The following is a 53,303-nucleotide window of genomic DNA, read 5'->3' on the forward strand; positions in this document are numbered from 1 at the left end:
TCGAGTAGAAGGCCGCCGTGGTTCCCCCTCCACCACGGCGGTCTTTTTTTTACCCCGGACAGGCCTTCACAGCCGTGGTCCAATGATCACGGGCTTTTCGTTTTCCTGTCCTGCCTTTACGGTTCCGGCTCTGAATCGAAAGGCTTCGCAAATGTACGCAGTTTCCCCCGTCCTCGACCGTCTCGACAAGAATCTCGACCAGAGCCTCGAGCGCCTGTTCGGCCTGCTCAGGATCAAGTCGATCTCCACTGATCCGGCCTATGCCGCCGACTGCCGCAAGGCGGCGGAATGGCTGGTGGCGGAGCTCAAGCTGATAGGCTTCGAGGCCAGCGTTCGCGACACGCCCGGCCATCCGATGGTGGTTGCGCATCATGACGGGCCGGCCGGTTCGCCACATGTGCTGTTCTATGGCCACTACGACGTGCAGCCGGTCGATCCGATCGAATTGTGGGAAAGCGATCCGTTCGCGCCTGCCATCAAGGAGGTCGAACCTGACCACAAGGTGATCACCGGGCGTGGTTCGGCCGACGACAAGGGCCAGTTGATGACCTTCGTCGAGGCTTGCCGCGCCTGGAAGCAGGTGCATGGCAATCTGCCGTGCCGCATCACCATCCTGTTCGAGGGCGAGGAGGAATCCGGCTCACCGTCGCTGAAGCCGTTCCTCGAGGCCAATGCCGACGAACTCAAGGCCGATTTCGCCACTGGTCTGCGATACCGGCATGTGGGACCGCGACACGCCGTCGATCTGCGTCGGGCTGCGCGGACTGGTCGGTGAGGAGATCACGGTGAAGGCCGCCGATCGCGACCTGCATTCGGGCCTCTATGGCGGCGCCGCCGCCAACCCGATCCGCATCCTGGCCAGGGTCCTTGCCGATATCCACGACGAGGACGGCCACATCACCATCCCGGGTTTCTATGACGGCGTCGAGGAAACGCCGTCGCAGATCCTGAAATCATGGGAGACGCTTGGCGAGACAGCCGAGACGTTCCTCGGGCCTGTCGGCCTGTCGATCCCGTCGGGCGAGAAGGGCCGCTCGGTGCTGGAATTGACCTGGGCGCGGCCGACCGCCGAGTTCAACGGCATCATCGGCGGCTACACCGGCAAGGGCTTCAAGACGGTGATCGCGGCGGAAGCCTCGGCGAAGGTCTCGTTCCGCCTCGTCCACAAGCAGAACCCGGCCAAGATCCGCGCCGCCTTCCAGAAATTCGTCAAGGAGCGCATTCCGGCCGACTGCTCCGTCGAATTCCACCCGCATGGCGGCTCGCCGGCAATCCAGCTTTCCTACGACTCGCCGTTCCTGGCCAAGGCCAAGAATGCGCTGTCCGACGAATGGCCAAAGCCCGCAGTGACGACGGGCAGCGGCGGGTCGATCCCCGTCGTCGGCGACTTCCAGACCTATCTCGGCATGGAATCGCTGCTGGTCGGCTTTGGCCTCGACGACGACCGCATCCACTCGCCCAACGAGAAATACGAATTGAGCTCCTTCCACAAGGGCCAGCGCTCGTGGGCGCGGATTCTGGACGCGTTGACGCGCTGAGACGGCGGAAAATCACGGCAATCGAGTGAGAATCAACTTTCTGTTGATTTTTCAGCGGATCGCGGCGAGGACGGACCCCGACATTAAAGCTCTGCAGCGTCCCTTGTGTGTCAAGGGACGCTGAGACTGTAGGCGCGACCGGAGAAGACAATGGCCGACATCCGTTTCCACAAGAATGACCTGCCCGACCTTTCGCACTACAATGTCGGGGCGGTGGCCATCGACACCGAGACGCTGGGTCTCAACCCGCATCGCGACCGGCTGTGCGTGGTGCAGATTTCGCCTGGCGACGGCACGGCCGACGTCATCCAGATCGCGCCGGGCCAGAAGAAGGCGCCAAACCTCGTCAGCCTGCTGAGAAATCGCGGCGTGACCAAGCTGTTCCACTATGGGCGCTTCGACCTGGCCGTGCTTTACAATGCGTTCGGGGTGATGCCCGAGCCGGTGTTCTGCACCAAGATCGCCTCGCGGCTGACCCGCACCTACACCGACCGCCACGGGCTGAAGGACATCTGCTTCGAGCTTCTCGGCGTCGGCCTGTCCAAGGCGCAGCAATCGTCGGACTGGGCGGCCGAAACGCTGTCGCCCGAACAGCTCGAATATGCCGCTTCCGATGTGCTGTATTTGCACCGTCTGCGCGATGTGCTGGCCGGACGGCTGGCGCGAGACGGGCGGACCAAGGAGGCCGATGCCTGCTTCCGCTTCCTGCCGACGCGTGCCAAACTCGATCTGATGGGCTGGGGCGAAGAGGATATCTTCGCCCACAGCTGAGGTCCTCGCGGGGCCAGTTGGAACCAGATGCAGGCCGCCGCGTTCTATCGGCTCGGTTTGTCGGTTCAAAGGGGATGACATGGCGGACAGAGAGCCGATTTCGACCGCGCCGACCGACGGCTCCAAGGTCTCCGTCACCTGGAAGGACAGCGACGGGGTCATTAACGAATCCATCGCGCAATATCGCGACGACGGCTGGTGGGTCTACACCGACAGCCACACGCAAAAGAAGGTCGAGCCGACCAGCTGGCGGCCTGCCGCGAGCGACGATGACGACTAGCGGCGAACCGCTCTATCTCTTTGTTTTGACGCAATTCCCCAGGGAACACTTTTCCTGGAATTGCTCTCGTGAGCGCGCCGCTGGCGACGCCGGCTGCTTTCGAATAGCCTGAAGCCGTTGATATCGAGGCCGATTCGGAGTTTTCCGCTCCGCGCTCGCCCTCTTGCTCGGAGGAAAATCGTCATGGGTGTCGAAAGCCTGCTCGTCTTCATCATCATCGGTGCCATCGCCGGCTGGCTCGCCGGTCTCATCGTTTCGGGTTTTGGGTTCGGCCTGGTCGGCAACATCATTGTCGGCATCGTCGGTGCGTTCATCGCCGGCTGGCTGTTCCCGCGGATCGGCTTCTCCATCGGCGGCGGCGTTCTCGCTGCAATCATCCACGCCACGATCGGCGCCATCATCCTTTTGGTGCTGGTCAAGGTCCTGAAGCGAGCTTGATGCTCGATAACCGAAAGAGCGCGCCATGAAACAGAATACGCTCTATCTCGCCATTGGCGCGCTCTTCGTCGTGGTCATCGCGCTCGGTGTCTATGTCTATCGCGAGCAGACCAAACCGAAGGGCGTCGAACTCAAGATCGACGACAAGGGCATCTCGATCCAGCAGAATTGATGGCATCGGACCGGCGCTGACCGGCGCCGCTTTGTTGTGGCACGCAGGTGGCGCTGATGCCCGCTCGCGCCGATCCGCAAGCAATTGAATCCACATTGTTTCGATTTTTGCCGACTTAACCCGCCTTTAAACCGCCGCATCTACTCTTCAACCCGAACGCCATAGGCATCGGGGATATCAAGCACAGCGCATGGCGAACCGCAGAGACAGCCGCATCGAACCCAGTTTCGAGGGACCGCCGCCGGCGAAATCCTCGGCGGGCCTTTCGGTGAACGAGGAGGATCGCGTCGTGCCGAGCAACCGCAAAGCCTCCACGAAACGCAAGCCGGCCAAAGGTAAATCGTCGCGCGGCGGACGCGGCAGAGGCCGGCGCGGCCTGTTCGGCGTGTTCGGACGGATGTTCTACTGGTGCTTCGTGCTCGCCATCTGGGGCGGCATCGCGGTTGCCGGCATCGTCGTCTATTACGGCGCCAAGATGCCGGCGGCAACGACCTGGTCGATCCCCGACCGCGCCCCCAACATCAAGATCGTCTCGGCCGATGACCAACTGCTTGCCAATCGCGGCATGAGCGGCGGCGAGGCCGTCGGCCTGCACGAAATGTCGCCCTATATCCCCGAGGCCGTCATCGCCATCGAGGACCGCCGCTTCTACTCGCATTTCGGCATCGACCCGATCGGCCTGTCGCGCGCGATGGTGACCAATTTGCTCGGCGGGCATTTCTCGCAGGGCGGCTCGACGCTGACCCAGCAACTGGCCAAGAACCTGTTCCTGACGCCCGACCGTACGCTGGAGCGCAAGGTGCAGGAGGTGCTGCTGGCGCTGTGGCTGGAGCACAAGCACACCAAGGACCAGATCCTCGAAATGTACCTCAACCGGGTCTATTTCGGCTCCGGCGCCTATGGCGTCGAAGCGGCCTCGCGCCGCTATTTCGGCAAGAGCGCGCGCGACGTCACCCTGTCGGAGGCAGCACTGCTCGCCGGCCTGTTGAAGGCGCCGTCGCGGCTGTCGCCGGCGCGCGATCCGAAGGCCGCCGAGGAACGCTCGCAGCTTGTGCTTGCCGCCATGCGCGACGAGGGCAAGATCAGCGCCAAGGAACTGGCCTCGGCGATGAGCGCGCCGGCAACGCGCGCGCCGTCCTACTGGACCGGCTCGGAGAACTACGTCGCCGACACCATCATGGAAGAACTGCCCGACCTGATCGGCGACGTGCGCGGCGACATCGTCGTCGACAGCACCGTCGACCTGACGCTGCAGAAACTTGCCGAACAGTCGATCCGCAGGCTGATCGACGATAGCGGCAAGAAGCTCAACGTTACCCAGGGCGCCCTGGTGTCGATCGACGATTCCGGTGCGGTGCGTGCCATGGTCGGCGGCTACGACTATTCGACCAGCCAGTTCGATCGCGCCTCGGAAGCGCGTCGCCAGCCGGGCTCGGCGTTCAAGCCGTTCGTCTATATGGCCGCCCTTGAGGCCGGCCGCACGCCCGACAGCGTGCGCAACGATGCGCCGATCAAGATCGGCAACTGGACCCCCGACAATTACGGCGGCAAATATTTCGGCAAGGTGACGCTGGCCACCGCGCTGGCGAAATCGCTGAATTCGGTCGCTGCCCAGTTGACCATGGAGGTCGGGCCGAACGCGGTTGTCGAGGCGGCGCACCGCATGGGCATCCAGTCCGAGCTGCAGTCCAACACATCGATCGCGCTCGGCACCTCGGAAGTGACGCCGCTGGAGCTGACATCGGCCTATGTCCCCTTCGCCAATGGCGGCTACAAGCCGGACATCCATTTCATCCGCCGCGTGACGACCACCGACGGCAAGGTGCTCTACGACAGCGGTGGCGGCAGCGCGCCGCGTGTCGTCAAGCCTGAGATCGTCGGCATGATGAACTCGATGATGACAGGTACGGTCGAGACCGGCACGGCCAGGAAAGCGGCTTTCGCCTGGCCGTCGGCCGGTAAGACGGGCACCAGCCAGAATTCGCGCGACGCCTGGTTCGTCGGCTACACCGCCAATCTGACCACCGGCGTCTGGTTTGGCAATGACGATGGCAGCCCGATGAAGAAGGTCACCGGCGGCGCGCTGCCGGCGCAGGCCTGGCACGAGTTCATGGTTGCCGCACATGAGGGCGTGCCGGTGCGGCCGCTGCCCGGCACCTGGAAATCCACACCGGCCGACACCATCGTGCCCGACGAGATACCTTCGGCAAACAACGCGCCGCCGGTTCCGTCGGTGTCCGTTGGCCAGCAGGCGCCGACCGCGCAGGCAGCGGCGCCGGTTGCCCAGGCGCCGGTCCGGGCGGTCCGTCCCGCCCAGACCGTCGATGCCGATGGCCTTGCCATGCCGGAGGACGACGGCGCCACCGCTTCGATCAAGCATCCGGTGCCGCCCGGCAGCGTCGGCGGTCCGCTGAAGAAGCGGCAGACCTCGATCCTCGATATCCTTGGCGGAGGCTAGGCAATGGCCGGCAACCCGGTCGAGCCGGGTGATGCGAAAGGATACAAGCGTCTAAGCGTGTGGCAATGGCTCTCGCTGCTGGGAATGACCGTTTGTATCGTGATCCTTAGGCATCTGCCGTACCTCTATTTCCCCAATCCTAGATACCTGGATCATGAAAGAATTGGGGCGATTATCGGTTCAGTTCTCATGGGGCTTTTGCTGCCCTATGGAGTGGCCTCGATCTTCGGGCGTGTGGACGGACGATCGCGTGGCACTTTCTTGCGGGTCCTTTGGTTCTTGGCGGGTCTGGTTTTTCTTCTGAATCTCGGCCTGCTTGCCCAATGTCAGACATGCTATTGAATGGCCGGTGCGGACGGCGAAGTGGCCGCTTGTGATCTCATGGCGGCCCCTCGCCATCGTAACCATATTCGGCTAGATCACGCGCCGGAGACCGTTACATGGCTGAACTCGACACCAGAAAAACCATCGTGCTGACCGGCGCCAGCCGGGGCATCGGCCACGCCACGGTCAAGCGTTTTTCGCGCGAGGGCTGGCGCGTCATCACCTGCTCGCGCCAGGCCTTTGCCGAGGATTGCCCGTGGCCGGCCGGACCGGAAGACCACATCAAGGTCGATCTCGCCGACCAGGAAGATGTCGGCATCGCCGTCTCGGAAATCCGCCACCGGCTGGAGGCACATGGCGGCCAGCTGCATGCGCTGGTCAACAATGCCGGCATCTCGCCGAAGCTCAAGGACGGCAACAGTCGGATGGACTCGATCGGGACGCCGATGCATGTCTGGCGCGACGTCTTCCAGGTCAATTTCTTCGCGCCGATCATGCTGGCGCGCGGGCTGTTCAAGGAATTGGCGGCGGCCAAGGGCTCGATCGTCAACGTCACCTCGATCGCCGGCACCCGCGTGCATCCCTTTGCCGGCACGGCCTATGCGACATCGAAGGCGGCACTCGGTTCGCTGACGCGCGAGATGGCGCATGATTTCGGCCCGCACGGCATTCGCGTCAACGCCATCGCGCCGGGCGAGATCGACACCGCGATCCTGTCGCCTGGTACGGACAAGATCGTCGAGACCATTCCGCTGCGACGCCTCGGCACCACGGCGGAGGTCGCCGACATCATCTTCTTCCTGTGCTCGCAGCAGGCGTCCTACGTGACCGGCTCGGAAATCCACATCAATGGCGGCCAGCACGTGTGAGCTGGTCGACTTCAGGCTAGGACGGTTCACCGTTTCACAGAAACGGCGAACCGCTCTATCTCATTGTTTTGACGCAATTCCGGACGGAAAACTGTTTCACACTTTTCCTGGAATTGCTCTAGGACTGCTCACCCGGCTATGGTGAGAACTGCCTTGCCGTCGATGCTGCGCTGTCGCAGTGCGTCCAGGGCTTGGGCGATGTCTGTCCACTGCACGATCAAGGCCACGCGGGTTTCCAGCCGGCCGGCCGCGACCAAAGCGAGCAGCGAAGCGATGTCCGCGCCAATGCCTGAGCCGGAAGTGTAGTAGGCGAAAGTCTGAAGCCTCGCCCCCTCGTGACCCGGAACGAACTGGCGGAATCCAATGGGGGTGAGTTCGCCGCTGCTCGAGCCGAACATGACAATGGTGCCGCCAGGTGCGACGCGTTCGATCGCGTGTGCGAGGCTTTCGCCGCCGACTGACTCGGTGATCAGCGAATACGGCCCCTCAGCCAGTTCGATCGCTTCGACAACCCGCTCGGCTCCGAGGCCGCGGAGATCTTCGGCATGCTTCGCGGCGGCGACCGCGGTCACCGACGCGCCCTGCTGGTGGGCGATCTGGATCTGAAAACGACCGACCGCACCGCTTGCGCCGGTGATCAGGACCCGCTGGCCGGCCAGGTTGCCGCCATGGCGCAGCGTCCGCAGCGCCGTCGTGCCCGCCACGGGGAGCGTGGCCGCGGAGACGAAGCTGACGTCATCCGGCAGGACGGCAAGACGATCGGTTGACACGGCGACACGTTCAGCCCAGCCGGCCTCGTCGACCAAAGCCACAACCCGGGAGCCCACGGCTGGCCCGGAGCCATCGCCAGCTGCCCGTTCGACAACCCCAACGATGTCCTGGCCGGGTATCCAGCCGTTCGGACGTATAGCGAGCAGGCGCAGTTCACCGCGGTTCAACGAGGTTGCGTGGACCGAGACAAGCGCCTCGTTCGCGAAGGGCTGAGGCTCCTCGAACTCGGCGAGCCTCAGCCCGGTGGCGCTGTCGGGAGACGTAACTAGGGCGAGCATGGTTCATACCTCATCGCTGTGTTGTGGACGCATAGCCTTCAGGCGGTCGCTAAAGCTCCGCACCCTCCGACGTGCTCATTCACAAGCGTGAACCTATCGACTTTCCCTTTTGAATAATTTAGATATCAATGCAATTGATCGCTAAAAACCGTCAATCATGAGACAGCCTCTCCGCTACCCCTGGCTCGATTTCGATGTGGATGAGCTTTCCGAGCCGGCGATTGCCGTGCGCGTTGACGTCACCGAGACCAGGGCTGAGGTCCCCTCCCATTGGCACCGCAAAGGCCAACTTGTCTTCGCGCTCGGTGGCGGCGTCACCTGCCGCGTCCCCAGCGGCCTATGGATGGTGCCGCCGCATTGCGGCGTGTGGATTCCCGGCGGTATGGAGCACAGCAATATCGCCACCGCCAATGCCCGGATTTTCTTTGTGTACATCGAGCCGGGCGCGGCCGAACTGCCGGATCGGTGCTGCACGCTGTCGATCTCGCCGCTGCTGCGCGAACTGATCGTCGAGCTGGCCGATCACGGGCAGGACGACGATTCACGCAAGGCTGTGCTGGCCAAGGTTCTGCTCAGCGAGCTGCCACGCATGCCAGTCCAGCAACTGCATATGCCGATATCGTCGGAGCCGCGCTTGAGGCGGATCGTCGATGCCTTGGCTGAAAATCCTGCCGACCGCAGCAATCTGGCAGAATGGGCTCGACGTGTCGCTCTCAGCGAGAGCAGCCTGGCACGCCTGGTGGTGAGAGAGACAGGCCTGAGCTTCGGACGCTGGCGCCAGCAATTGCATTTGATCGTCGCGATACGGGAACTGGCCTCGGGCGCGAGCGTGCAGCAGGTTTCGACAGATCTCGGCTATGAGTCCGTCACAGCCTTCATCACCATGTTCAAGAAGGCGCTCGGCAAGCCGCCCGCACAGTATCTCAGCAGCGTTGCGCAAAATGGCGGGTCCGCCTTCGTTGCGTGATCAATTCGATTGAGGACAGGTTGTCGAGTTCGACAGGCCAATGCTGCCGCCGGTCACCGGCCCATCCTTGGCATGCTGAAGCTCAGGCTGCGGCTGCGGCTTGTGCCCCAGCACCTCTTCGACGATCCCTCGCGCAATCTCGCGCTCGCCCATGATCACCGTGTCGGCGCCGAGCCCCTTGAGATGCTCGACCTCGGCGTCGGAATGGGCGCGGGCGATGACGTTGATGCCGGGATTGGCGGCCCGCGCCCGCAGCACGATCTGTCCGGCCTCGAAGGCGTTGGGAATGGCCAGGATCAGCCGCCTCGCGCCTTCAGGATTGGCGGCGGCGAACACTTCGGCGTTGGCCGCGTTGCCGGACACAGTCTCGATGCCGTCGGCCTTCAGCCTGGCCAGTGTCTTATCTGCATCCTCGATGACGAGGAAGGGCAAGGCTGCCTGTTTCAGCGCGGCGCCGACGAGGCTGCCGACACGGCCATAGCCGATCAGTATGGCGTGGTCGACGAGGATTGTCCTGGATGGCGGCCCGTCTTCCGTGTTGGTCGTCGCAACCGAGGCCACCTGGCCCGGTTCCGTCGCCGGACCGACCGGCTTTGCTTCGTCTGGCGGCGCCGTCCTGGCGGCACGCCGCTCCAGCCATGGCTTGATCCAGTCGACGGCCAGGAACATCAACGGGTTGAGGACGATCGACAGGATCGCGCCGGCCAGGATCAGGTCGCGGCCCTGTTCGGGCAATAGGTTCAGTCCGACGCCGAGCTCGGCCAGGATGAAGGAAAATTCGCCGATCTGGGCCAGGCTTGCCGAAATCATCAGCGCCGTGGCCAGGGGATAGCCGAAGGCAGCGACGATGACGAACGCCGCCAACGATTTGCCGATGACGATGATGGCGAGCGTCGCCAGGATCGGCCAGCCATTGCTGAGCAGGCTGAACGGATCGAACAGCATGCCGACGGAGACGAAGAACAGCACGGAAAAGGCATCGCGCAGCGGCAGCGATTCCTCGGCGGCGCGATGGCTGAGCTCGGACTCGCTCATGATCATGCCGGCGAAGAAGGCGCCCAGCGCCAGCGAGACACCGAACAGCTTGGCCGCGCCGAAGGCGACGCCGAGCGCGATGGCCAGCACTGCCAGCCGGAACAGTTCGCGCGAGCCGGTGTGGGCGACATAGTGCAGGATCCAGGGAATGACCCGGCGGCCGACCACCAGCATGACGACGACAAAGGCGGCGACCTTGGCCAGCGTGAGGCCGACGACGCCCCAGATGCCGTAGCTGGCCGGCAGCGACAGCAAGCCGCTCACGTGGGCGTCCGCCTGCTCCTGGCCGCCGAGCACGCCGGCAAGCGCCGGCAGCAGCACCAGCGCCAGCACCATGGCCAGGTCCTCGACGATCAGCCAGCCGACCGCGATGCGGCCGCGTTCGGTCTCGATTATTCGCAGCTCCTGCAGGGCGCGCAGCAGCACCACGGTCGAGGCGACCGACAGCGCGAGGCCGAAGACCAGCCCCGCGCCCATCGACCAGCCGAGCATCCAGGACAGTCCGGCGCCGAGTGCGGTGGCAAAGCCGATCTGGACGATGGCGCCGGGCACGGCGATGGCGCGCACCGACAGCAGGTCCTTCAGCGAGAAGTGCAGGCCGACGCCGAACATCAAGAGGATGACGCCGATTTCGGCCAGTTCGTTGGCGAGGCCGGCATCGGCGACGAAGCCGGGCGTGTTCGGGCCGACCAGCACGCCGGCTACGAGATAGCCGACCAGCGGCGGAATGCGGAAGCGGTTGGCGAGAGCCCCGAAGACGAAAGCCAGCCCCAGACCGGCGACGATGGTGGCGATAAGGGGCGTGTCATGCGGCATTGTCTATGGAGCGCCTTTCAAACCAGCGATGTCGGATATGCGCCGCCCGAAGCCGCCGCCTGCCTGCAATATGGTGGATGGGGTGTCGGCGATGCAACCCGCAAGGGCGCGAAATCGATGGTGAAGTCGCAAATACTCGACCGGCGGCCGAGGAAGCCGCCGGTCGGTTTTGAGGTCGGCGACGGCCAACGATCAGGCTGCCTGCAGCAACGCCTCGATCTCGAATATGGCGTGGTTGGTAAGTGTCTTGGGGATTTCGGCGGTCACTTTGTCCTCGACTTCCTTGTGCAGCTTCTTGCGCATGGTCCCGAGAACCATCGGCGGTGCGACGAGCACGATCTCTTTGAACTCGCCGCTATGCGCGAGCTTGTAGAGCCGGGCGGCGATCTCATCGGCGAAACGCTCCTTGCCGATCCGATGCCAGTCCGTGTCCTCGACAGCGCTGCGGTGCACGGAGGGACCATCATTGTATCGGCCCGGGCTGTCACTGCCTTGCTCGCGGGTGGGCGGGTTGTCCTGCTCCATTTCCTGCACGACCTTGAGGTCAGGATATTTGTTATCGCCGGCATTCCGCAGGAAAAGCGCCTTCTCGCCGTCAGCCACCATGATCCAGATGCCGTGCTTCAGGTTGATTGTGCTCATGATGACAGGCTCCTTTTTGGGCCGCTCCGGCATCTTGCGAAACGCCGCGGCCGGGTTTTGATTTGACGCAGTGGGCTTTTTAGGGAACGCGTCCCGAACCGGTAATGTTCCAGCCACGACGTTCGACATTTGGAGTGTCCAATGCCTGCGGCCTTAATCTACTAAATTGGTAGAATTTAGAAAAAACTGTTTTGCGGCATTTCGCATTCGGCGCTAAAAGAGGTGGAAATCAAGGCCTGCGACAGCGGCTTGAATCCGCTCCGTCTGCCAACGGGGAATATTTTTCTCTTGGCCGGGAAGCTTTAAGAAAAGCGATTGCATCCCGACAAGCGATGCGCGAGTGCGTTCCTTCTGGTTTTTCGCGCCCGCGCGTAGAACTGCAGGCCCGTTCAGGATTCCGCTCGCGTCCATGTCGCACACAACTCCAAAGCTCAACGCCTTCCCCGTCTTCGTACGGGTCGAGGGGCAAGCCGTGGCCATCGTCGGCGGCGGCGAACAGGCGCTGGCCAAGGCGCGGCTGATCGGACAGTCGAGCGCGGTCCTGCGCATCATTGCGGAACACGCCGAGCCCGACCTGTCGGCCTTCATCGCTCAGACCGGCGCGAACCATGTGGCCGCCGCTTACGACGCGTCGCAGCTCGAAGGCGCGGTCATGGCGTTTGCCGCCAGCGGCGACGGGGAACTCGATCGCCGCGTGGCCACGGATGCGCGCCGACTGGGTATCCCGGTCAATGCCGTCGACCGGCCCGAACTCTGCGATTTCTTCACCCCGGCGCTGGTCAACCGCGCGCCGGTCGCCATCGCCATCGGCACGGAAGGGGCAGGCCCCGTGCTTGCCCAGATGCTGCGCGGCCGCATCGACCAGATGCTGTCGCCGTCGCTTGGATCGCTGGCAACGCTTGCAGCGTCATTGCGTGGCGCCGCCGAGAAGCTGCTGCCGAAGGGCGGTGCCCGCCGGCGCTTCTGGAGCGACTTTTTCGGTGGTGGGCCGGCCCATGCCGTGGAAGCTGGCCAGCTTTCGCAGGCGCATGACGCCGCTGTCGATCTATTGCTGTCGAACACGCCGGTTTCGGGCCATATCGCGCTGGTGGGCGCCGGCCCTGGCGCCGAGGATCTTTTGACCTTGCGCGCACACCGCCTGCTGATGGAGGCCGATGTCATCGTCCATGACGCGCTGGTGCCGGAGGCGGTCGTTGCCATGGGCCGCCGCGATGCCGAGCGCCTGCCGGTCGGCAAGCGCAAGGGCTGCCACACCAAGAGCCAGGCCGAGATCAATGCGCTGCTGGTCGAACTCGGCCGCGAAGGCAAGCGCGTCGTGCGGCTGAAGTCGGGCGATCCGCTGGTGTTCGGCCGGGCCGGTGAGGAGATGGCGGCATTGCGCGATGCCGGCATCTCCTATGAGGTTGTTCCCGGCGTCACCGCTGCCTTCGCCGCCGCCGCCGATTTCGAATTGCCACTGACCTTGCGTGGTGTTTCCTCGTCGATGGTGTTCACGACCGGCCACGACCTCAAGGGCAATTCGCTGCCCGACTGGGCCAAGCTTGCCATTTCGGGCGCCACGGTCGCCGTCTATATGGGCCGCTCGGTGGCGGCCGAGGTTGCCGGCCGGCTGATCGAAGCCGGCCTGTCGCCGGACACGGCGGTCGCCGTGGTCGAAAATGCCAGCCTTGCCAACCGCCGCCGCTTCCATGGCACGCTCGCTGACCTGCCGTCGCTGGAAGCGCGCGCCGATCTTTCCGGCCCGGTCATGACCATCATCGGCGATGCGGTTGCCGGCGCCAACTTTGAACGGTCCGAGCCGCTCACGGCACACAGGCATGAAGGCGCGGCGCTAGCTGCCACTGAGGGAGTTCAGCAATGAAGATACTGACCGCCAACCGCCTGACCGACGGCATCGCCGTCTGGTATGCCGATGGCGGCTGGGCCGAGACGGTGGACCACGCCGACCTCGCCCATGACAAGGCGGCCGAGGATCGCCTGGAGGCGATCGGCGCCAAGGCCTACGCCGACAACGAAGTGGTCGACGTCAATTTGATCGATGCCGATGTCGTCAACGGCGTCGTCGAGCCGGTGCGGTTGCGCGAGAAGATCCGCGCCGCCGGCCCGACCATCCGCAACGATCTCGGCAAGCAGGCTGCCAAGCAGGCGACTTGGGCAGCTTAACAAGACACCAGGCATGGGCGGACGCACCCTGAAAGACGAAGCATGTACCGTTACGATGAGTTCGACCACGATTTTGTCCAGGCCCGCATCGCCGAGTTCAGCGACCAGGTCCAGCGCCGGCTTGCCGGCGAGATCACCGAGGACCAGTTCCGGCCGCTGAGGTTGATGAACGGCGTCTATCTTCAGCTGCACGCCTACATGCTGCGCATCGCGGTGCCCTATGGCACGCTGAACGGCAAGCAGTTGCGCATGCTCGGCCACATCGCCCGCAAATACGACAAGGGCTATGGCCATTTCACCACGCGCCAGAACATCCAGTTCAACTGGCCGGCACTGTCGGACATTCCGGCAATCCTGGCGGATCTGGCAAGCGTCGAGATGCACGCCATCCAGACCAGCGGCAATTGCATCCGCAACGTCACCGCCGACCATTTCGCCGGTGCCGCCGCCGACGAGGTCGCCGATCCGCGCCCCTATGCGGAAATCCTGCGCCAATGGTCGTCGGTGCATCCGGAATTCTCGTTCCTGCCGCGCAAGTTCAAGATCGCGGTGACAGGTGCCGAGCGCGACCGCGCCGCCATCCAGACGCACGACATCGGCCTGCATCTGAAGAAGAACGCCGCCGGCGAGCTCGGCTTCGCCGTCTACATCGGCGGCGGCCAGGGCCGCACGCCGATGGTGGCCCGGAAGATCCGTGACTTCCTGCCGGAAGCCGACCTTCTGTCCTACTGCACGGCGATCCTGCGCGTTTACAACCTCTATGGCCGGCGCGACAACAAGTACAAGGCGCGCATCAAGATCCTCGTCCATGAGACCGGTGTCGAGGAAATCACCCGCCAGGTCGAGGCCGAGTGGCAGGAGCTCAGGGATGCCGGCCTGAAGCTGCCGGACGCCGACATCCGCGCCATCGAGGCCTATTTCGCGCCGCCGGCGCTGACCGAGCGGCCGGACGGCGACGCGGCTGTAAAGCTGGCGCGGCTCGATTCGAAGAGCTTTTCCGATTGGCTCGACCAGAACGTGGTGACCCACCGCCATCCCGACTATGCGGCCGTGACCATTTCGTTGAAAGGCATCGGCGAAGTGCCGGGCGACGCTTCGGACAGCCAGATGGAAGCGGTCGCCGACATCGCCGAGAAATACGCCTTCGACGAGCTGCGTGTCAGCCATGAGCAGAACCTGATCCTGCCGCATGTGGCGCGCGCCGACCTCAAGGCGGTCTACGATGCGCTGGTCGACATCGGGCTGGCGACGGCGAATTCCAACTTGATATCCGACATCATCGCTTGCCCGGGCCTCGACTATTGCGCGCTGGCGACGGCGCGCTCGATCCCGATCGCGCAGGAAATCTCGCGCCGCTTCGCCTCGCTGGAGCGGCAGCGCGAGATCGGCGAACTGAAGCTGAAGATCTCCGGCTGCATCAATGCCTGCGGCCACCATCATGTCGGCCATATCGGTATCCTCGGCGTCGAGAAGAAGGGCTCCGAGCTCTATCAGGTGACGCTGGGCGGTTCGGCCGACGAGAACACGTCGGTCGGCGAGATCATCGGCCGCGGCTTCAGCTCGGAAGAGATCACCGACGCCATCGAGCAGATCGTCGAGACCTATCTCGGCCTTCGGCTCAACCCACAAGAGAAATTCATCGACGCCTACCGCCGTGTCGGTCCCGCGCCGTTCAAGGAGGCGCTCTATGCTGGCGAAGCCAAGGCCGCTTGACCGTATCGTCGACGTCGATGACGGCATCGCCGCGAAAGCGGCGGGGCTCGATGCGCTTTATGGGCACCTGACCCCGCTCGAGATCATCGAACGCTCGGCCGGCGAACTGTTCCACGACGAGATAGCCGCTGTGTCGTCTTTCGGCGCGGATTCGGCTGTGCTGCTGCACATGATCTCCAAGATCGACCGGACGCTGCCGGTCATCTTCCTCGACACCGGCAAGCATTTCGAGGAGACGCTCGGCTATCGCGACGCGCTTGTCGCCGATTTCGGGCTGACCAACATCCGCGTGATCAAACCGGAAGAAGCAGCACTCGAACGGATCGACCCGACGGGCAGTCTGCACCAGAGCAATACGGACGCCTGCTGCGACGTGCGCAAGGTCGAGCCGCTGGCGCGTGGCGTTGCGCCCTTCCGCGCCTGGTTCACCGGCCGCAAACGCTTCCAGGCCTCGACACGGGCGGCACTGCCGGTGTTCGAAGCGGTCGGCCCGCGCATCCGCATCAATCCACTGGCGCACTGGACGACATCGGACCAGGCGGACTACATGCGCGCGCATGCGCTGCGCGAAAATCCGCTGGTCGCCTACGGCTATCTGTCGATCGGCTGCTTTCCATGCACGCAGCCGGTGCAGCCGGGTGAGGATGCGCGCAGCGGCCGCTGGGCCGGTCATGCCAAGACCGAGTGCGGCATTCACCTGTCGGGGCTGGAGAAGTCGCTGACCGACGCATCGCTATAGGATATGCTGATATTCAGGTGAGGCTGGCCTGCGAACGGCAGCTTCCTGCGCTTCCGGCGCTCACGTACTTCAAGTACGCTCCGCTCCGGTTCTCGGAAGCCACCATTTTCGGCTCGGCCTGACCTGAATCTCAACATACCAGGGATTCTTTTGGGCTTTAGGAATTTTTGATGACCGAACCGACGACACCGGAGACCCGCCTTTGGACCCGGACGGGTTTTCGCGAGGATGAGTGGGCTCATGCCGAAAGCGCCGATGCGCTGTCCGGCAATGGCCGCTTCATCCTGCCGCTGCAGGCGTTCCTCGTTCTCGACCCGGAGGTGCGCCGGTCCGCCAGGGAACGGCTCGGCGTCGTGCTGCAGCCCGGCGATCAGCTCGAGAAGATAGCCGACCTGCTCGAGCAGCTGTCGCTGGTGGCGCTGGTCTTCCCGGCCTTCAATGACGGCCGCTCCTTCTCCAAGGGCGAACTGCTGCGCAGCCGCTATCATTTCGAGGGCGCGGTGCGTGCCACCGGCCAGGTGCTGGTCGATCAGTTGCCGCATATGCTGCGGCTGGGTTTCGACGAGTTCGAGATCTCCAACCCGGTGCTGTTGAAGCGCCTGGAAGAGGGCCGCACCGGCGGGTTGGGGCTCTACTACCAGCCAGCCGCCGTGCCGGAGCCGAAGGGGCCGAAGTACTCCTGGCGGCGCGTGCGCACCAGCTGACGCTGCGGTAATTCCGAGCGCCTTTACATCAGCGGTGATCAGGCCTTCTCTTGTCGTCCGGACGGAAACATCCGCCGGCATTCAAGAGTCTTGGAGCGTCCTTTGCGCGTCCTTTGGACGCGCGGGGCTCCAATGGGGAGGAGATCATGGTTTTCGATTATGTCATTGCCGGTGGCGGGTCCGCCGGCTGCACGCTTGCCGCGCGGCTCTCCGAGGATCCGTCGAAAACGGTCTGCCTGATCGAAGCCGGCGGCGAGGGCAGGGATCTGCTCATCCGCGCGCCGGCCGGCGTCATCGCGCTGTTGCCGGGCCGGCCGAAGATCAACAACTGGGCCTTCGAAACGGTGCCGCAGCAAGGGCTTGGCGGCCGCAAGGGATACCAGCCGCGCGGCAAGGCGCTGGGTGGTTCGAGCGCCATCAATGCCATGCTCTACACACGCGGGCACCGCGGCGACTATGACGAATGGGCCGATCTCGGCTGCGACGGCTGGTCATGGGACGAGGTGCTGCCTTATTTCCGGCGTGCGGAAGGCAATCAGCGCGGCGGTGATGCCCTGCATGGCGGTGATGGGCCGTTGCGGGTCGCCGAGCAGCAGGAGCCGCGTGCGCTCTCCAAGGCCTTTGTCGAGGCCTGTGGCGAAAACCAGATCCGGCGCAACGATGATTTCAACGGGGTCGAACAGGAAGGCGCCGGACTTTATCAGGTCACGCAATTCTGGGGCGAACGCCGCAATGGCGAGCGCTGTTCGGCGGCCGCGGCCTATCTGCATCCGGCGATGAGCCGGCCAAACCTTACCGTCATCACCGCGGCGCATGCCACGGGCATCGTCCTTGAAGGCAAGCGAGCCACCGGCGTGCGCTACCGCGCGGGCAAGGGCGAAGCCGTAGCGAAAGCCAGGCGCGAGGTCATCGTCTGCAGTGGTGCCTTCGGCTCGCCGCAGCTCTTGTTGCTGTCCGGAATCGGCCCCGCTGTCGAGCTTTCAGCGCACGGAATTCCGATCGTCCATGAACTGCCCGGCGTCGGCAAGAACCTGCAGGATCATCTCGATTTCATCATGGGCTGGACATCGAAGGATGCCGACATGATGGGCATCGGCCTGCGCGGTCTGCCTGGCCTGCTGCGGCACCTGCGGCGCTGGCGCAAGGATGGCGGCGGTATGATCGCCACGCCCTACGCGGAAGGCGGCGCCTTCCTCAAATCCGACCCGGCGATAGAGCGGCCCGACCTGCAACTGCACTTCTGCATCGCCATCGTCGATGATCATGGCCGCAAGCTGCATATGGGTTATGGCTTTTCCTGCCATGTCTGCGTGCTGCGGCCGCATTCGCGCGGCGAGGTCGGGCTGTCGGCGCCGGACCCGCTGGCGCCACCGCGCATCGATCCGCGTTTTCTGTCCGACGAACGCGACGCCGCGCTGTTGCTCAAGGGGGTCAGAATGATGCGCGGCATATTGGAGGCGCCGGCGCTCGCCAAATACCGCGCCAAGGAAATCTACACCGCCGGCGTTTCGAGCGATGCAGTGCTGATGAACCATATCCGCGCCCGCGCCGATACGATCTATCACCCGGCGGGCACCTGCAAGATGGGTGTCGATGATCTGGCGGTGGTCGATCCGCAACTCAAGGTGCGTGGGATTGAAGCCTTGCGTGTCGTCGACGCCTCGGTGATGCCGACGCTGGTCGGCGGCAACACCAATGCGCCGACCATCATGATCGCCGAAAAGGCGGCGGACATGATCAAGGCGGCTGCCTGATCGGGAGTTCTGGTCGAACCAGTATTGCCGTTTTCGTCTGTTGTGGAACGCCCTGCGGCGGCGTCAGTCGCGATCGACATGATCTGGTCTTACCAATCGTGCGATTTGCGCTTTTTCTTTTATCGTCCTGCCCTTAGGATAGGCTTATTATTTCACGATCCGAAATAAATATGACCACAAGGGAGGAACAGGGAATGGCTGGCAAGAAGATACTGATGCTCGTTGGCGAATTCAGCGAGGAATACGAGATTTTCGTCTTTGAGCAGGCCATGCATGCCGTCGGCCACACCGTGCATGTCGTCTGCCCCGACAAAAAGGCCGGCGATATCCTGAAGACATCGCTGCACGACTTCGAAGGCCACCAGACCTATACGGAGAAGCCTGGCCACGACTACATCCTCAACAAGACCTTCGCCGAGGTGAAGCCGGACGACTATGATGCCGTCTATGCGGCCGGCGGGCGCGGGCCGGAATACATCCGCATCGACAAGCGGGTGCAGGCGCTGGTGCGGCATTTCCACGAGGCCGGCAAGCCGATCTTCACCATCTGCCACGGCGTACAGATCCTGATCGCCGTCGACGGCGTGGTGCGGGGCCGGGAAGTCGCAGCACTTCACTATTGCGAGCCTGAGGTGACGCTGGCCGGCGGCATCTACATCGACGTCGCCCCGACCGGCGCCCATGTCGACGGCAATCTCGTTTCAGCCAAGGGCTGGCCGGGCCTGTCCAATTTCATCCGCGAATGCCTGAAGGTGCTGGGCACCGAAATCCGCCATGGCGAGATCCTGATGCGCGACGAGCGCCAGGCGGCCTGATCCGGAGCAATTCCAGGAAAAGTGCGAGCGGTTTTCCGTCCGGAATTTGCGACCAGACAAAGAGAGCAATTCCAGGAAAGTGCGAACGGCTTTCCGTCCGGAATTGCGTCAAGAAACAGATCCAGGAATTGCCAATGCCGCCGCGCCCTACGGTGCCGCGGTTCTTATGCCGCTGCCAGCGCCTCGCGAAACGACACCAGTTTCCTGCGGTTTTCGTCCCACAACGCCAGTTTGACGCAGCGCAAGCTGTCGAGCAGCGTGACGCGACCGATGCCGCGCAGTTCGGGATAATCGCGCAGCACTTCCTGCAACCGGTAGCACGGAACCTTGGCGGAGAGGTGGTGGACGTGGTGGACGCCGATGTTGCCGGTGAACCAGTTCAGCACCGGCGGCAGGTCGTAGTAGGACGATCCGTGCAAGGCGGCATGCTGGAACTCCCAGTCGGCATCCTTTGCCCATTCCGTCTCCTCGAACTGGTGCTGGACGTAGAACAGCCAGATGCCGGCCGAACCGGCAAGGATGACGATTGGCAGATGGACGACTAGGAACGCGCCGGGGCCGACGAACCAGATGAGGACGGCTGCCGCGACCGCGATGCCCAGATTAGTGGTCATCGACGACACCCAGGGCGTCAGGCCGCCGCGCATCATGCCAATGGGCAGCCTTTGCTCGAAGATGAACAGCCAGATCGGCCCGAGCCCGAACATCACCAGCGGGTGGCGATAGAGACGATAGGCAAGGCGGCCGCGCCATGACAATTGCCGGTATTCGGCAACGGTCAGCGTCCTGATGTCGCCCATGCCGCGTTCGTCAAGATTGCCGGCGCTGGCATGATGCGTCGCGTGGGCGCGCCGCCAGCAGTCGTAGGGCGTCAGCGTCAGGATGCCGAGCGCGCGGCCGATCCAGTCGTCGGCGTAACGATTGGCGAAGAAGGAGCCGTGGCCGCAATCGTGCTGGATCATGAAGATGCGCACCAGAAACCCGGCGGCGGGAAGGATCAGGATCAGCCCCCACCAATGACCATAGGAATAGGCAGCCGAAGATAGCCCCCAGAGCATTGCGAACGGAATGAGGGTGATGGCGAGTTCGACGGCGCTGCGGCGCCTGTCAGGCTTCTTGTAGCGCGCCAGAATCTTCAGCCAGGCGCGCTTGCTGTTGGCGGCCGCTTCGGGGGAAATCATGTTCATCAGGAAGCATAGGCGGGGCGTCTCGCCACCGCAAGACGAGGATCACGCGAAATTACTGTGCGTAATTGTCGCGTGGCCCTGCGGTCGAGCCAGCCAATCGGAGCTCGGCAGCTTGATGGTTCACGGTGGGCTTTGAAGTCCAGTCGTTGAGAGGCCCGATGCTCTGTATCGTCTGAGTATCGGGTTTTCCGCTTTTGGGGGGACGATCTCTACTCGCGGTCGAGGATGGGACAGCCGCGCTCGGTTCCAAAAGTCACGCGCACGCGGTCGCCATCCTGTCTGCCGCGGACCGTGATCTCCCGGCGGCCGACGGACTCTATCCGTGCCCGACGGATGCCCATTCGCTCCGCCTTGTCGAGGGCTCGGTCCTCCGTGCAGCCGCGTGATTGACGGCGGTCGCGCCGGTAGTAGCGTTGGGTGTCTTCGCAATCGTTGTAGTCGGGATCGCAATCTTCCAGGAGCTTCAGCCGCGGGCCGTGTTTGCCCAATTCCAGCTGCAGACTCTCTGCCTGTGCCGGAAAGGCCATCAATGTAACGGCGCCGAGGCCGACCAGCGCCGACAGCAATGAGGTGATCGAAACCCTGCGCATTACGTCCTCCATGGAAACCACAACGCATCCATCATTAGATGGTTCGGTTCTCTCAGGCCATTGCCGATAGAGGTTTGTTGCCAAGATTGGTCGTTGCGTTACTGCCGGCGCCAGCCGACGTTACCGTCCTCCGCCCCGTCGAGGCGGTCGAGCAACTCCCTCAAGCGGTCGGGAATGTCGGCCTCGGTGCGGAAGGCCGGCAAGGTGCGCAGAAAGCGCGTTACCGCCTCGGCGCGGAACTGGCGCCTGACCTCGGCTGCCAGCCTTTCGCCCTTTTCGGCTTTGTTGCGGGTCATCATCTCAAATCCTGTGTTGGCTTCGAAACTCCTCCAGCAAGGGAATGGTTCCCGCATCACGCGTTTGTGGCAAGCAAAGCCGGCGATTAGGGTAAAATTTGAATTAAAATCGAAAGACCTTGCCGTTTGTCGTTCTGCCCTGGCCGCGAGCCTCCACTGTCGCTTACCCCTTGATTTTTGGCCGCCAAACCTCGATATCGGGCTCAAAATCCATACCATTCGAGATTGACGGGAAACGGCGATGAGCGACCAGGCAAAAGACGAACGCGCGCCCGATGAAGTCGAGGCGACCGAGGCCAATGTCGAGCGCACGGAAGGCAGCATCGATGGCGACTATGAAGCGCTTGTGCGGCTGCTGAAGGAAAATGAAGAACTGAAGGACCGCGCGCTGCGCGTCGCGGCCGAAATGGAAAACCTGCGCCGCCGCACCGCGCGCGACGTGCACGACGCACGCACTTACGCGGTGGCGAATTTCGCGCGCGACATGCTGTCGGTGTCGGACAATCTGCGCCGGGCACTCGACGCCATCCCGGCCGAGGCCAAGGCATCGGGCGATGCCGGCTTCAAGGCGCTGATCGAAGGCGTCGACCTCACCGAGCGCGCCATGCTGTCGGCGCTGGAACGGCATGGGGTCAAGAAACTCGCGCCGGAAGGCGAGAAGTTCGATCCCAATTTCCACCAGGCGATGTTCGAAGTGCCCAATCCGGATGTCCCGGCCAACACCGTGGTCCAGGTTGTGCAGCCGGGCTATTCGATCGGCGAGCGGGTGCTGCGCCCGGCCATGGTCGGCGTCGCCAAGGGCGGCCCGAAGGTTGCCGCCGAAGCGCCAGTCGAGCCTGGGCCTGTCAATGAGCAGGCCGAGAAGGACGCTTAGATAGGGAATAGGGGAATAGGGGAATAGGGGGTCGTATCGGCGGCGCAGCTTCGTGCTAACATACTGGCATACTCCCATACTCCCATACTCCCCTACTGCCTTATTCCCCTTGGTCCCATGAATCCCATCGCGCTTCTCGACTATGCCGGCGTCGCCGTCTTTGCCGCGACCGGGGCGCTTGCTGCTTCACGCAAGCAGCTCGACATCATCGGTTTCCTGTTCCTGGCCAGCGTCACCGGCATCGGTGGCGGTACGTTTCGCGACCTGATCCTCAACGTGCCGGTGTTCTGGGTGGGAAACCGCGACTACGTGCTGATCTGCGCGGTGGTGGCGGTTGTGGTGTTCTTCACCGCGCACCGTGTCGAATCCCGCTACAAGCTGCTGCTTTGGCTCGACGCCATCGGCCTTGCCGCGTTTTCCGTGATGGGCGCGGCCAAGGGACTTGCCATCACCGGCTCGCCGGCGGTGTCGGTGATCACCGGCATGCTGACCGCCACATTCGGCGGCATCCTGCGTGACCTTCTGGCGGGGGAGCCTTCGGTGCTGCTGAAGCCGGAAATCTATGTCACGGCCGCGCTCGTCGGCGCTGCCGTCTTTACTGCAGGCGATGTCGCCGGCTTGCCACAGATTGTTTCAGGATTGGGCGGCTTCATCGCGGCGTTAGCCGTGCGCGGCGGCGCGCTTCGTTTCGGCTGGGCGTTTCCGTCCTACAAGAGCCGGCCCGGCCGGCGGCCGGAAGATATTCCGTGAAGATGAAAGCGCGTAGCGAATAGGGAAGGCGGCCGATATTGCTTCTATTCGCTATTCGCTATTCACGCCGCGAAACGCTGGGCTTCCCCGCCATAATAATTGACGTAGCGGGCGCCGATTTCCTTGACCGGCATCACGACGAACACGTCGACCGTCGAGAATTCGCGGTCGATGACGCAGCCGTCGCCGATGCGGGCGCCGACGCGCAGATAGCCCTTGACCAGCGGCGGCATCGCCGCGATCGCCGCCTTGGCGTTGACCGCCTCAATCGGCATCAAATCCATCGAACAGTAACGCCCGGACACCGCGCGCACGTCCCAGGCCGAATTCGTCCGGCAGTGGTGGGCGAGATAGGTGAGCGCCTCGGCATGCGCGGCCGGCACGGTGCCGTGGAAGGAAGCGCAGCCGGTCATCACACCGATTTCGTAGTGGTTGATATAAGCCCAGATACCTTGCCACAGCGCCTCGATGGTGCGCTTCGAGCGGTATTCGGGCAAAACGCAGGAACGGCCGAGCTCGAGAAAACGCTGGCCGGGGTGACGGGCGATGAGCTTGGTCAGCTCGAATTCGCCTTCGGAATAGAACCCTCCGGCCGCGGCTGCGATTTCTTGCCGCAACAGGCGATAGGTGCCGACGATACGGCGATGTTCGGGGCCGGAAAGTGAAGTATCGAAGACAAGCAGATGGTCGCAGAGCGGGTCGAACCGGTCGGCGTCGCGGCGATCCTGCGCCTGGAACAGATCCTTCCTGGCGCCAAGTTCATCGTAGAACACCCGGTAGCGGACTTCCTGCGCGGCCGCGATCTCGGCCTCGTTGCGGGCGAGCCGCACTTCGAGATTACCGATTCGGCCGAGTGCTGCGCCCTTTGTGACGGAATCGACGCTACGTCCGGCAAGCAAGGCGCTGCTGGCGTTCGGCCGAGTGTCACATTCCGGCATAACTGTATGCACGAGTGATTCTCCTTCGAGCCATCCCTCTTGGCACGGGGATACGGTGTAGGTGCAACAGGATTGTGACAGTACCGTGATACGACGTCGCGGGCAATACTTCGTCGGCTGGTGAATACGGTCAACCGGCTGCGTTATGTGAGGAGACGGGTCGGCGCAGAGGAAGAAAAGCGGCTCAGGCCGCGACTTGTCCCTCGACGGCATTGACCAGCGCGTCAGGGTCGAGTGGCTTGGTGACGAAGCCGCTGGCGCCATGAGCCAGCACCGCATGGCGGGTCTTTTCCTGGCTGTCGGCCGACAGCACCATGATCGGCACCGGCGGCGCGGCGGTTTCCTCCTCGTGGCGGCGGATGGCGGCAATCGCGTCCAGCCCGTCCATGACCGGCATGTGCAGATCCATCAGCACCACGTCGAAGCGGTGTTTGTGCCCGGCGCCGGTGACAGCCTCGACGGCGGCCTTGCCGTTGCCGACCACCTCGACGCGATGCCCGGCCTTCAGCAGCGTGGCGCGGGCAAGCATGGCGTTGATGTCATTGTCCTCGGCGATCAGCACCGACAGGCCTCGCTGGCGGCTGCCGACGGCACGAAGTGAGGGCGCGCCGTGCTTTTCCGGCTGCGGCTGGGCGAGTGCGAGAGCATTGCTGCTCAACAGCACACGCAGAAGCGTTCCGCCACGCACCGGCCTGGCAAGGAAGGTTGCGTAGCCGCTGGCGCGGAACTCGCCAAGCATGCCGCGGTCGGTCGGCGCGATCAGCGTGATCGCCTCGCAGTCGGTGAAACCGTTCTGGCGCAGGCGCTTGAGCAGCCTGCCGTCGCTCTCTTCCATGGCCGCGTCGACCAGAAGCACATCGCAGCCGTCGGCGAAGGGCGCTGCCTGCGCGACGGTGGTGGCGACATCGACCGCGCCGCCATTGGCGCGGATGGTGCGGGCGATGGCATCGGCCTCGACGGCGTTTTTGGACAGGATCACCGCGCGCTTGTCCGAGAGCGCGTTCTGCCGGCTCTGCGGCGCTTCGGTGGCCGATATTGCCGGGACTTCGAAGACGAACTCGGATCCCTGGCCAAGCCGGCTCGATACCGAAATCGTGCCACCCATGGCGGCCACCAGGCGTTTGGAGATGGCAAGACCGAGGCCGGCCCCGCCATGCGTGCGCGTCGACGTGCCGTCGGCCTGCTCGAACTCCTCGAAAATGCGCTCCAGGTCCTCATCATGCAGACCTGGACCGGTATCGGCGATGGTGAAGCAGATGCGGTCGGTGGTTTCGGTGCGCGCGCGCGCAATGCTCACCAATACGCCGCCGCTATCGGTGAACTTGATGGCATTGCCGATGAGGTTGAGCAGCACTTGCCTGACCTTGCCCGGATCGGCGGTGATCAATTGCGGCACGTCGGGTTCGACATGGCAGCCGAGCCCGATATCCTTGGCGAAGGCGCGGGCAGCCAGCAATTCGATGATGTTGTCGGCGATCTCGCGCACCGACATCGGCTGCGGTTCCGGGTCGAAGCGCCCTGCCTCGATCTTGGAGTAATCGAGCAGATCCTCGATCAGGGCGAGCAATGCGCTGGCCGAGGTCGAGACGGCGCCGACATAGGTCTGCTGCTCCGGCGACAGGCTGGTGTCGGCCAGCAACCTGGCCATGCCCATGATGCCGTTCATCGGCGTGCGAATTTCATGGCTGACCGTGGCGAGGAAGCGCGATTTGGCCTGGCTGGCATATTCGGCCCGCTCGCGAGCGGTGATCAGCGAGGATTCGGCCCGTTTGCGGGCGGTGATGTCGCGGGCGATGGCGCGATGCGACGCGGCGCCGCTGTCCTTGTCGCGCACCGACAGTTCGATCCACGAAAACCAGCGCGGACCGCTGGGCGTGCGGATGGCGACATCGGTGGAGCTCAGGCACTCATGGTCGGAAAAGGCGGCATCGGGAACGATGCCGACATCGATGCCGAGTTCAGCCAGCGTCTTGCCGGCCAGGTCGCGCTGGTCGGTTTCGACGAGATCCGCAAAGACCTTGTTGGCATAGACGATGTAGCCATCGCGGTCGCGATGAATGACGAGGTCGCCAAGTGCGTCGATCAGGCCGCGAAAGCGTTCCTCGCTCTCCTGCATTTCCCACATGCGGTCGGCCAGCGTCTCGATCTCGGCGCGGCTGCGGGCGGTGGTCTCGTCAAGCAGCGCCGCGGTGCGGTGTTCGCTCCGCCTGGTGCGCAGATGCATGGCAAGGCCGGCGAGGCCGATTGCCAGCAATGCGACGCTGATAAAGACCGGTGCCCCGGTCAGATGCGCCAGGCCTGCCAGGACGACGATGGCGACGAAGGCCAGGAACGGAAGGCGGCCTTCCCGCCTGGCGGGTTCCGGTCCGGGCACCAGCGGCGGCGCGGCGACAAAGCGCCGCGTCGACACCGGTGGGGGCGCCCCATCGATGCCTTCGCCAGTGTCCGCCTGTTGGCTGCCGGATTCCGCGATCATGCGAAATCCTTGCCAGACAGACATTATGGAAAATTGCGGCGGATCGTTCGAATTTTAGCGGATGAGCGCTTTTTGCCGGGGCGACGATGGATTTGCCACCGGACGTGGCAATTCCGTCCGCCTTCTCCAGGCAGTCGAGCGGTTCACATATCCACGACGACGCGCCCGCGGATCTTGCCGTCGACGATGTCGCGGGCGGCATCGATGATGCCGTCGAAACCGATGGTCGTCGACAGGCTGGCGAGCTTGTGCAGATCGAGGTCGGTGCCGATGCGCCGCCATGCTTCGAGGCGGACTGCCTTCGGCGCCATCACCGAATCGATGCCGAGCAGCGAGACGCCACGCAGGATGAAGGGGGCGACGCTGGTCGGCAGGTCCATGCCGCCGGCCAGGCCGCAGGCGGCGACCGCACCGCCATAAGAGGTCATCGACAGGACATTGGCCAGCGTGTGGCTGCCGACCGCGTCGACACCGCCGGCCCAGCGCTCCTTGGCCAGCGGCTTGGACGGCTGGGCAAGCTCGTCGCGCGATATCACTTCGGCAGCGCCAAGGTTGATCAAATAGGGGCTTTCGGCGTTGCGACCGGTGGACGCGATGACATGGTAGCCGAGACTGGACAGGATCGAGACCGCGACCGAGCCGACACCACCGGCCGCTCCCGTCACCACCACCGGGCCGCGATCGGGCAGGATGCCGTGCCGCTCCAGCGCCATGACGCACAGCATGGCTGTATAGCCGGCGGTGCCGACCGCCATTGCATCGTGCGCGCTGATGCCTTGCGGCAGCGGCACCAGCCAATCGCCCTTGACGCGGGCACGCCCCGCAAACGCGCCGAAATGGGTTTCGCCGACGCCCCAGCCGTTCAGGATGACCTTGTCGCCGGCGCGCCAGTCGGGATGCGAAGACGAGATGACGGTGCCGGCGAAATCGATACCCGGCACCAGCGGCCAGCGCCGCACCACCGGCGCCTTGCCGGTGATGGCAAGGCCGTCCTTGTAGTTCACCGTCGTTGCCTCGACCGCAACGGTGACGTCGCCTTCCATCAGGTCGGCTTCGGTGAGATCGGTTACGGTTACCGACTGCTTTTTCTCGGCGTCACGCGAGACGAGGATGGCTTTGAAGGTTTCGGGCATCTCTTTCTCCGCGATCTTGTTTGGCGACATGGACTGTGCGGCGATGGCCGCACGGGGTCAATCGTTCGAAGGTCTGGGCTCGCGCCGCCAGCCGAACAGTTCGTCGAAGACGACCAGTGCCGCGCCCACCGAGATGAAGGCATCGGCAAGGTTGAAGATGGCGAAGGACCAGACCGGCGTGTGGAATAAAATGTAATCGACGACGTGGCCGTAGACGGCGCGGTCGATCAGATTGCCGAGCGCGCCGCCGACGATCAGCGCAAAGCCGGTGCGGGCAAGGATCTGGGACGGCGCGATGCGCGTCGCCAGGAACAGCACGAAGGCAACGACCGCCAGCGAAATGACGATCAGCCCGGTGTCGCCGAAGGACGAGAACATCGAGAAGGCGATGCCGGTGTTGTAGGTGCGAAACAGCGCCAGGAAAGGCACGAGGTCGAGCTTTTCCTGAAAGGGCAGGCCGGTCTCGACCAGGTGTTTTATCCACTGGTCGAGCGCTATGGCCGCGATGACAAGCAACGCGTAAGGGGACCATGATCTCACAGGCGGGCAACCTTCATTGCGGGTCCACGATTGGTTCGAGCCTCAGTGCGCCGCGCCGGATCTCGAACAGCATGATGCCGGTGGCAACCGCAAGATTGAGCGAATCGGCGCGGCCCGCTTGCGGAATTCTAAGCAGCCTGTCGCAACTCGCCGCCAGGCTTTCGGGCAGCCCCTGCTGCTCGTTGCCCATCATCAGCAGCACCGGGCCGCGGGAAAAATCGACCGAGCGGTAGTCGACGGCGCCTTTCAAATGGGTGCCGGCGACGAGGCCCGAAAACCCGCCTCGCCAGGCAAGGAAGGCCTCGGTCGTCGCCTTGGCCACCGGCACGGCGAAGATCGAACCCATGGTGGCGCGCACCGTCTCGACGGAAAAGGGATCGGTGGTGTCGCCGACCAGGATGACACCCTTGGCGCCGACCGCATCGACGGTGCGGATGACGGTGCCGAGATTGCCGGGATCGCGCACCCGGTCGAGCGCCACCCAGACATCGCCATTGTCGGCGCGGACATCCTTCAGCGGCAGGAATTTTTGCGAAAAGACGCCGACAACCATTTGCGGATTGTCGCGGCGGGTGATGGCGACGAGCACTTTTTCCGACACTTCGAGCACTGTGCCGCCGGCGGCCACCGTGCGCGCCGCGACCTTCTCCACCGCGGCGTTGCCGCGTCCGGCCTTGGCGAACACCAGTGTCCTGATCTGCCAGCCAAGATCGAGCGCGTCGATAACCAGCTTCAGTCCCTCGGCCATGAAGGCATTCTGCTGATCGCGGAATTTCTTCAGGGCCAGCGCCTTGATGTCCTTGACCAGCGGGTTGGCGAGGCTGGTCACTTCCTTCACCAGCCCGGGTGCGCCTGCATGCCGCTCGTTCATTCAGGCCACCCAACGCGAAAACAATGAGGTCGAAAGCGCCCGGCCGGCGGACTTTTCACGGATGATCAGCTCACCTGATTCGACCGTGCCGCCCATGCCGGCAAAGGTGTCGCGCATCAGGGCATGAACGGCGAAGAACGAAGCGCGGATCGAATAGGCCGTCAGCACCACGGCAAGCGGCTTCGGCGTCAGGATCGAACGGCAGAGGTCGGTCAAATCTGGCAGGTCCTCGAACAATTGCCAGACCTCGCCCTTGGGGCCACGACCATAGGCCGGCGGGTCGAACAGGATGATGTCGTAGCGGCTGCCGCGGCGTTCCTCACGCTCGGCGAATTTCACCGCGTCGTCGACGATCCAGCGGATCGGCTTGCCGCCGAGCCCGGCCATCTCCTGGTTTTCGCGAGCCCAGCCGATCGCTTTCTTCGAGGCATCGACATGGGTGACCTCGGCGCCGGCGCGGGCCGCCACCAGCGAGGCGAGACCAGTATAGCCGAACAGATTCAATACCTTGACCGGCCGTTTGGCGGCCGCAATCAGCCCGGCCATGTGGTCCCAGTGCGAGGCTTGCTCCGGGAAGACGCCGACATGGCGAAACGAGGTGAAACGGCCGAGATAGTCGATGCCGTCATGCTTCATCGGCCAGGTCTCGCCGAGCGGCGTCTTGGGGAAGCGCCAGCGGCCGATGCCTTCCTCGTCGGTATCGCCGGTGAAGATGGCGTCGGCGCGCTCCCAGTCTTTTGCCGGCAAGGCCTTTTGCCAGATCGCCTGGCCCTCGGGCCGCACGATGCGGTAGGGGCCATATTGTTCGAGCTTCTGCCCGGCGCCGCTGTCGAGCAGCGCATAATCGGCATTCGGCGCCACTTCGAGGATCACAGGAAGGTGCTCGGTCGGCAGGGCGCCATCGCGGCGGGCAAGGACGCGCGGCTCTGGTTTCGGCGCGGGCTGGCTATCCGGTTTCACGTCACGAGGTTCGCGCGGCCTGGTATCTGCTTTAACCGCCGACGGATTCTCCGTCCGGCGCGGCTGCGGGGGCCCGCTCTTCGCCGGCTGGTGCGGGCGGCCGTCGCGGCGTTTGTCGCGAAAAGACTTCAAGAAGCAGCATCTCCGGCGGTTCGGCCCGCTTCTGCCACAGCTTCACCCTTGTGCGCAACAAACGGCGATCTGTCGACGATTTCAACTGGTCAGCCATGCCCGATCGAAAGCAGGCCGACAATCAGTGATACGAAACCGGCGGCCTTGATGCCCGTGACAACCATGTGGCCGGTTTCCCAACGCAGCCGGATCGTATCGAAGTTTTCCGGAATAGGTCCGGGCACCCACGTCCCCAGAACATCATTCGCCGGATTGACCAGAACAGACCACACCGCCAGGGAGACGGCATAAAGCACGGCAGCAGCCAGCACGAACCAGAAGGCCGGACGATCGGCACGCAGCAGCCATGCCAGAAGTCCCGGACAGACGATTGCAGCTGTGTCCAAGGGAGCGCCAATCCGCAAACAGCACGAACTGGCCATTGAAAACGGTGGTCTCAGGCCAGAGGGATGGCGACCATTTGGTCAGCCGAGGAACCGATTCCAGGACATGAGCGAAGGACGGTCCAAGGCTGAGCGCTGCGATGGTGGCGGTCAGGGCACACCAGAACAGCAGAAAGCCGCGTATCTCCGTCATTTCGGGACAACGGGGTGGATGCCGAAGGTGTTCCTGCCGGGTGCCATGTCGTTTGCTGTTGAAAAGGCGTCACGCTTGTTTTTTCGCGCGCTTCGTTTATGAGGGGCCGCATTGTTGTTTCTGGAACGGGAGCGAAAGATGACGACCATCTTCACCGCGCACCCCTCGAGGGTTCCGGCGTAGGCCAGCATTTTGCTGACTTGCCGCCGGTCGAACGGATGCCTGACGGCGTCCGGTTTGTGACCTTTATCCAGAAGTGTTCCATCATGGGCAATTTTATCGGAGGCCTCGGCCTCCCTTCGTCGTGCGCAGCACCTGCTGCGCACATCCAGCATTGTTTTTCGCCGCAGACATGGATCGAGGGCGCGGCGCTCCAGCAGCTCGGGAACGTCGCGGCCTTGCCCGGCGTCACCTCGGTTGCGGCCTTTCCAGACCTGCATCCCGGCAAATACGGTCCGACCGGCATTGCCGTGCTGTCAGAACGGCTGCATCCGCAACTGATCGGCAACGACATTGGCTGCGGCATGTCGCTGTTCGAGCTCGACCTGCCGTTGCGCAAGCTCAGGATCGACAAGGCTGTCGAATGCCTGCGCCGGACCGAAGCGGAGGATATCGACCCGCATGCGGCGCTCGCTGCCTCTGACCTGCCGACGGATCTCTATCCGGATGCGCTGGGCACGATCGGCGGCGGCAACCATTTCTGCGAGCTGCAAGCGGTCGACCAGACCGATGCGGCTGGGGAAGGCCTGTTCGACCGCCAGAAGCTCTATCTGCTGGTGCATTCCGGCTCGCGCGGGCTTGGTGCCTTTGTCTTCGGGCAGATGCTGGATTTCCAGTCGGCGGTGACGGCCGGGCTCGATCCGGAGTCGGCCGCGGGCAAGGACTGGCGTCGTCAGCATGATATTTGCGTCACCTGGGCGTCGCTCAACCGCAGGCTGATCGCCGAGCGCGCGGCCAGCGCCTTGCGCAGCGAAGCCCGGCTGGTGGCTGATGTGCCGCATAACCTTGTCCGCGACCGGGCCGATGGTTTCGTCCACCACAAGGGCTCGGCCGCGGTACGGGCGGGAGATGTCGCACCGATCGCCGGTTCGCGCGCCAGCCTGAGCTATGTCGTGCGGGCGCTCAACGGTACGGGCCTATCGCTCGGCGGCATTTCGCACGGTGCCGGCCGCAAATACGACCGTGCCACCATGCACGGCCGTGCCGGGCGCAACAGGTCGGAGCGCGACGCCTTGCTCAGAAATGCCTGGGGCGGGCAATTGATCTGCGACGACCGCAACCTGGTCATCGAGGAAGCGGCGCCCGCCTACAAGGACGCCGGACAGGTGGTTCAAGACCTTGCCGATGCCGCCCTGGTCGTGCGGCTTGCGGCAATGAAGCCGCTGGTGACCTACAAGAAGGCGATGGAAGGCCCGCCCGATCGGACACGCAAGAATCCATCTCGCGAACGTATGGCAAGGAGGGCGAACCATGGCCGCGATTGACATGCTCGTCACCTCAGGCAACGGACCGGTCGAATGCCGCATCGCCTTGATGGCGCTGGTGGAGACCATCGAGAAGGAAGCCGTTCGGCTCGGCTGCACCTGCGAGGCCTCCTTTGGTCACAGGCCGGACCGGCATGGCGCCAAATCCGCCGTGCTCAGCCTCGAGGGCCGCAACGCCGAAGCGCTCGCGCGGGAGTATTGCGGCACCGTCAAGTTCGTCTTCAAAAGCCCGGTGCGTGCAGGCCACAAGCGCCAGAACTGGTTCGTCGGCGTGAAGACGGTGGACCTGGCGGCGGCGGCGCCTGCCGCGGCTTCGATCGCGGTGTCGGATGTTCGTTTTGAGACGCTGCGCGCCGGCGGACCCGGCGGACAGCATCAGAACACCACCGACAGCGCCGTGCGGGCCGTCCATCTGCCGACGGGTATTGTGGTGACGGCACGCAACGAACGCTCGCAACACCGCAACAGGGCGATCGCGCTGAGGCGGCTGGAAGCGATGCTGCGGGTTCTCGCTGATCGCGAGGCCGAACAGTCGAAAGCGGAGATCTTCATCGCCAACAAGGCGCTGGAGCGCGGCAATGAGGTCAAGGTGTTTCGGCTCTGACCTCCGAGCGAAGTGGCGCGGCGGCGTCGCCGGATGGGAAAACCGTCCTGGCTTCCTGCCGCGCTCCTGCGGTTCTATCGTGGCCTTGTCCCAAGTCCCGAGAATCATGTCCCGCTCAGAACGCCTGCTCGACCTGATCCAAACGCTACGCCGGCACCGCCGGCCGGTGAGCGGACAGGCGCTGGCCGCTGAACTCGGGATTTCGATCCGCACGCTCTACCGCGACATCGCCACGCTGCAAGGCCAGGGCGCACCGATCGAAGGTGAAGCTGGCCTGGGCTATGTGCTCAAGCCCGGCTTCATGCTGCCGCCGCTGATGTTCAGCGACGAGGAGATCGAGGCCATCGTGCTCGGCTCGCGCTGGGTCGCCAAGCAGCCGGACCGGCGCCTCTCGGCCGCTGCCGCCAACGCGCTGGCGAAGATCGCGGCCGTGCTGCCGGACGATCTGCGCGAGGATCTCGACGCCTCGACGCTGCTCGTCGGACCTCCCGACGCAGCTGTCGAGGGCATCGACCTCGGACTGGTGCGGCAGGCCATCCGCAACGAGCGCAAGCTCGGCTTTTTGTATCGCGACGCTGGCGGCGCCGCCTCCGAACGCGTGGTCTGGCCGTTTGCGTTGGGGTTCTTCGACAAGGTGCGGGTCGTGGTGGCGTGGTGCGAGATGCGGCAGGATTTCCGGCATTTTCGCGCCGATCGCATCGCAGAGCTCAAGGCCACCGACAGGCGCTATCCGCGTCGTCGCCAGGCGCTGCTGAAGGAATGGCGGGCGACGCTCGACAAGCCGCGCGGCTCGTGACGGCTACTGCCAGAATCTGACAGTAGTCCATCCTATTGTCGCCAGGTCGAAACGCTGAACCTTGGAGAGCAGACATGACATCCCCGAATTTCGTCATCCTCTATGTCGACCAACCACAGCAGAGCGGTGCCTTCTACAGCGCGCTGCTCGGTCGCGAGCCGGTCGAAAGTTCGCCGACCTTCGTGCTGTTCGTGCTCGACGCGGGCTTCAAGCTCGGCCTCTGGTCGCGCCATACGGTGGAGCCGGCCGCGACCGCAGCAGGCGGCGGCGCCGAAATCGTCTTTGCGCTGGATACGCCGGATGCGGTCGATGCCGCCCATGCCGACTGGTCCAGGCGCGGGCTGAAAATCCTGCAGACGCCGACCGACATGGATTTCGGCCGCACCTTCGTGGCGCTCGATCCCGACAACCATCGCCTGCGCGTCTACTGGCTGTCCGATGGGGAACAGGCCAATGGGGAACAGAAATGAGCGCGTACTGGATCGCCGTTGCCTCGGCCGAACACGTCCGGCGCGGCCGTCAGGGCGGCTTCATGCAGGTCAATCACGGCAAGGCGGCACCGCTGCGCCGCGTCAAACCCGGCGACGGCATCGTCTATTATTCGCCAACCACCATTTTAGGCGAAAAGGACGGTCTGCAGGCCCTTACGGCGATCGGCACCGTGCGGGAAGGCGAGCCCTATCAGGGCGATATGGGCGGCGGCTTCACGCCGTTCCGGCGCGATGTCGAGTGGACAAAGGCCGAGGAAACATCGATCAAGCCGCTGCTCGACAGGCTGGACTTCACCGCCGGCAAGTCGAATTGGGGTTATCAGCTTCGCTTTGGCCTCTTCGAAATCAGCGCCCATGATTTTTCGCTGATCGCCGAGGCGATGGGCGCCAAAATTGCCGCGGCAGCAAACTAGAGCACGTCCGGTTTAATCTGGGTCATAACCTGCGGCCTTGAAGTAGTTCTGGCATTCGGCTGGGGTGAAGAGGTCGACGAGCGATCCGACGGCGGTCCACAGGGCTGTGATTGTCCTCTCGGCTTTGGCCCGCATAAGAGCCTTGAGTTTTGAGAAGGCGTTTTCGATCGGATTGAAGTCGGGGCTGTAGGGCGGCAGGAACATGAGCCTCGCGCCGGTCGTCTCGATTGCATCGCGAACGCCGGCGGCCTTGTGGGCGGGAAGGTTGTCCATCACGACGATGTCGCCCTCCGACAGGGTCGGGACCAGCACCTGCTCGACATAGGCCAGGAATACGTTGCCGTTCATGGCGCCGTCATAGACGAACGGGGCGGTCATGCCCGTCAGCCGCAGTGCGCCGGTGAAGGTGGTGGTTTTCCAATGGCCGTGCGGCACGCCCGCCCGGCAACGCTCACCGCATGGCGCACGGCCCCGCAGCCGGGCCATCTTGGTCGATAGTCCAGTTTCATCGATGAACACCAGCTTTGCCGGATCGAGGTCGAGTTGGCCGTCGAACCACGCACGACGGCGCTTCAGGATGTCGGGACGATCCTGCTCCAGTGCATGTGCGGACTTTTTTTGAACGTCCAGCCGTGCCGGCCAAGCCAGGCGCTTAAGGCGCTGCGACTGATCCGAGCCGATCGCTCGACCGCCAGCCGCTCTACCATCTCGTTCAGCGTGATGTCCTTGCGCTCATCGATCAACCCCACGATGAAGGCTTTATGCGCATCGAGGCTGGACGCGCGTCGACGGCCTTGCGGCCGCGGCGTCCGCTCGCCGATCTTCGCCCGTGCGATCCACCGGATTGCACTCGATATGCCGACGCCGAACCGCGCCGCCGCCTGCCGGGCAGACATGCCCGCGTCCGAAGCCTTCAAGACCCGCGATCGAAGATCGTCGCTCAGTGCTCTTCCCATCATCCACCTCATCAAAGTGGATGTTGAATCACCCGCGAAGCCCGACGTCACATCACAATCGATTCATTGATCGCGGGACGTGCTCTAGGCCTTGAGTGCCTTGTAGACGGCAATGCCGGCGGCAAGGTCCTCAAGCGCTGCGCCGACCGACTTGAACAGCGTGATCTCACCTGCGCTCTCGCGACCCTTCTTCTGGCCGCGCGCCAGTTCGTGCAGATCGGCGACGATGGCGTCCGGCTTCAGCACGCCGGAGGCCAGTGGCTGGACGATGTCGCCAGCCTCCTTGGTGGCGCCGGCGCGGGTGTCGACATAGACGCGGGCAATCGCGATCGCGTCATCATCGCTTTCGCGCATCGTCGGGGTGAAGCCGCCGACCAGGTCGACATGGGTTCCCGGCCGCAACAGGGCGCCCTTGATCAGCGGTGTGGCGGTGATCGTCGCCGAGGAGATGATGTCGGCCTGCCCAAGTTCGGCGTCGAGGTCGCTTGCGGCGCTGGCCGCGAAGCCTTCGGCGCACAGATCGGCGGCGACCTTCTCGGCATTGGCCGGGGTGCGGTTCCAGATGCGGATGGCCTTGATCGGCCGCACGGCGCAATGCGCCTTGGCGAGGAAGGGCGACAGCGCGCCGGCGCCGACCACAAGCAGCCTCGAGGCATCGTCGCGGGCGAGATAGGAGGCCGCGAGCGCCGAAGCGCAGGCGGTGCGCCACTGCGTCAGCCGCTGGCCGTCGATCAAGGCTTCAGGTTCGCCGGTGGCACCGTTGAGCAGAAGATAGAGGCCCATCACCGCGGGCTTGCCGATGGTGTTGTTGTCGGGCGAGACGGTGACGATCTTGACGCCGATGTGACCGCTGGCCGACGTGCCGGCGGCGTTGAAATCGGTCCATGCCGGCATCAAAAGCAGTGTCGAGGCGGCGCCGTCGGGCCGTTCGACCGTATGGTGATGCCTTACCGGTTGCACTGCACCATCGCGAAAGGCCGCGCGCAGCGTCTCGACCAGGCCGGAAAAACTGAGCGCACGGTCGACCGCGTCGGCATCAATCATCCTCATGGCATCACCCCGCTATCATCGAATGGCTGGAATGCCCCGTCGGGGCATGCCGGTCAAGCGATGATCAACTCGCCGCGGCAAGCGTGGCAGCCCAGGCTTTCACCGCCGCCAGGTCGGGCAAGGCCACGCGCGTGCTGTTCCTCAATTCGTGCGTCGCCTGGGTGACATCAGGCGTCCACATCACCGAGGGGATGTCGGTCTTTGCGGCGACAACGATCAATTCCAGCAGCTTTGCCCAGACATAAGCGTGGATCTGGACGTGATCCTGGACGTCGAGGCCGTAGCCGGTGCCGAGGCCGAAACTGCCATTGTTGGCATCGCCGTGCTTCATATAGACCGGCACGACGATGTCCTCGCCGCCGTTCAGGCTGGTTTTGAGGCTATCGAAGACACCGTCATTGGCCTTTGGCGACAGCTCCATCGTGTCGATGCCGATATATTGCGGGTGGCCCCGGCCGCGTGTCGGACCCTTCTGGACGCTCGCCATGCCGCCGCCGTTCAGCGGTTGCCCGCGGGCTATGAACTGATTGCCGGAATTGGCACCCCATAGATACAAGGTGTTCTTGCCCCAGGTCGGCCAGACCGTGTCGGCGTCAGTGCCATCCCACCATTTGTCGGGCAGTCGCGGCACCATGCCGAAAGCTATATTCCCCGCCATGTTTCACCCCCCAAAGGTCTACGCCCGGACCGATGTCAGAGCCTGTGACCTTGGAGCATTTTACATGAGTTCGAAGTCAAATACGCTCCGTCGTCTTGTTTATTGTTTGAACATCCCGAAAACCGGCTTCCCTTATCGGGATGATGCTTCACGCTCGAAGAACAGGATCAGGCCAAGGGTCTTGCCCATCGCCTGAAAAATGTTGCGAGAGCCGGCAACTTCATCCCCGGCCGACGTTTCAACTCGTCGGCTTCGGCAATGTCGATCCCTGGGCCGACCCTTCGGCCGACCCTTCGGCCGACCCTTGGGCCGACCCTTGGGGCGAGCCTTGCGGTGCCGCCGGCGCGCGGCTGACCGCCTGGCGCAGGTTCTCGGCCTCGACGCCGCGCTGGCGCGCCAGCTTGCGATAGCGGCCCTGCTTGACCCAGGTCGCCAGGCTGCCGACGACCATGCCGACGGCGAGAGCCAGGAACAGGAAGATGAACAGCGGCAAGGTCAGCGTCAGCTTTGGATTGCCGGGATTGAACGGGTCCAGCGTGAAGGAGACCAGTTCGCGATTGGCCACGGCGAGCGCGATCAGGATGATCGCCAGGGGCACGAAGACCACGATGAGCATGAAGCGATTGAACATGATGTTTTCCGTCGGAAGCTGGCCTCTCCGAAAGGCCGTCTGGCGCTGACGCCGCGCCTACTTGCCGCCGTTCAGCCTTTCACGCAACTCCTTGCCGGTCTTGAAGAACGGCACCCATTTCTCCTCGACCTCGACGGATTCGCCGGTGCGCGGATTGCGACCGGTGCGGGCGGGACGGTTTTTCACCGAAAAAGCGCCGAAACCGCGCAACTCGACCCGGTTGCCCTCGGCGAGAGCGTCGGTGATTTCATCGAAGATCGCGCCGACGATGTTTTCAACGTCGCGCAGGAAAAGATGCGGATTGCGCGTGGCAATAATCTGCACAAGTTCGGACTTGATCATCAGACGGGTCCCCGTGAAAGCAGTGCGGTCAAAATTATGAGGATGATTTTATTTGCTTTTTCACTCGCCCCAAACGGCATCTCAAGGGTGCCAGACGGAAACGAGACCGTCAAGAAACAAGCGGTCGGCGCCGAGTTCATGAATGACATCGCCGCTGTAGGCCGGCAGGCCGAGCGCGCTGCCGATCGTTTGCGCCATCGCTTTCGAGAACAGGAAGCCGCCGCGCTGTTCCGTGTCCTTCCACTCGACCACCTTGAGTTTGGCATCGACGCCCTTGGTCGCCAGCCAGTCGACCGCTTCGGTCTCGCCGCCGACGGCATCGATCAGCCCGTTGGCGACGCCCTGGCGACCGGTGAAGATCGAGCCGTCGGCAAGCGCCAGCGCCTGCTCGCGGGTCATCTTGCGGCGTTCGGCAACGATGCCGACGAACCAGTCGTAGCTGTCGAGGATGAGCTTGCGGACCATGGCGCGTTCGTCGTCATTGGTCGGCTTGAAGGGAGACGGCGAGGCTTTCAGCGGCGAGGATTTCACTTCCTCCAGCTTGACGCCGAGCTTGTCCATCAGGCCGCTGACGTCCGGATACTGGATCAGCACGCCAATCGAGCCGACGATCGAGGTCTTGCGGGCAACGATGTGATCGGCGGCACTGGCGATCATGTAGCCCGCCGATGCGGCGAGCGTGCCGACTTCCGCGACCACCGGCTTGTCGGCTGCCAGCTTGCGCACCTCTTCATAGATCGATTCACCGCCGACTGTGGTGCCGCCGGGCGAATCGATCGACAGGATCACGCCTTTCACCTTCGACGACTGGCGGATGGTTTCCAGCCGCTTGATCAGTTCCTCGTCCTCGGTGATGGTGCCTTCGATCCTGACCTTGGCGATATGGTCGACGGCCGCGCCGGCGAAGTCGTCGCCGTAGAACCAGACCGAAAGCGCAATCACCCCGAGTGCCACGATGCCGATGGCCGCAACGCGCCAGAATGTCAGTTTGCGCCGCAAGCGGCGGCGGTCGATCAGGTCGTCGGCTCTCGGTACCATGGTCAGCCTTTCAGTCGGCGGGAAGACACGCTTCTAGACCATGATCCGCCCATCTGGAAGCAATTCTCTTTCCAGCACGACGAGACAATCCGCGCGGACGGCCGCGATGGCCGTGCCGGATGCACGATCGACCGGGCCGGCCAGGCGGGCATCCGCCCCGCTTCGGGCACAGGTCTCTTCACGCATTTGTGTGATCGCCGCGAGGTCTGGCGACGAGACCGACAGCTGACAAATCTTACGCCGCATGTCCGTTTCTGCTAATGAAGAACGCGCAGTTGTGCAGATCTCGTTTTCATCTGTACAAAAGCGGCGGTCACATTTTTGCAGTTTTCATGGGCTTGTGCTTGCTTGAAGGCGCGGGCGTCCCACCTATAGGCGGTGTTTTCAGGTGGGCAGGGGTTTAGAAGAAAGCAGTGAATGTTAGCGCGACCGATTGAACCGACCAACGCCGAGACGGAGTTGGTCCCCACGGCGGACGGCCGGATGCGTGGCGATGCTTTCGACCGCGCCCAACGTCATTCGCGCCGCGTGCGCGTTCTCAAGTTTGCCGTGCCGCTGGCCGCGGCCCTGATCGCCATCGCTTTCCCGGTCTATTCCTATCTCGCCGCACCGGTCTCGGTCGCGGTCCAGGCGGAAGGCACCGCCTTTTCCAACGGCAAGCTGGTGATGGCCAATCCCAAGCTCAACGGGTTCACCAAGCAGAAGCAGCCCTATTCGATGACCGCGCTGCGCGCCATCCAGGATGTCAGCACGCAAGGGATCATCGAACTGGAAGGCATAGACGCCAAGGTGCCGGTCGGGCCCGACAATGTGGCGGCGATCAAGGCTTCGCGCGGCACCTACGATCGCAACGGCAATACGATGAACCTGACCAGCGACGTTATCATCACCACGACCGACGGCATGCAGGCCAAGTTCAAATCGGTCTTCCTCGACATGGGCAAAGGCACTATGAAGACGGGAGATCCCGTCGATGTCAGCCGTGTGGGGTCACGGATCACGGCGGATTCGATGTCGGTCCAGGACAATGGCAAGGTTCTGGTTTTCGAGAACAAAGTGCGCGTCAACATCGATTCCGCCGGCTTGAAGACGGCAGAGGGAAACAGCGGAGAAACCAATGCGGCTCAGTAGTTCGACGCGGCTCGTGGCTGCAACTTCGGCGTTGCTGCTGCTTGGACTGGTGCCGTCATTGGCGCAGTCCACCACCCAATCAGGTCTCAAACTGTCCGGCGACAAGCCGATCCAGATTGAAAGCGACAAGCTGGAAGTCCGCCAGGCCGACAATGTCGCCATCTTCACGGGCAATGTCAGCGTCGTCCAGGGGCCGACGCTGATGAAGGCCGGCAAGATGACGGTCTATTATGTCAAGGACCCCAACGCCGCGGCCAAGGGCACGGAAGCCGCGGGTGCGGCGATGACCGGCTCGGCCAACATCGATCACCTGGAGATTTCCGACAAGGTTTACATCAAGTCGGATGCGCAGGTCGCGACCGCCGATCAAGGCAGCTTCGATATGAAGAGCCAGGTTCTGGTGCTTTCGGGTCAGAAGGTGGTGCTCTCCCAAAACGACAACGTTCTGGTCGGCTGCAAGCTCGTCGTGCAGATGAAAACCGGGCTGGCCCAGGTTGATCCATGCGCCGGGAAACGCGTCGTGATGTCGATCACACCGCCGCCGAAATCGGGAGCGGCGAACCCCTGATGGTCAGCCTGTCGTCGCTGACGGCGCGTCTTCCGGGACGGGCCGCCGGCAAGCTTTCGGCGCCGTCCACGATGACCGTCGATAAGGGAAAGTTCAAGGGAACCCTGATCGCCAAGGGTCTGACCAAGAGCTACAAGGGCCGTAAAGTCGTCAGCGGCGTCACCATAGGCGTGCGCGCCGGCGAGGCCGTCGGGCTGCTCGGCCCCAACGGCGCCGGCAAGACGACCTGCTTCTACATGGTCACCGGCCTGGTGCCGGTGGATGAGGGCACGATCGAAATCGACGGCTTCGACGTCACCTCGATGCCGATGTACCGGCGCGCGCGCCTCGGCATCGGCTATCTGCCGCAGGAAGCCTCGATCTTTCGCGGCCTGAGCGTCGAACAGAACATCCGCGCCGTGCTCGAAGTGGTCGAAAAGAACCGCAAAGAGCGTGAGCGCAACCTCGACGAACTGCTCGAGGAATTCCACATCAGCCATCTGCGCAAGGCGCCGTCCATGTCGCTGTCCGGCGGCGAGCGGCGGCGCCTGGAAATCGCGCGCGCGCTGGCGACGCGCCCGGCCTACATGCTGCTCGACGAGCCCTTTGCCGGCATCGATCCGATCGCCGTCGCCGATATCCAGCAATTGGTGCGCCACCTGACGGCGCGCGGCATCGGCGTGCTCATCACCGATCACAATGTGCGCGAAACGCTCGGCCTGATCGACCGCGCCTACATCATCCATGCCGGCCAGGTGCTGACCCATGGCCGGGCCGACGAAGTGGTGGCAAACCCGGATGTGCGGCGGCTTTATCTCGGCGAGGGTTTCACGCTCTGAGCGTGAAATTTGTTTCCTGACACGATTTTTGGTGCCCCGAACGCTCTTTTTCTCTGATTTTGCGCCGAGATAACGCTCCGGTAAGCGAGTTTTGCTAGCTATTGCCTTGACAAGCAAAAGCCGGGCCAGTTTCTATACCGGTTGCAAAATTCCTGTCCGGAAGTCCGGATGCGTAGACGAGGCGTTTGAAACCAGACCATGGCGTTGGCGGCCAAACTACAACTACGACAATCGCAGTCGCTGGTGATGACGCCGCAGCTGATGCAGTCGATTCGGCTGCTGCAGTTCACCCATGTCGAGCTCGAGCATTTCATCGACGAGGAAATCGAGCGCAATCCGCTGCTGGAGCGCGCCGAACCGCAGGACGATGCCGCCAGCGACCAGGCGCAGAAGATCGAGGCGGAGCCGCAAGCCACCACCGACGGCGACTGGTTCGAAAACGAGACGCAGTGGAGCGCCGAGGCGATCTCGGACAAGCTCGATACGTCGCTCGAAAACCTGTTTCCCGACGATCCGGGGACGAGCGAGCGGCTCGGTCCCGACCTGACGGCGCAATGGAAATCGGCATCCGGCAATGGCGCCGGCTCCTCATCCGAGGGTTTTGATGCCGGCGATATGGCGGCCGCGGCGATCACGCTGCGCGACCATGTCGGCGAACAGGTGGCGCTCGCCTTCGCCGATCCGGCGGCACGGCTGATCGCCGCCAACCTGGCCGACGGCCTCGACGAGACCGGCTATTTGCGCGCCGACCTGGCCGAGATCGCCACCCGTCTCGGCACGGACGTTGCCGCGGTACGAAAGGTCCTGGCGGTGTGCCAGACTTTCGAGCCGGCCGGCCTGTTTGCCCGCGACCTTGCCGAATGCCTGTCGCTGCAGCTCGCCGTGCGCGATCGGCTCGATCCGGCGATGAAGGCGCTGGTCGCCAATCTCGAACTCCTGGCGCGGCGCGATTTCCATGCGCTGAAACGGATCTGCGGTGTCGACGAGGAGGATCTGCTCGACATGCTGGCCGAGATCCGGGCACTCGATCCGCGGCCGGGCATGGCGTTTTCAGGCGGCGCCAGCGACGCGATCGTCGCCGATGTCGAGGTGCGTGCGGCCAATGACGGCAGCTGGACGGTCGAGCTCAATGCCGAAACGCTGCCGCGCGTGCTGGTCGACCATATCTATTTCGCCCAGGTCTCGCCGCAGGCGAAGAACCAGGCGGAAAAGGATTTCCTGGCCGAATGCCTGCAGAACGCCAACTGGCTGACGCGCAGCCTGGACCAGCGGGCAAAGACCATCCTCAAGGTCGCCTCGGAAATCGTTCGCCAGCAGGATGCCTTCCTCGTCCATGGCGTGCGCCAGCTGAAGCCGCTCAACCTGCGCACGGTGGCCGACGCCATCGGCATGCACGAATCGACGGTCAGCCGGGTCACCGCGAACAAATACATGCTGACGCCGCGCGGCGTGTTCGAACTGCGTTATTTCTTCACCGCCTCGATCGCCGCGTCGGGCGGCGGCGATGCGCATTCCTCGGAATCGGTGCGTGACCGCATCAAGCAGCTGATCGACGAGGAAAAACCCGTCGACGTGCTTTCCGACGATGCGATTGTCGACATGCTGCGGGAGAGTGGCGTCGACATTGCCAGGCGGACGGTCGCCAAGTACCGGGAAGGCATGAATATTCCCTCCTCGGTGCAGCGCCGGCGCGAGAAACGGGCGCTGGCCAGCGCCGGGCGCTGATACGGTTGGATCTTTCCACAGACCAGCACTTCATTGACAAGCCGCGGTGAAGTGGCTAGAAGCCCGCCCGCATGAGAAGGGCGAGATGCCCGCATGCGGATGGTCCGTCACGACGTTGGCCTCGGGACGGTCAAAGGGCGGCTTGTGATCAACCGGAAAGTTCGGATTTAAAATCGGCGCTCGTGACGCCGCAAAGCTTGTGCGCACGGACCACGAGTATAAACTCGGGCCAGTTTGAAGCCTGAGCAAGGAAGGTCAGTTTTCAGATGAATCTGCGCATATCGGGAAAACACATGGATATCGGCGATGCGTTCCGCACACGCATCAACGATCGTGTCGGCGAAGCGATCGGCAAATATTTCGACCGCGGCTTTGCCGGACACGTCACGGTCATCAAATCGGGCTCGCGCTATTCGGCGGATTGCATGATCCGGCTCGATTCCGGCGCTTCGCTGCAAGCCACCGGCGATGCCCAGGATCCGACATTGGCCTTCGAGGCCGCGGCGGATCGCCTGGAAACCCGCCTGAGGCGCTACAAGCGGCGGCTGAAATCGCACAATTCGGGCAGCGCCAACGGCGACCTGACCGACATCGCCTACACGGTGATGGCGCCGCTGGCCGATGACGACGAGGACATGCCGGACAATTTCGCGCCGGCCATCGTCGCTGAATCGACCATGACGCTGAAGACCATGTCGGTGGCGTCGGCAGTCATCGAGCTCGACACCAAGGACAGCCCGGTCTTCGTCTTCCGCAACGCCGGAAACGACCATCTCAACATCGTCTATCGCCGGCCCGATGGAAACATCGGCTGGATCGACCCGTCCACGACCAAGGTCGCACAAGCGTGACGACCAGGGTCGCACAGGGATAAAAGCCGGCCGCACGAGGGGTGGGGACTGGTGACGGCAGGCGAATAAGGATTTTCAAGCATGGATCTGAGCGATCTTATCAACGTTCCGGCGATCCTGCCGGCGTTGAAGGCGAACTCCAAAAAGCAGCTGCTGCAATTGCTGTCCGAACGGGCCGCGGCGATTTCCGGCATTCCGGAGCGGGAAGTGTTCGACACCATCCTGCAGCGTGAACGGCTGGGCTCGACCGGCGTCGGCAACGGCATCGCCATTCCGCATGGCAAGCTGGCCGGCGTGAAGCGCATCGCTGGGGTTTTCGCCCGGCTGGAGACGCCGGTCGATTTCGAATCGCTGGACGATCAGCCGGTCGATCTGGTGTTTCTGCTGCTGGCGCCGGAAGGGGCGGGCGCCGACCATCTCAAGGCCTTGTCGCGCATCGCGCGGGTGCTGCGCGACGCCGACACGGTGGCCAAGATCAGGGGTACGCGCGACGCCGCCGCAATCCATGCGCTGCTGTCGGATACGCAAGCCTCGCACGCGGCCTGATATTTTCTGGATTGAATTTACCCAAGGGCCGCCGTGGGCGGCCCTGTTCGTTTGAGCCCGGCTATTCGCCGGGTGCGCCTGGCTAGTGAATGGCGACCGTGGTCAGGTCGTTCTCCATGGCGCCGGCCAGAGCGCGGTCACGCGCATCCGAGAGGAGGATCGGCTGGCCATTGGCGGCAAACAGCGCCCACAGTTCCATACCGGGCGCGATTTCACCGAGATTCGGGAAACGGCCGAGCAATTCGTCGCTCGAGACCTTTCTGAGATAAGCGACCGAGCCCTCGCCGAGATGGGCGAATTCGCCGCTGGTCATGGTGATATTTTCAGTTCTGGTCATTTCAAAGCCTCCTTGGCGCGAGGACGCCGCTCAAGGCCATCCCGCATGAGAGCCATCGGTAAAGATCAGTCTTTCACCGATATGTTTATTTTCCGTACCAGCCGTTCGGACTCCGGCCGATCGAGATCGATCGACAACAGGCCGTTCTTCAGTTCCGCCGCGATCACCCGCATGCCGTCGGCCAGCACGAAACAGCGCTGGAACTGGCGCGCGGCGATGCCGCGATGAAGAAATTCGCGCTCGGTGTCGTCGGTCTGACGGCCGCGCACGACCAGCTGGTTTTCCTCCGTGGTGACATCGAGATCGCATTCGGCGAAACCGGCGACCGCCAATGTGATGCGCAACCTTTCGGTCTTGCCGTCGGCGCCGCTGAGGCGTTCGATGTTGTAGGGAGGGTAGCTGTCACCGGACTTCGCAAGGCGCTCCAGCGTTTTCTCCATGGCGTCGAAACCAAGGAGAAGCGGGCTGGAAAAGGGCGTCATTCGGCTCATGTTACACTGTCCTCTCAAGAGCGACATAAAGTGGAAAAACCCAGATGGCATTTTTCCCGATGGCCTTGATATGGTCCGCCCCGCGACCAAGTTCAAGCCGTCAAAAGACCCGCCCAAAAAGACCAGATCGTGGACTCACAGGAATGATCGACATGGCGCTTGAAACGGCGAGCGGATGCAGGGAGAAGCGCGCAGGCCGGGACAGTCTTGCCCGGTCGAGCGGTTCGACATGGCAGCTCGCGGCCGCTTCGGCGTCCTTCGGATGTTTCGGATCAGATTCATCCAAGTCCATGGCCCCGCCAAACAAGGAATTGAAATGCCTCAATCACGCAAGATCATCATCGACACGGATCCCGGCCAGGATGACGCCGTCGCCATTTTGCTGGCGCTCGGCAGCTCCGAGCTGGAGATCGTCGGCATCACCGCCGTTGCCGGCAACGTGCCGCTGAAGCTTACCGAAAAGAATGCCCGCAAGATCTGTGAGTTGGCCGGCCGGCCGGACATCAAGGTCTATGCCGGGGCCATCCGGCCGTTGATGCGCGAACTGGTCACCGCCGAGGAAGTGCATGGCAAGACCGGCCTGAACGGACCGCAATTGCCCGAACCGACGATGAAGCTGCAGGACCAGTACGCGGTCGATTTCATCGTCGAGACGCTGATGAAGGAAGAGAGCGGCACCATCACGCTTTGCCCGCTCGGGCCACTCACCAACATTGCCCTGGCGCTGATCCGCGAACCGCGCATTGCGCCGCGCATCAAGGAAATCGTGCTGATGGGCGGCGGCTTCTTCGAGGGTGGCAATGTCACGCCGTCCGCCGAATTCAACATCTATGTCGATCCGCAGGCGGCCGACATCGTCCTCAAATCCGGTATTCCGATCGTGATGATGCCGCTCGACGTCACCCACAAGGCGCTGACCACCGCCAAGCGCACACAGACCTTCCGCGCGCTCGGCACCAAGGTCGGCACCGCGACCGCCGAGATGCTGGAGTTCTTCGAGCGTTTCGACGAGGAGAAATACGGCACCGATGGCGGGCCGCTGCACGACCCCTGCGTCATAGCCTATCTGTTGAAGCCGGACCTGTTCAAGGGCCGCAACTGCAATGTCAGCGTGGAAACCACCTCGGAACTCACCATGGGAATGACCGTGATCGACTGGTGGGGCGTCACCAAGCGGCCGAAGAACGCCATGGTGATGCGCGACATCGACCATGATGGCTTCTTCGCCCTGTTGGTCGAGAGGCTGGGGCGGCTTTAACTCCCGATCGCATGCCGCCCTGTTGTAATTCTGGGGCGGCATGCACCGGCCCGTTCACTCGCCAAGCAACCGGAAGGTATCGATGCCGTTCTCATGATGCTGCCGTTCGATCGAAACGCCAGATCCGGCGGCTCGCGGCACTGCGTCGTAGACGAACACCAACGGGCTATTTTCGTCGAGACGGATTCCGTAGAGGTAGCGGAACCCGCCCGTCAGCCCGGTATCAGGTGCTGGAGAGGCGTCGAGCACGCTGGCGACTGTACCTGTCAAGCGCTCCACATCGACGATCGGGCTGCTTTGCCTCGCAATCAGGGCGCCGATTGCCACAGCGCACACGCCCACAACCAGGCTGGTGATGACTATGCCCCGAAGATTTTCGCGCAGGGTCATGAAGGCAAGGCCATACCGCGCTTTGGCCATGGTTCAATTCGCAAACCGGTAGAAGACGAAGCCATTGTCGCGTGTCACGCGCTCGATGCCGACGCGTGAGCCGATCAGGTGCGGGCGATCGTCGTCGACGAGAACTAACGAACCGCTCTCAAGGGAAAGCACGTAAATACTGCGACCTTTGCCTCACTGGGCACTTTTGATCGTTGCGGCGACTACATCATCTGAATGGATCGGGCTTGCGTCATTGGTCCATTTGTTCAGAGCCGAGGGAACCATCACCGCGAACAGAGAACCAATCAGGATCACGCCAGGCGCGTTCCTTTTTAAATCAGCATAAGTCCAAGACATAGATATGAATCCACGGCGCGGATTCATGTGGTGGCCAGAAGGCTGATTTTCAATCAGCCCTCATCAGCTGTAGGTCTGCCGTTACTTCGACCGCGAAAACGCCAGCCACAGGCCGCCGCCGACCAGGAAGCTGCCGCTGATCCTGGACATGAGCTTGATGCGGCTGGCCGACAGCAGGCGCCCGGCGCGGCCGGCGGCGAGTGCATAGGTCGAATCCGAGATGGCGGCGAAGATCATTGCGGTGAGGCCCATGACGGCGATCTGCAGCGAGTAGTTGCCTTGGGGCGCGATGAACTGCGGGAAGAAGGCGCCGAAGAACACCAGCGTCTTGGGGTTGCTGAGTGCCACCAGCAGGCCCTGCAGGAAGAAGCCGCCGCGCGGTTTCCTCGCCGTTCCATCGGCATTCAGCTTACCCTTGGAACGGAACATCTGCACGCCCATCCAGATCAGATAGGCGGCGCCGATCAGCCTCACCCATTCGAACCAATGGCCCATGCCCGAGATCAGCGTGTTGAGGCCGATGCCGACGATGGCGATCATCACGGCAAGCCCGGCCTGCGTGCCGGCGACATTGGCAAGACCGGCGCGAGAGCCATGGCGGATGCTGTTGGCGATGATCAGCGTGACCGTTGGGCCGGGCACCAGGATGATGACGATGCAAGCGAGGACATAGGCGGCGTAGAGTTCCAGCGACATGATTTTTCCCTTGGAATGCCGCCAATGCGGCGCAACGGACGACAATCAATGCATGGCGGCGCTGTCGGTGCAAGCCGGTAGGCGAAGCGCCGCGATACGTCGGTGCACCCGCGTTCAGGCGCCGGCCTCCCAGGGCAGCGTCGCTTCATACGCCGCCGCCGCCTTCAGCACGGCGAGGTCGCCGCGCGGCCTTCCGATCAGCTGCATGCCCATCGGCCGGCCCTTGTCGTCGAAGCCGACCGGCACGTTGACCGCAGGGCAACCGCCCAGCGTGGCAAACGCGGAAACCTGCATCCAGCGATGGTAGCTGTCCATCGCTCGTCCGGCAACCTCACGCGGCCAGTGCGTGCCGACTTCGAAAGGAAAGACCTGCGCGGTCGGCAGCGCGATCAGATCATAGCGGTCGAAGATCGACAGCAGCGTGCGATGCCAGGACGTGCGGATGACCGAGGCCGCGCGGATCTGCGGCGCCGTCAGCCGCATCGCGTTCTCCACTTCCCAGATGGCTTCCGGCTTCAGCAGGCCGCGCTTCGAGGGGTCGTCGTAGTGGGTTTTGAGCGCACAGCCGCTACTGGTCTGGCGCAGCGTCACGAAAGCCTGCCACAGCGCTTCGAAATCGAAATCCGGCTGCAGCGGTTCATGGGGGAAAGATGCATCCGCGAACCGGCCGAGCGCGGCCTCGCAGAGATCGAGAATACCGGCCTCGACCGGCAGATGACCGCCGAGGTCGCCGAACCAGGCGATGCGGCCGCGAGCCGCTGCTGTTCCAAGCCCTTCGAGGAACGAGCCCGGTTTCTCATAGGACAATGGCGCGTGCGGATGATAGCCCGCCTGCACATCGAGCAGCAGTGCCATATCGCCGATATTGCGGCCCATCGGCCCGTCGACGCCCATCTGCGCATGAAAGACCTCGAAGTCCGGTCCGCCGGGGACGAGCCCTTGCGACGGGCGGAAGCCAAAAACATTATTCCAGGCCGCCGGATTGCGCAGCGAACCGCCGAAATCGCTGCCATCGGCGACAGGCAGCATATCGAGCGCCAGAGCCACCGCCGCGCCGCCGCTCGAGCCGCCGGCGGTCAGCGCCGGATCGAAAGCGTTCAGCGTCGGCCCGAACACGGTGTTGTAGGTGTTGGAGCCAAGACCGAATTCGGGGACGTTGGTCTTGCCGATGATGATGGCGCCGGCATTACGGATGCGTTCGACGAAGAAATCGTCTTCCTGCGGCACGAAATCGGCGAAGATCGGCGAGCCCAACGAGGTCCTGAGGCCCGTCGTCGAGGCGAGGTCCTTGATGGCGATCGGCAGACCGAAGAGCGGACCGGTTTCGACACCTGCCTGTCGCCGGGCATCGGTCGCATCGGCCTCACGCAGGATATCGCCGCGGTCGCGCAAGGAGACGATGGCGTTGACCAGCGGATTGACCGCCTCGATGCGGTCGAGGAAAGCCGTCACCACCTCGCGGGCGGAAAGCGTCTTTCGGCGGATCGCGTCGGCGAGTTCGACAGCGGACCGGCGGCAGATATCGCCGGCCGGCGGCACGGCATGTTTCGTGCGAGGGCGCAGCATCTCAGTGGGTTCCCTGAAGCGCTTGATCGACATCCTTGGCCAGTGGGATCGCTGGCTGGGCGCCAGGCTTCAGGCAAGCCAGCGAGCCGGCCGCACCGGCACGCGCCAGCGCCTTGTCGAGCGTGAGGCCGGACGACAGGCCGGCGGCGAAGTAACCGCAGAACGTGTCGCCGGCGCCGACCGTGTCGACAGGGGTGATCTTCATTGCCGGAACGGTCAGGAAATCGGTCGGCGTCGCCGCCAGCACGCCATCGCCGCCGAGCGTGACGACGATGGTGCGGCCGGTTTTGCCGGCATAGTCGCGCATGCGCGCCGCTCGGTCGCGGCCGTTCAGCGACAGCGCTTCGCCATAGAGGTCGAACTCGGTTTCGTTGGCGACGGCATAGTCTGCCTTGCCGAGGAAAGCCGCTGCCTCGCTTTGGAAAGGCGCGGTGTTGAGCACCGTGACGGCGCCGGCCGCTCTTGCCTGGTCGAGCGCGGCATCGACGGTGGCCAGCGGAATCTCATGCTGCAGCAGCACGACATCGCCCTTTTTCAGAAAGGCTTTTGAGAGATCGCCGGGCAACACGGAAGCGTTGGCTCCCGGCACCACGGCGATGATGTTCTCGCCATCGTCGCCGACCATGATCAGGGCCGTACCCGTCGAGGCAAAGGTCTCGGCGACGCCGGACAAGTCGACCTTGCCGTCGCGCAGCAATGCCAGCGCCTCGGCGGCGAAGCTGTCCTTGCCAACGGCGCCCACCATGCGCACCGAGGCGCCGGCGCGCGCCGCCGCCAGCGCCTGGTTGGCCCCTTTGCCGCCGGGCGTCGTTGCAAAGCTCGAGCCGCCTACCGTTTCGCCGGGGCTCGGCAAGCGGTCGACATTGGCGATCAGGTCAAGGTTGATCGAGCCGATAACGATAATCACGCAAGGCCTCCTGCCAGAACAAATTCAAGTGTTGGAGCGTCCTTCATGCGTTCGAGCGAACGCAGGTCGTTCCAATCGCGCGGGAAGCTAACCTGTAAGGCCGCGGCTTGCCAGACCACGTGAATGGTCCAGCTCGATTTGTGCTCATTCACAGCGCACGTTGACCGTGCCCTGATAATTGCCGGCGGGAAAGACGCCCGATGATTTGGTGGCGGTGAGGTCAACCTGGATAGTGTGGGTGCCGTTGACGACGCGTTGAGGTACGCTTCCGGAGGTGTCGACGCCGGTGCCGTCGAGGCGGTAGACGGTGCTGAAGTTGACGTTGGTGCCGCCGCCGCTTGGCGCCGAGGAGAACGATGCGGGCGCCGGCGCGGAAACGGAATAACAGTCGAGCAGGTTGAGCAAGGTGCAAAGCAGCGAGTTGGCGGTGATGGTGGCGCCCGCGCTCGATCCGCCCGCCTGCTTGGAGCCGAACACGTCGAGGCCGGAATTCACCGTCATCGTTCCGGACGCACCGACCGTGATCGTGCAGGTGCCGACGATCGCCGCTTGCACCGGAAGGCAGAAGCCGGCAAGTGCCGCCATCGCAACCAGCGCGTGGCTATTTCTTCTTCTTTTTCTTGCCATCGCTTCCGGTCCTGATGCTCCAGCCTTCGTTGGCCCATCCAGGTGATGCGGCCTCGGGAGCGGGTGCGGTGGCGGCCACGCTCGCCGTCGGGCCGTCGGCGCCGAGGCCCATTTTGAGGAGTTTCAGCTCGAGCTGCAGGCGCTCGACCTCAAGCTCGTAGAGGCGGCTGCAATCGACGCGTTTCGGCGAGCGCCCGATCGGGACCACCACACGGCCGTAGGTGGCGACGTCATTGTTCGACTGGTTGTTGCCTCTGATGACGCCGAGGTCGAGATAGGCGCCGGTACCCGATACCGCGGAACGGCAGGTGGTGCCGTCGGAAGCGTGGACCTCGTCCTGCCCCTGAGGCAAGGTCACACCGGGCAGGTTGAAGCCGCTCTCATTCTGATTGAGATTGTAGACATCCTCGGCCAGAACCGGCGAGATCCTCGCCAACATCGCTGCAAGCGCGACTGTCAGGATTTGCGGTGCCCAAAAAACTTTCCGCATATCTGTGCCCTTATCTGCGTCTGTTGATTGGGAAAGGGGATGCTTTCGGTACAGATACGCACTTTACGCTCGGCAGCGCCGCCGAAGGGCACGACCACAAGGACAGGACGGGAAGCCTGGGAAGCCAGTTGGAAGACACTTGGAGAAATCCTGGCTTCCACCGGCTGAAAATCCTGATCGTAGACGTGGATTTCGATCCTGATCTTCTGGCTGTAAGGATTGGCGGGGAAGACTCGGACCGCGAAGACGTCGGTGAAGCTGTTGACCTCGCCTCGCATCGGCGACATCGACTGAGCCGCGGCGGCAACAGGCATCAGGCCGACGGCCAGTGCCGCCGCCAGGATTCGAGCAAGTGCCAAGGTGGCCTCCTTCCCTAGGGCTATTCGCAGCGCAGCGTTACCGTTGCCTGATAGTTTCCGGAGGCGAAGCGGTTGCTGCCGCCCTTGGTGCCGGCGAGGTTGACCGAGACGAGGTCGGCGCCCGGAACGGTCAGGCTGGTGGCCGAACCTGTTTCGGAGATCGGGTGGGCGCCGCTGGCGGAATAGGTCGGCGTCCAGGTGGTGGCCGTCGCATCGGCAGCCGGCGCCGTGGTGATGGTGACCGGATCGACGCTGAGCGACACACCTCCGGTGGTCGTCAGCGTGACCGTTCCGGCCGATCCGCCACTGTTGTGCGAGCTTAGCGACTGGAGATCGGGACTCACCGTCATCGTGCCGTTGGTGGCGACCACGAGCGTGCAGGTTGCGGTGATCGTGCCATTGAAAATGACATTTTGCGTCGTGGCCAATGCGGTCTGGTCAATACAGGCGACCAGCAGGGCTGCGCCGAAGCTGGCGCGAAACAAATTCATCGAGACCTCCTATTAAGCCGGATCGCCCGAATTAATATCGGTCATCATCACTTTATCGTGGTTAATTTGGGGTTAACTTAAACAATCGGCGAAAATAACAAACGTGTAACCAGGGGTTGTCTTTGGTTGCACTCAAGAAAATCCGATGCAACAATCGTGCTTATACTTGATAGATCTGACTTTTATAGATTCTTCCGGCGACAATCGGAAAAATCGACATTCACGACGACACTTGCCCCGCTTCCCAGCCCAGGATGGCGCGCTTGCGGGTCAGGCCCCAGTGATAGCCGGTGAGATCGCCGGACTTGCCGATGGCGCGGTGGCAGGGAACCACGAAAGAGAGCGGGTTGGCACCGTTGGCGGCACCGACGGCACGGCTGGCGCTCGGCGCACCTATGCTGGCGGCGATCGAGGAATAGGTGCGAGCCTTGCCCATCGGGATCTTGAGCAGGGCCTCCCAGACGCGAACCTGGAAGTCGGTGCCGATCATGACGACGTGCAGCGGCTGGTCGGGCTGCCATAGCGTCGGGTCGAAGATGCGCGCGGCATAGGGTGCCGTGGCGGACATGTCCTCGACATAGCTGGCGTTCGGCCAGCGGCTGGACATGTCGGCGAAGGCGGCGCGTTCCTCGCCCGGGTCGCTGAAGGCGAGGCCGGCAAGCCCGCGGTCG

At 63.5% G+C, this 53,303-nt stretch carries 63 protein-coding genes and 2 pseudogenes (1 of these 65 running past the window's edge); 30 read left to right on the forward strand and 35 right to left on the reverse strand.

What is annotated here, in order from left to right; translation table 11 throughout:
* Nucleotides 1-151 precede the first annotated feature (151 nt).
* The 8 genes and pseudogenes from ACFSQT_RS15600 (at nt 152) to ACFSQT_RS15635 (ending at nt 6,850) form a co-directional block, all read left to right on the forward strand.
* A pseudogene (locus ACFSQT_RS15600) lies at nt 152-1,538 on the forward strand (M20/M25/M40 family metallo-hydrolase).
* Nucleotides 1,539-1,688: 150 nt separating this feature from the next.
* Nucleotides 1,689-2,309 carry a ribonuclease D gene (locus ACFSQT_RS15605; RefSeq protein ID WP_379020049.1) on the forward strand — a complete coding sequence of 207 codons (621 nt, stop codon included), beginning with the start codon at nt 1,689-1,691 and terminating at the stop codon, nt 2,307-2,309.
* 79 nt (nt 2,310-2,388) lie between these two features.
* A complete protein-coding gene (locus ACFSQT_RS15610) occupies nt 2,389-2,589 on the forward strand; it encodes a hypothetical protein (RefSeq protein WP_379020051.1) in 201 nt (66 codons plus the stop codon).
* Between the two features lie 183 nt (nt 2,590-2,772).
* Nucleotides 2,773-3,027, forward strand: a complete 255-nt coding sequence (locus tag ACFSQT_RS15615) for a GlsB/YeaQ/YmgE family stress response membrane protein (protein WP_379020053.1) — start codon at nt 2,773-2,775, stop codon at nt 3,025-3,027.
* A gap of 25 nt (nt 3,028-3,052) precedes the next feature.
* A complete protein-coding gene (locus ACFSQT_RS15620; protein WP_379020055.1) occupies nt 3,053-3,199 on the forward strand; it encodes a hypothetical protein in 147 nt (48 codons plus the stop codon).
* A 190-nt stretch (nt 3,200-3,389) separates the two neighbouring features.
* Nucleotides 3,390-5,657, forward strand: a complete 2,268-nt coding sequence (locus tag ACFSQT_RS15625) for a transglycosylase domain-containing protein (protein WP_379020057.1) — start codon at nt 3,390-3,392, stop codon at nt 5,655-5,657.
* Nucleotides 5,658-5,660: 3 nt separating this feature from the next.
* Nucleotides 5,661-5,999, forward strand: coding sequence for a hypothetical protein (locus ACFSQT_RS15630; protein ID WP_379020059.1), 339 nt, complete (start codon nt 5,661-5,663; stop codon nt 5,997-5,999).
* Nucleotides 6,000-6,097: 98 nt separating this feature from the next.
* Nucleotides 6,098-6,850 carry an SDR family NAD(P)-dependent oxidoreductase gene (locus ACFSQT_RS15635; RefSeq protein ID WP_379020061.1) on the forward strand — a complete coding sequence of 251 codons (753 nt, stop codon included), beginning with the start codon at nt 6,098-6,100 and terminating at the stop codon, nt 6,848-6,850.
* A gap of 128 nt (nt 6,851-6,978) precedes the next feature.
* On the opposite strand, the gene ACFSQT_RS15640 is transcribed toward ACFSQT_RS15635, so the two are convergent.
* A complete protein-coding gene (locus ACFSQT_RS15640) occupies nt 6,979-7,899 on the reverse strand; it encodes a zinc-binding dehydrogenase (RefSeq protein ID WP_379020063.1) in 921 nt (306 codons plus the stop codon).
* Between the two features lie 157 nt (nt 7,900-8,056).
* Between ACFSQT_RS15640 and ACFSQT_RS15645 the strand changes: the two genes are divergently transcribed.
* A complete protein-coding gene (locus ACFSQT_RS15645) occupies nt 8,057-8,866 on the forward strand; it encodes an AraC family transcriptional regulator (protein WP_379020065.1) in 810 nt (269 codons plus the stop codon).
* Here ACFSQT_RS15645 and ybaL read toward each other — a convergent pair whose 3' ends face one another.
* On the reverse strand, nt 8,867-10,717 hold the full coding sequence (gene ybaL / locus ACFSQT_RS15650) for a YbaL family putative K(+) efflux transporter (protein ID WP_379020067.1): 1,851 nt from the start codon (nt 10,715-10,717) through the stop codon (nt 8,867-8,869). It abuts the gene before it with no gap.
* A 192-nt stretch (nt 10,718-10,909) separates the two neighbouring features.
* Complete coding sequence (locus ACFSQT_RS15655; RefSeq protein ID WP_379020179.1) at nt 10,910-11,359, reverse strand: baeRF12 domain-containing protein; 450 nt, start codon at nt 11,357-11,359, stop codon at nt 10,910-10,912.
* Nucleotides 11,360-11,768: 409 nt separating this feature from the next.
* Between ACFSQT_RS15655 and cysG the strand changes: the two genes are divergently transcribed.
* The 7 genes from cysG to ACFSQT_RS15690 all read left to right on the forward strand — a co-directional run bounded on the left by cysG (nt 11,769) and on the right by ACFSQT_RS15690 (nt 19,247).
* Nucleotides 11,769-13,220 (forward strand): siroheme synthase CysG, encoded by a 1,452-nt coding sequence (cysG, locus tag ACFSQT_RS15660; protein ID WP_379020069.1) that lies wholly within the window; start codon nt 11,769-11,771, stop codon nt 13,218-13,220.
* Nucleotides 13,217-13,522, forward strand: coding sequence for a DUF2849 domain-containing protein (locus ACFSQT_RS15665; protein WP_379020071.1), 306 nt, complete (start codon nt 13,217-13,219; stop codon nt 13,520-13,522). Before cysG ends, ACFSQT_RS15665 begins: the two co-directional genes overlap by 4 nt.
* A gap of 42 nt (nt 13,523-13,564) precedes the next feature.
* Nucleotides 13,565-15,235: a nitrite/sulfite reductase gene (locus ACFSQT_RS15670; protein ID WP_379020073.1), complete on the forward strand. Its 1,671-nt coding sequence runs from the start codon at nt 13,565-13,567 to the stop codon at nt 15,233-15,235.
* Nucleotides 15,210-15,974, forward strand: coding sequence for a phosphoadenylyl-sulfate reductase (locus tag ACFSQT_RS15675; RefSeq protein WP_379020075.1), 765 nt, complete (start codon nt 15,210-15,212; stop codon nt 15,972-15,974). Before ACFSQT_RS15670 ends, ACFSQT_RS15675 begins: the two co-directional genes overlap by 26 nt.
* A gap of 170 nt (nt 15,975-16,144) precedes the next feature.
* A complete protein-coding gene (locus ACFSQT_RS15680; RefSeq protein WP_379020077.1) occupies nt 16,145-16,678 on the forward strand; it encodes a DUF934 domain-containing protein in 534 nt (177 codons plus the stop codon).
* A gap of 146 nt (nt 16,679-16,824) precedes the next feature.
* Nucleotides 16,825-18,432, forward strand: a complete 1,608-nt coding sequence (locus tag ACFSQT_RS15685) for a GMC family oxidoreductase (protein ID WP_379020079.1) — start codon at nt 16,825-16,827, stop codon at nt 18,430-18,432.
* A gap of 194 nt (nt 18,433-18,626) precedes the next feature.
* On the forward strand, nt 18,627-19,247 hold the full coding sequence (locus ACFSQT_RS15690; protein WP_258596473.1) for a DJ-1/PfpI family protein: 621 nt from the start codon (nt 18,627-18,629) through the stop codon (nt 19,245-19,247).
* A 164-nt stretch (nt 19,248-19,411) separates the two neighbouring features.
* Here the strand turns inward: ACFSQT_RS15690 and ACFSQT_RS15695 are convergent, their stop codons facing one another.
* The 3 genes from ACFSQT_RS15695 to ACFSQT_RS15705 form a co-directional block, all read right to left on the reverse strand.
* Nucleotides 19,412-20,434: a fatty acid desaturase gene (locus tag ACFSQT_RS15695; protein ID WP_379020081.1), complete on the reverse strand. Its 1,023-nt coding sequence runs from the start codon at nt 20,432-20,434 to the stop codon at nt 19,412-19,414.
* Nucleotides 20,435-20,643: 209 nt separating this feature from the next.
* A complete protein-coding gene (locus ACFSQT_RS15700; RefSeq protein ID WP_379020083.1) occupies nt 20,644-21,024 on the reverse strand; it encodes a hypothetical protein in 381 nt (126 codons plus the stop codon).
* Between the two features lie 98 nt (nt 21,025-21,122).
* Entirely contained in the window at nt 21,123-21,323 is a 201-nt protein-coding gene (locus ACFSQT_RS15705) for a hypothetical protein (protein WP_379020085.1), read from the reverse strand.
* A gap of 238 nt (nt 21,324-21,561) precedes the next feature.
* On the opposite strand from ACFSQT_RS15705, the gene grpE reads away from it, so the two are divergent.
* Entirely contained in the window at nt 21,562-22,194 is a 633-nt protein-coding gene (grpE, locus tag ACFSQT_RS15710) for a nucleotide exchange factor GrpE (RefSeq protein ID WP_379020087.1), read from the forward strand.
* Nucleotides 22,195-22,311: 117 nt separating this feature from the next.
* Complete coding sequence (locus ACFSQT_RS15715) at nt 22,312-22,944, forward strand: trimeric intracellular cation channel family protein (RefSeq protein WP_379020089.1); 633 nt, start codon at nt 22,312-22,314, stop codon at nt 22,942-22,944.
* A 62-nt stretch (nt 22,945-23,006) separates the two neighbouring features.
* Here the strand turns inward: ACFSQT_RS15715 and olsB are convergent, their stop codons facing one another.
* From olsB to ACFSQT_RS15755, 8 genes and pseudogenes are all read right to left on the reverse strand, one after another.
* Nucleotides 23,007-23,894, reverse strand: a complete 888-nt coding sequence (gene olsB, locus ACFSQT_RS15720; protein WP_379020091.1) for a l-ornithine N(alpha)-acyltransferase — start codon at nt 23,892-23,894, stop codon at nt 23,007-23,009.
* A 172-nt stretch (nt 23,895-24,066) separates the two neighbouring features.
* Nucleotides 24,067-26,358, reverse strand: coding sequence for a response regulator (locus ACFSQT_RS15725; RefSeq protein WP_379020093.1), 2,292 nt, complete (start codon nt 26,356-26,358; stop codon nt 24,067-24,069).
* Between the two features lie 143 nt (nt 26,359-26,501).
* The gene (gene acuI, locus ACFSQT_RS15730) at nt 26,502-27,491 is read right to left on the reverse strand and encodes an acrylyl-CoA reductase (NADPH) (protein ID WP_379020095.1); all 990 of its coding nucleotides are present in this window, start codon (nt 27,489-27,491) and stop codon (nt 26,502-26,504) included.
* Nucleotides 27,492-27,548: 57 nt separating this feature from the next.
* Nucleotides 27,549-28,031, reverse strand: coding sequence for a signal peptidase II (gene lspA, locus ACFSQT_RS15735; RefSeq protein ID WP_379020097.1), 483 nt, complete (start codon nt 28,029-28,031; stop codon nt 27,549-27,551).
* 13 nt (nt 28,032-28,044) lie between these two features.
* A complete protein-coding gene (locus ACFSQT_RS15740) occupies nt 28,045-28,902 on the reverse strand; it encodes a TrmH family RNA methyltransferase (protein WP_379020099.1) in 858 nt (285 codons plus the stop codon).
* A complete protein-coding gene (locus tag ACFSQT_RS15745) occupies nt 28,903-29,994 on the reverse strand; it encodes an RsmD family RNA methyltransferase (protein ID WP_379020101.1) in 1,092 nt (363 codons plus the stop codon).
* An 89-nt stretch (nt 29,995-30,083) separates the two neighbouring features.
* A pseudogene (locus ACFSQT_RS15750) lies at nt 30,084-30,570 on the reverse strand (DUF1772 domain-containing protein).
* Nucleotides 30,567-30,905, reverse strand: coding sequence for a hypothetical protein (locus ACFSQT_RS15755; protein ID WP_379020185.1), 339 nt, complete (start codon nt 30,903-30,905; stop codon nt 30,567-30,569). The pseudogene ACFSQT_RS15750 and the gene ACFSQT_RS15755 overlap by 4 nt, the downstream one beginning before the upstream one ends.
* Between ACFSQT_RS15755 and ACFSQT_RS15760 the strand changes: the two genes are divergently transcribed.
* From ACFSQT_RS15760 to ACFSQT_RS15780, 5 genes are all read left to right on the forward strand, one after another.
* Complete coding sequence (locus ACFSQT_RS15760) at nt 30,837-32,054, forward strand: RNA ligase RtcB family protein (protein ID WP_379020103.1); 1,218 nt, start codon at nt 30,837-30,839, stop codon at nt 32,052-32,054. The two genes, ACFSQT_RS15755 and ACFSQT_RS15760, sit on opposite strands and share 69 nt — an antisense overlap.
* Nucleotides 32,041-32,658 carry a peptide chain release factor H gene (gene prfH / locus ACFSQT_RS15765; protein ID WP_379020105.1) on the forward strand — a complete coding sequence of 206 codons (618 nt, stop codon included), beginning with the start codon at nt 32,041-32,043 and terminating at the stop codon, nt 32,656-32,658. Before ACFSQT_RS15760 ends, prfH begins: the two co-directional genes overlap by 14 nt.
* A 106-nt stretch (nt 32,659-32,764) precedes the next feature.
* A complete protein-coding gene (locus ACFSQT_RS15770; protein ID WP_379020107.1) occupies nt 32,765-33,454 on the forward strand; it encodes a helix-turn-helix transcriptional regulator in 690 nt (229 codons plus the stop codon).
* A 74-nt stretch (nt 33,455-33,528) separates the two neighbouring features.
* A complete protein-coding gene (locus ACFSQT_RS15775; RefSeq protein ID WP_379020109.1) occupies nt 33,529-33,924 on the forward strand; it encodes a VOC family protein in 396 nt (131 codons plus the stop codon).
* Nucleotides 33,921-34,358: an EVE domain-containing protein gene (locus tag ACFSQT_RS15780; RefSeq protein ID WP_379020111.1), complete on the forward strand. Its 438-nt coding sequence runs from the start codon at nt 33,921-33,923 to the stop codon at nt 34,356-34,358. The genes ACFSQT_RS15775 and ACFSQT_RS15780 overlap by 4 nt, the downstream gene beginning before the upstream one ends.
* A 12-nt stretch (nt 34,359-34,370) precedes the next feature.
* Here the strand turns inward: ACFSQT_RS15780 and ACFSQT_RS15785 are convergent.
* The 7 genes from ACFSQT_RS15785 to ACFSQT_RS15815 all read right to left on the reverse strand — a co-directional run bounded on the left by ACFSQT_RS15785 (nt 34,371) and on the right by ACFSQT_RS15815 (nt 39,279).
* Nucleotides 34,371-35,314, reverse strand: a protein-coding gene (locus ACFSQT_RS15785) for an IS630 family transposase (protein WP_379018015.1) whose coding sequence is annotated in 2 segments (ribosomal slippage) — nt 34,371-34,978 and nt 34,978-35,314 — 945 coding nt in all. Because the reading frame shifts where the segments join, the coding sequence is not laid out codon by codon here.
* 84 nt (nt 35,315-35,398) lie between these two features.
* Nucleotides 35,399-36,364 (reverse strand): bifunctional Delta(1)-pyrroline-2-carboxylate/Delta(1)-piperideine-2-carboxylate reductase, encoded by a 966-nt coding sequence (gene lhpI, locus ACFSQT_RS15790; protein WP_379020113.1) that lies wholly within the window; start codon nt 36,362-36,364, stop codon nt 35,399-35,401.
* A gap of 64 nt (nt 36,365-36,428) precedes the next feature.
* Nucleotides 36,429-37,022, reverse strand: a complete 594-nt coding sequence (locus ACFSQT_RS15795) for a hypothetical protein (protein WP_379020115.1) — start codon at nt 37,020-37,022, stop codon at nt 36,429-36,431.
* A gap of 238 nt (nt 37,023-37,260) precedes the next feature.
* Nucleotides 37,261-37,653 carry a DUF1049 domain-containing protein gene (locus ACFSQT_RS15800; protein WP_379020117.1) on the reverse strand — a complete coding sequence of 131 codons (393 nt, stop codon included), beginning with the start codon at nt 37,651-37,653 and terminating at the stop codon, nt 37,261-37,263.
* 57 nt (nt 37,654-37,710) lie between these two features.
* On the reverse strand, nt 37,711-37,995 hold the full coding sequence (locus ACFSQT_RS15805; protein WP_006200394.1) for an integration host factor subunit beta: 285 nt from the start codon (nt 37,993-37,995) through the stop codon (nt 37,711-37,713).
* 81 nt (nt 37,996-38,076) lie between these two features.
* Nucleotides 38,077-39,033 carry a signal peptide peptidase SppA gene (sppA, locus tag ACFSQT_RS15810; protein ID WP_379020119.1) on the reverse strand — a complete coding sequence of 319 codons (957 nt, stop codon included), beginning with the start codon at nt 39,031-39,033 and terminating at the stop codon, nt 38,077-38,079.
* Nucleotides 39,034-39,066: 33 nt separating this feature from the next.
* A complete protein-coding gene (locus ACFSQT_RS15815; protein WP_379020121.1) occupies nt 39,067-39,279 on the reverse strand; it encodes a hypothetical protein in 213 nt (70 codons plus the stop codon).
* A 171-nt stretch (nt 39,280-39,450) separates the two neighbouring features.
* Between ACFSQT_RS15815 and lptC the strand changes: the two genes are divergently transcribed.
* The 6 genes from lptC (at nt 39,451) to ptsN (ending at nt 44,672) form a co-directional block, all read left to right on the forward strand.
* A complete protein-coding gene (lptC, locus tag ACFSQT_RS15820) occupies nt 39,451-40,164 on the forward strand; it encodes an LPS export ABC transporter periplasmic protein LptC (RefSeq protein ID WP_379020123.1) in 714 nt (237 codons plus the stop codon).
* Nucleotides 40,151-40,732: an LptA/OstA family protein gene (locus ACFSQT_RS15825; protein WP_379020125.1), complete on the forward strand. Its 582-nt coding sequence runs from the start codon at nt 40,151-40,153 to the stop codon at nt 40,730-40,732. Before lptC ends, ACFSQT_RS15825 begins: the two co-directional genes overlap by 14 nt.
* On the forward strand, nt 40,732-41,550 hold the full coding sequence (lptB, locus tag ACFSQT_RS15830) for an LPS export ABC transporter ATP-binding protein (RefSeq protein ID WP_379020181.1): 819 nt from the start codon (nt 40,732-40,734) through the stop codon (nt 41,548-41,550). The genes ACFSQT_RS15825 and lptB overlap by 1 nt, the downstream gene beginning before the upstream one ends.
* Before the next feature lie 198 nt (nt 41,551-41,748).
* A complete protein-coding gene (gene rpoN / locus ACFSQT_RS15835; protein ID WP_379020127.1) occupies nt 41,749-43,275 on the forward strand; it encodes an RNA polymerase factor sigma-54 in 1,527 nt (508 codons plus the stop codon).
* Nucleotides 43,276-43,541: 266 nt separating this feature from the next.
* On the forward strand, nt 43,542-44,126 hold the full coding sequence (hpf, locus tag ACFSQT_RS15840) for a ribosome hibernation-promoting factor, HPF/YfiA family (RefSeq protein WP_379020129.1): 585 nt from the start codon (nt 43,542-43,544) through the stop codon (nt 44,124-44,126).
* Between the two features lie 81 nt (nt 44,127-44,207).
* Nucleotides 44,208-44,672 (forward strand): PTS IIA-like nitrogen regulatory protein PtsN, encoded by a 465-nt coding sequence (ptsN, locus tag ACFSQT_RS15845; protein ID WP_013529589.1) that lies wholly within the window; start codon nt 44,208-44,210, stop codon nt 44,670-44,672.
* A gap of 82 nt (nt 44,673-44,754) precedes the next feature.
* Here ptsN and ACFSQT_RS15850 read toward each other — a convergent pair whose 3' ends face one another.
* From ACFSQT_RS15850 to ACFSQT_RS15860, 3 genes are all read right to left on the reverse strand, one after another.
* Entirely contained in the window at nt 44,755-45,009 is a 255-nt protein-coding gene (locus tag ACFSQT_RS15850) for a BQ00720 family protein (RefSeq protein ID WP_379020131.1), read from the reverse strand.
* Nucleotides 45,010-45,074: 65 nt separating this feature from the next.
* Nucleotides 45,075-45,500, reverse strand: a complete 426-nt coding sequence (locus ACFSQT_RS15855; RefSeq protein ID WP_379020133.1) for an Hsp20 family protein — start codon at nt 45,498-45,500, stop codon at nt 45,075-45,077.
* A gap of 100 nt (nt 45,501-45,600) precedes the next feature.
* Nucleotides 45,601-45,792 (reverse strand): hypothetical protein, encoded by a 192-nt coding sequence (locus tag ACFSQT_RS15860; RefSeq protein ID WP_379020135.1) that lies wholly within the window; start codon nt 45,790-45,792, stop codon nt 45,601-45,603.
* A gap of 24 nt (nt 45,793-45,816) precedes the next feature.
* On the opposite strand from ACFSQT_RS15860, the gene ACFSQT_RS15865 reads away from it, so the two are divergent.
* On the forward strand, nt 45,817-46,758 hold the full coding sequence (locus ACFSQT_RS15865) for a nucleoside hydrolase (protein ID WP_379020137.1): 942 nt from the start codon (nt 45,817-45,819) through the stop codon (nt 46,756-46,758).
* 54 nt (nt 46,759-46,812) lie between these two features.
* Here the strand turns inward: ACFSQT_RS15865 and ACFSQT_RS15870 are convergent, their stop codons facing one another.
* The 11 genes from ACFSQT_RS15870 to ACFSQT_RS15920 all read right to left on the reverse strand — a co-directional run.
* A complete protein-coding gene (locus tag ACFSQT_RS15870) occupies nt 46,813-47,148 on the reverse strand; it encodes a hypothetical protein (RefSeq protein ID WP_379020139.1) in 336 nt (111 codons plus the stop codon).
* 33 nt (nt 47,149-47,181) lie between these two features.
* The gene (locus tag ACFSQT_RS15875; protein WP_379020141.1) at nt 47,182-47,310 is read right to left on the reverse strand and encodes a hypothetical protein; all 129 of its coding nucleotides are present in this window, start codon (nt 47,308-47,310) and stop codon (nt 47,182-47,184) included.
* A 21-nt stretch (nt 47,311-47,331) separates the two neighbouring features.
* Nucleotides 47,332-47,496 (reverse strand): hypothetical protein, encoded by a 165-nt coding sequence (locus ACFSQT_RS15880; protein WP_379020143.1) that lies wholly within the window; start codon nt 47,494-47,496, stop codon nt 47,332-47,334.
* Nucleotides 47,497-47,577: 81 nt separating this feature from the next.
* Complete coding sequence (locus ACFSQT_RS15885; protein WP_379020145.1) at nt 47,578-48,192, reverse strand: LysE family translocator; 615 nt, start codon at nt 48,190-48,192, stop codon at nt 47,578-47,580.
* 114 nt (nt 48,193-48,306) lie between these two features.
* Nucleotides 48,307-49,758 carry an amidase gene (locus ACFSQT_RS15890; RefSeq protein ID WP_379020147.1) on the reverse strand — a complete coding sequence of 484 codons (1,452 nt, stop codon included), beginning with the start codon at nt 49,756-49,758 and terminating at the stop codon, nt 48,307-48,309.
* A gap of 1 nt (nt 49,759) precedes the next feature.
* Complete coding sequence (locus tag ACFSQT_RS15895; protein ID WP_379020149.1) at nt 49,760-50,665, reverse strand: ribokinase; 906 nt, start codon at nt 50,663-50,665, stop codon at nt 49,760-49,762.
* 144 nt (nt 50,666-50,809) lie between these two features.
* Entirely contained in the window at nt 50,810-51,292 is a 483-nt protein-coding gene (locus ACFSQT_RS15900; RefSeq protein WP_379020151.1) for a hypothetical protein, read from the reverse strand.
* Nucleotides 51,267-51,782, reverse strand: a complete 516-nt coding sequence (locus ACFSQT_RS15905; RefSeq protein WP_379020153.1) for a hypothetical protein — start codon at nt 51,780-51,782, stop codon at nt 51,267-51,269. The genes ACFSQT_RS15900 and ACFSQT_RS15905 overlap by 26 nt, the downstream gene beginning before the upstream one ends.
* Complete coding sequence (locus ACFSQT_RS15910; RefSeq protein WP_379020155.1) at nt 51,749-52,141, reverse strand: hypothetical protein; 393 nt, start codon at nt 52,139-52,141, stop codon at nt 51,749-51,751. Before ACFSQT_RS15910 ends, ACFSQT_RS15905 begins: the two co-directional genes overlap by 34 nt.
* A 20-nt stretch (nt 52,142-52,161) precedes the next feature.
* Nucleotides 52,162-52,632: a hypothetical protein gene (locus ACFSQT_RS15915; RefSeq protein ID WP_379020157.1), complete on the reverse strand. Its 471-nt coding sequence runs from the start codon at nt 52,630-52,632 to the stop codon at nt 52,162-52,164.
* Between the two features lie 220 nt (nt 52,633-52,852).
* Nucleotides 52,853-53,303, reverse strand: the 3' portion of a protein-coding gene (locus ACFSQT_RS15920; protein ID WP_379020159.1) for a methylated-DNA--[protein]-cysteine S-methyltransferase. Its footprint extends 428 nt past the window's final position; 451 of the gene's 879 nt are visible here — the last part of the coding sequence; its start codon lies off the right edge, out of view; the stop codon is at nt 52,853-52,855.

It is taken from the genome of Mesorhizobium calcicola, assembly GCF_042682105.1.
Lineage (GTDB): Bacteria > Pseudomonadota > Alphaproteobacteria > Rhizobiales > Rhizobiaceae > Mesorhizobium > Mesorhizobium calcicola.

Coding starts and splice junctions, on each gene's coding strand:
- ACFSQT_RS15605 (WP_379020049.1), top strand. CDS start 1,689: ATGGCCGACATCCGTTTCCACAAGAATGACCTGCCCGACCTTTCGCAC.
- ACFSQT_RS15610 (WP_379020051.1), top strand. CDS start 2,389: ATGGCGGACAGAGAGCCGATTTCGACCGCGCCGACCGACGGCTCCAAG.
- ACFSQT_RS15615 (WP_379020053.1), top strand. CDS start 2,773: ATGGGTGTCGAAAGCCTGCTCGTCTTCATCATCATCGGTGCCATCGCC.
- ACFSQT_RS15620 (WP_379020055.1), top strand. CDS start 3,053: ATGAAACAGAATACGCTCTATCTCGCCATTGGCGCGCTCTTCGTCGTG.
- ACFSQT_RS15625 (WP_379020057.1), top strand. CDS start 3,390: ATGGCGAACCGCAGAGACAGCCGCATCGAACCCAGTTTCGAGGGACCG.
- ACFSQT_RS15630 (WP_379020059.1), top strand. CDS start 5,661: ATGGCCGGCAACCCGGTCGAGCCGGGTGATGCGAAAGGATACAAGCGT.
- ACFSQT_RS15635 (WP_379020061.1), top strand. CDS start 6,098: ATGGCTGAACTCGACACCAGAAAAACCATCGTGCTGACCGGCGCCAGC.
- ACFSQT_RS15640 (WP_379020063.1), bottom strand. CDS start 7,899: ATGCTCGCCCTAGTTACGTCTCCCGACAGCGCCACCGGGCTGAGGCTC.
- ACFSQT_RS15645 (WP_379020065.1), top strand. CDS start 8,057: ATGAGACAGCCTCTCCGCTACCCCTGGCTCGATTTCGATGTGGATGAG.
- ybaL (WP_379020067.1), bottom strand. CDS start 10,717: ATGCCGCATGACACGCCCCTTATCGCCACCATCGTCGCCGGTCTGGGG.
- ACFSQT_RS15655 (WP_379020179.1), bottom strand. CDS start 11,359: ATGAGCACAATCAACCTGAAGCACGGCATCTGGATCATGGTGGCTGAC.
- cysG (WP_379020069.1), top strand. CDS start 11,769: ATGTCGCACACAACTCCAAAGCTCAACGCCTTCCCCGTCTTCGTACGG.
- ACFSQT_RS15665 (WP_379020071.1), top strand. CDS start 13,217: ATGAAGATACTGACCGCCAACCGCCTGACCGACGGCATCGCCGTCTGG.
- ACFSQT_RS15670 (WP_379020073.1), top strand. CDS start 13,565: ATGTACCGTTACGATGAGTTCGACCACGATTTTGTCCAGGCCCGCATC.
- ACFSQT_RS15675 (WP_379020075.1), top strand. CDS start 15,210: ATGCTGGCGAAGCCAAGGCCGCTTGACCGTATCGTCGACGTCGATGAC.
- ACFSQT_RS15680 (WP_379020077.1), top strand. CDS start 16,145: ATGACCGAACCGACGACACCGGAGACCCGCCTTTGGACCCGGACGGGT.
- ACFSQT_RS15685 (WP_379020079.1), top strand. CDS start 16,825: ATGGTTTTCGATTATGTCATTGCCGGTGGCGGGTCCGCCGGCTGCACG.
- ACFSQT_RS15690 (WP_258596473.1), top strand. CDS start 18,627: ATGGCTGGCAAGAAGATACTGATGCTCGTTGGCGAATTCAGCGAGGAA.
- ACFSQT_RS15695 (WP_379020081.1), bottom strand. CDS start 20,434: ATGAACATGATTTCCCCCGAAGCGGCCGCCAACAGCAAGCGCGCCTGG.
- ACFSQT_RS15700 (WP_379020083.1), bottom strand. CDS start 21,024: ATGCGCAGGGTTTCGATCACCTCATTGCTGTCGGCGCTGGTCGGCCTC.
- ACFSQT_RS15705 (WP_379020085.1), bottom strand. CDS start 21,323: ATGATGACCCGCAACAAAGCCGAAAAGGGCGAAAGGCTGGCAGCCGAG.
- grpE (WP_379020087.1), top strand. CDS start 21,562: ATGAGCGACCAGGCAAAAGACGAACGCGCGCCCGATGAAGTCGAGGCG.
- ACFSQT_RS15715 (WP_379020089.1), top strand. CDS start 22,312: ATGAATCCCATCGCGCTTCTCGACTATGCCGGCGTCGCCGTCTTTGCC.
- ACFSQT_RS15725 (WP_379020093.1), bottom strand. CDS start 26,358: ATGATCGCGGAATCCGGCAGCCAACAGGCGGACACTGGCGAAGGCATC.
- acuI (WP_379020095.1), bottom strand. CDS start 27,491: ATGCCCGAAACCTTCAAAGCCATCCTCGTCTCGCGTGACGCCGAGAAA.
- ACFSQT_RS15740 (WP_379020099.1), bottom strand. CDS start 28,902: ATGAACGAGCGGCATGCAGGCGCACCCGGGCTGGTGAAGGAAGTGACC.
- ACFSQT_RS15760 (WP_379020103.1), top strand. CDS start 30,837: ATGGGCAATTTTATCGGAGGCCTCGGCCTCCCTTCGTCGTGCGCAGCA.
- ACFSQT_RS15755 (WP_379020185.1), bottom strand. CDS start 30,905: ATGCTGGATGTGCGCAGCAGGTGCTGCGCACGACGAAGGGAGGCCGAG.
- prfH (WP_379020105.1), top strand. CDS start 32,041: ATGGCCGCGATTGACATGCTCGTCACCTCAGGCAACGGACCGGTCGAA.
- ACFSQT_RS15770 (WP_379020107.1), top strand. CDS start 32,765: ATGTCCCGCTCAGAACGCCTGCTCGACCTGATCCAAACGCTACGCCGG.
- ACFSQT_RS15775 (WP_379020109.1), top strand. CDS start 33,529: ATGACATCCCCGAATTTCGTCATCCTCTATGTCGACCAACCACAGCAG.
- ACFSQT_RS15780 (WP_379020111.1), top strand. CDS start 33,921: ATGAGCGCGTACTGGATCGCCGTTGCCTCGGCCGAACACGTCCGGCGC.
- lhpI (WP_379020113.1), bottom strand. CDS start 36,364: ATGAGGATGATTGATGCCGACGCGGTCGACCGTGCGCTCAGTTTTTCC.
- ACFSQT_RS15795 (WP_379020115.1), bottom strand. CDS start 37,022: ATGGCGGGGAATATAGCTTTCGGCATGGTGCCGCGACTGCCCGACAAA.
- ACFSQT_RS15800 (WP_379020117.1), bottom strand. CDS start 37,653: ATGTTCAATCGCTTCATGCTCATCGTGGTCTTCGTGCCCCTGGCGATC.
- ACFSQT_RS15805 (WP_006200394.1), bottom strand. CDS start 37,995: ATGATCAAGTCCGAACTTGTGCAGATTATTGCCACGCGCAATCCGCAT.
- sppA (WP_379020119.1), bottom strand. CDS start 39,033: ATGGTACCGAGAGCCGACGACCTGATCGACCGCCGCCGCTTGCGGCGC.
- ACFSQT_RS15815 (WP_379020121.1), bottom strand. CDS start 39,279: ATGCGGCGTAAGATTTGTCAGCTGTCGGTCTCGTCGCCAGACCTCGCG.
- lptC (WP_379020123.1), top strand. CDS start 39,451: ATGTTAGCGCGACCGATTGAACCGACCAACGCCGAGACGGAGTTGGTC.
- ACFSQT_RS15825 (WP_379020125.1), top strand. CDS start 40,151: ATGCGGCTCAGTAGTTCGACGCGGCTCGTGGCTGCAACTTCGGCGTTG.
- lptB (WP_379020181.1), top strand. CDS start 40,732: ATGGTCAGCCTGTCGTCGCTGACGGCGCGTCTTCCGGGACGGGCCGCC.
- rpoN (WP_379020127.1), top strand. CDS start 41,749: ATGGCGTTGGCGGCCAAACTACAACTACGACAATCGCAGTCGCTGGTG.
- hpf (WP_379020129.1), top strand. CDS start 43,542: ATGAATCTGCGCATATCGGGAAAACACATGGATATCGGCGATGCGTTC.
- ptsN (WP_013529589.1), top strand. CDS start 44,208: ATGGATCTGAGCGATCTTATCAACGTTCCGGCGATCCTGCCGGCGTTG.
- ACFSQT_RS15850 (WP_379020131.1), bottom strand. CDS start 45,009: ATGACCAGAACTGAAAATATCACCATGACCAGCGGCGAATTCGCCCAT.
- ACFSQT_RS15855 (WP_379020133.1), bottom strand. CDS start 45,500: ATGAGCCGAATGACGCCCTTTTCCAGCCCGCTTCTCCTTGGTTTCGAC.
- ACFSQT_RS15860 (WP_379020135.1), bottom strand. CDS start 45,792: ATGGACTTGGATGAATCTGATCCGAAACATCCGAAGGACGCCGAAGCG.
- ACFSQT_RS15865 (WP_379020137.1), top strand. CDS start 45,817: ATGCCTCAATCACGCAAGATCATCATCGACACGGATCCCGGCCAGGAT.
- ACFSQT_RS15870 (WP_379020139.1), bottom strand. CDS start 47,148: ATGACCCTGCGCGAAAATCTTCGGGGCATAGTCATCACCAGCCTGGTT.
- ACFSQT_RS15880 (WP_379020143.1), bottom strand. CDS start 47,496: ATGTCTTGGACTTATGCTGATTTAAAAAGGAACGCGCCTGGCGTGATC.
- ACFSQT_RS15885 (WP_379020145.1), bottom strand. CDS start 48,192: ATGTCGCTGGAACTCTACGCCGCCTATGTCCTCGCTTGCATCGTCATC.
- ACFSQT_RS15890 (WP_379020147.1), bottom strand. CDS start 49,758: ATGCTGCGCCCTCGCACGAAACATGCCGTGCCGCCGGCCGGCGATATC.
- ACFSQT_RS15900 (WP_379020151.1), bottom strand. CDS start 51,292: ATGGCAAGAAAAAGAAGAAGAAATAGCCACGCGCTGGTTGCGATGGCG.
- ACFSQT_RS15905 (WP_379020153.1), bottom strand. CDS start 51,782: ATGCGGAAAGTTTTTTGGGCACCGCAAATCCTGACAGTCGCGCTTGCA.
- ACFSQT_RS15915 (WP_379020157.1), bottom strand. CDS start 52,632: ATGAATTTGTTTCGCGCCAGCTTCGGCGCAGCCCTGCTGGTCGCCTGT.